Below are 42,352 nucleotides of genomic sequence, written 5' to 3'. Positions count from 1 at the left end.
GCAATCCCCGCAACTACCTGGCCTTTCTCGGACTCGCGGCCGCCCTCTGCTGCTACAAGCGACTCGTCCGCCTCACCACGTAGGACACGGTCTTAAGCTCCGCCCGTCCCAGCGCGCGATGGTGGCACTGGTGTGCCTGCGCGAACACGCCACTCTCGGGAAGATCGCCGCTGGATTCGGGATCAGCGAGTCCACCGCCCACGCCTACACCAGCGCGGTCGTCGACCTGCTCGCCGAACGTGCACCGGGCCTGTTGAAGACGCTGCGCGTGCACGAACCCGACTTCGTCCTGCTCGACGGCACCCTCGCCGAGCCGTGCCGGGGCAGTTGGTCGTGGCAGCCTGTTCCGTCCCGGAGAGGAGGGATGTGCTGTGCGTCATGACGCTCGTTTGACGCTCTGGTCTCCCGCAGGCGGGACAGCGAGCCGAGAAATGGCCTCTGACCTGGCCTTTTCCGAGACCCGCTCAAGCCGACATCTTTCCGATGACGCATCACGTGGAGTGCGTGGCGATTCTGGAGCCAGCCCGGAAGGCTGCCTGACCCGCAGGTTCTCTGTTCCGGGTCGGCTCTCGACCTGTCTTGCCGTGTCCAGCAGGTCGGACGGTAGCTCAGTCCCTCACCTGCGGTTCTCCGCTGCCAGGACTCGTGTTGGGGATGAAGGAGAGCCGACTTGCGGAAGATCTGGACGCTCATACGACGCTCGGACCGCCGGTGGACAGAGGGCCGGCGGCTCTGCGCGGTAGCTGTTGCCCACCAGGAACGGTGCTCCTGCGGGGTGCTGTCCCTGCCCTGCCGAAAGCCGCAACGGCCAGAGCCGGGGAGTGAGCCCGCGCACGAGGCAGCCGATGTCCCGCAGCCGCCCGCGCAGGTGGAGGCGATCCGTTCCCTCATGGCTGACCGAACTGTTCTGGGACCGATTCGCGGTCTGCTGACCAAGCGGCCGGTGTTCCACGCCGGTTGCTACGTCGTCGCGCCGTCCCTTGGTTCCGTCCCGCTTCTGGAGCTTCCCGTCCACAACCTCAAGACGATTGCGGCGAAAGACCGTTGTCGAAGACGACCCCGCGCTCGCCCACGCTCACCGGGACATTGACCCACCGGGCCTTGCCGTCGACGAACGAGGCGTACTGGCAGCGGTGACCGGTGTCCTGGCCGTATGCGACGAGTTCGAGGTCGGGCACCTTTCCGCAGCGTAGGTGCTTGCTGACCCGGTTGTACTCCCTCCAGAAGTTGCCGTAGACAGACTTCGCCCTCAGCACGGCCTGGCCCGCGTTGGTGATTTCGTACGGTTTCAAGTCACCGGTCGGCTCGTTGAAACGGATGGACCAGGGGACCTTCACGCCGTTGTAGGTGACGGTGCACCGTGTGGTCACGCCCGGCTCCTCGCTCACCTTGCCGCCCTGGCACGCGGCGCTGGTCCTGCCCGGTATCCCGGCCATGGCCACGGTGCGTTTACGCATCGTCCACAGCACCCGTTCGGTGAACGCGGCGTCGTCGGTGGGTTCCGGCGGCAGAGCGCCGAGCAGCGTCTTCACCGTCAGGAGTCCGGGCTCGGCCGAGGTGATCGCGACGGGGAGTTCCTTGCCGCTCTTCGGCGGTGCGGTGTCCGCAGGGCGGGAGGCATCGTCATCCGATCCCGACCCGCCGCAGCCCGCGGTGACGAGAGCGATCAGGGCTGTGCTCAGGAGAGTTCTACCGATGCCCATGCGGACTAACTCTAGCCAGACGCGCGGCGGGTCGAAACGGTCGCAGTGAGCAACCACGGCAAGCTCCGGCGCTGCACCGAACGCCGGGGAGCGGTCATCGAGTTTCTCCGCGCCCTGGCCGGCACCGTCATCACGGTCCGCTGTCAGATCCGACGCGTCTGGACCCTCTACCGCTGGAACACCCGTCCCCGGAGCCCACATCCGATGACCTACTGGCGGACGCCCTGAGTCTTGATCGGCGGGCAGGCGCGAGTGTACGCCGACTGCTCCGGGTCTGGTTGAGGGTGACGACGGCTGTGCCTTTGATCCCACCGGGCTGGGTACCATCCGGCGGATCAGGTGGGGGGTCTGACGAATCGCGAGTGGTCGTTTCCGGGGGCGCATCTGCCGGCTTCGGGCAGGCGGGGAGGCCGGTCCCACGGGACATGACCCTGCCGGGATTCGAGCGTTGTCGCCCGGGCTTCGGGGAACCGGCTACCGGCTGCCTCGCGCCCGGGTGATGATACAAGCGACAACTGATCAGGTCGGTGGCCGCGCGAATGCGGTGGCGTGGTCTGTCCGGATGGACTTGGGGGAACTCATGACGTTCGAGCAAGAATGGGCCGAACTGCGCGCGGCGGCGGGTGAGCGGACTGCCATGCAGATCAACAGCATTCCGGCCGACGGCGGCGGTGGTGGTGGGGGCGGGAACGACCTGGTGGTCAATCGGGACGACCTCGGCGCCATCGGCAATGACGCGTATGACCTGCTGGGCCGGCTGGCGAAGGAGGGCGACATCGCCCGTTCCTCCACGTTCGATGCGGCGACGGCGCTGACCAACGGGAACTTCGTGAGCGGTTCGGCCGTGCTGAAGGTGCACGACTTCTGGCAGACCCATCTGAAGACACTGCTGGACGCCTGCGCGCAGATTTCGAATCACCTCGATTACAGCAAGGCCCAGCACGCCAAGGACGAGGCGAAGATCGAGGGAGATCTGATGCGGATATCCGTGCTCACGGAATACATGAAATAGGGCTCGGGGGAGCGCGCCACATGCTGAAGTACGAGGACATAATCGACGCCCCGGTGGCGAAGCTGAAGGCCGCCGCCGACGACTGGTCGGAGATGGCGGGGAAGCTGGACAAGCTCGCCGCAGACGCCGCCGACGGGATGAAGGCAAAGGCGGAAAGAGCGGCCTGGGAGGGCGTCAACGCAGGGGTCACCAAGGCGTTCATCGGTAAGACGGCCAAGGAGTTCGCGGATGCCGCGGCCGAGGCCAAGGGTGTGAAGCTGGTCCTGGAAGAGGGTTACGCGGCCATCAAGAAGGCCAAGGACGACCTGGTCGACATCCGGGACCGCGAGGGGCCCGCGGCCGGTGTCCGCGTGGACGGCAACGGCAAGGTCACGGCGCGGAACCCGTTGTCCGAGAACCCCGCGGCGCGGCACGACCCCGACTACAGCGAGCTTCTGCAGGAGGAGCGGCGGAACATCGAGTCGTGGCAGAAGAGGATCGACCTCATCGTCGACAACTGCAACGACACCGACCTCGCCCTCAAGAACACCCTCGAGGCCAACGTCACCGACCGCAAGGACTTCAACGCTCCGACGTACACGAAGCTGGACCAGGAGGAAGCCGCCCGCGCCGCCGCTCTGGCGGCCAAGGGCCGGGACATCACACACGCCGAACTGCAGCAGCTCAACGAGCTGCTGAAGGACAACAGTTCGTCGGTGGAGTTCTCCAAGGGCTTCTACGAGAAGCTCGGCCCCGAGAAGTCGCTCGCGTTCTTCGGCCGGCTCTCCACGGACACGTACGAGTACGGCAAGGTCGACCCGGAGCGCCTCAAGGACGTCCAGGAGCTCCAGAAGAACCTCGGCCTCAACCTGGCCACCGCCTCCCACGACAAGGAATTCACCGACAAGTGGGGTCCGGAGCTGCGCAAGTTGGGTACGGAGCGCGTTCCGCTGGCCAAACACGACTACGGCGGGCCGTTCGGATACCAGCTGCTCGGCGGGATCATGCGGTACGGGAACTACGACGCGAAGTTCCTCGACCCGATCGCCGAACACGTGGCACAGCTGCACGCGAAGGACCCGTACATGTTCGCCGAGAACAAGGTGGTGAACAGTCCGTTCAAGAACCCGTTCAACCCCTCCGGCGTGAACGGGGCCGGCTACGACCCGGCCACCGCCATGCTGGAAGCGCTCGGCAACAGTCCGGAAGCGGCGAAGAAGTTCTTCGCCGACCCCCCGACCGCGTACAACGAGGACGGCACGGTCAACCACGGTGCCACGGCCGGCCTCGGAAAGAACAAGGACGGCGAGGCGATCGACAACTACCTCGACTTCTTCGGCAACGAGAAGTGGGAGTCCTTCCCCGACGTCAACTCGCTCGACGAGAAGGAGCTCAAGGCGTCGCTCGACCAGATGCCCGACGCCCTCGGCCACGCCCTGGAGGCAGCGACCCTCGGCTACCCGGCCGGGCACCCGGACGCCGGCGTGGTGCGGGACGCGGACAACGCCGCGGTCATGCAGAAGGTCATGGAGAAATATGGTGCGGACCCGGGTCTGCTCAAGGAGCACCACGAGGCGATGGCCGACAGCCTGGGCGTCATGGGTGCCGGCTACATCGACGACATCAACTGGGCGCTGGACAAGAACGATCCAGACAGCGTGTTCGCGCCGGGCAAGAATCCGGACGGGCACCTCGACTTCGCGGACACCGCGGACGGGAACGGGCGGAGCGTCGTCCGGAGCTTCCTCAGCACCCTGGGTCAGCACCCGGACGCCTACGCGACGGTCTCGACCGCGGAGCAGGTCTACACCCGCAGCGCGCTGGAAGAGACAGTGGGCCCGGACGGAAAGATCAACGAGGGCGCTGCCAGGGCGACCGTGCGCGTGGGCGCCGAGGTGCAGGGCATGCTCGACCAGTCCCGGGCCGACCAGGTGGAGGCGACGAACCTCAAGACCCACGAGGACTACGAGAAGGCGGTCGCCAAGCGGGCGGGCTGGGTCGAGTTCGGGGCCACGGCGGGCATCGCGGCGGGCGTCGCCTTCCTGCCCGCGACCGCGGCCGTGGGCACGGCTGCGGTGCTCATCCCGCTGGCGACCGATACCGCCAGTGGTGCTGCCGAACAGGTCATCAGCCAGATGGTCGGCGACATCTCCGACAACTCGGTGGATGAGCACAAGGAGAAGGTGGAGGAGCTCACCAGGGAGGAGAAGACCAAGATCTACTCCGCCGGTGAGAGCATGGCCGAGTCTCCGATGGAGGAGTTCCTGGACCATCACGGTGTGGACGAGAAGAGCGTGTTCAGGCAGGACCTGCACGAGTCGATGCTGATCGGCTACGGGGTCGGCAACGACCGGGAGGACCAGCAGGGCAACGACCCGGAGACCGGCTGAGGCCGGTGGGCGGCCGAGGGCACGTAAGAATGCGGACGATGATCAGTCGTAGGTCGGTACGCGGGGGACTCCTCTCCGCGGCCGTGGCCGGCCCGTCCTTGCAGACCCGCAGGTCAGGTGACTGGGTCTGACGGCCGAAGTTCGTAGAAGGTGCCTCGCGGAGCATGGCGAAGAGGACGTCGGCTCGGCGTCCGGCGAGGCAGAGCAGGGCCTGGGCATGCAGCATCCGCCCTGGGCGGGTGCGTCCCTCTGCGCCCATGCCGGCTCACCTTGGGCGACAACGGGCAATGAGCCGCCGGCCCTCGGCACCGAGTGACTGCGGCATGAGCCGACGCAGTGGAGTCGCAGGCTGACGGACCTGCTTGAGCATGGCTTGCCGGGGCAGGGTCGAGCCGGGGATTTGTCTGTGGGTCCGGAAAGCCGGTGTCGTCAACACCGACGCGACACCGGCCTCGGACACGCCCGTCCGTAGTCGTTTCACAAGGACGTCGCCCGGTCCGCGGCTGGTCGGGGCGGATGCACTCGAAACATGGGCCGCGCCGCCCTCACCTGGTCGGCCGGACGGGCCGGCTACCGCGCTTCGCGCAATCGCAGTTGCTCGGCGCGGCCGCCCCCGGGTGCCCAGGACGGGCGGGGGAGAGGGTGCGACGCTGGAGTGAGGGGCCCGCGAGTGGAGGTCCGAGTGCGTCTCATCCGGTCCGGGGCCCTCTCCTTCGGCCTGGCGACCATGTCCGGGTGCGGCTCGATGGATGCGACGCAGGATCGTGCGGTCAGTCTGTGAGCCCGCCGGCCGGGGCACCACTCACCGAGCGTCGCCAGGCGGCCTTACCGCGTGGATCCGGTCCGCCGGGACCAGGACTGCGCGGCCAACCCGGAAGGCAGGTGCGTCCCATGCGCACGTCGACCCGTATCGCCGGTGCCCTCACCGGCCTGACCCTCACCCTCGGCGGTGCGGTCCTCGCCGCTCCCGCGGCCCGGGCGGACATCCCCGCCTGCACAAAGATGGCCGAACTGGCCGGTGCCACCGTTTCCGACTCCGTCACAGCGGCCTGCAGCCGTGGCGTGGTCGGAGACCTGCAGAGTTGTGTGACCGGGCTGACCGGGGCCGGAGTGGCGGTCGGCGCCGCGACCGGTGCCTGCCGGGCGGCGGCCAGCGAACCGCGTTAGAGGACCGGGCGCGGCAGCCGCCCGCCGGCACCGGTCGGAGGCAGGTATGGCCTGTCTCCTCCTCAGCCCCCGGCCTGCCCGGACATGACGCGGCCCCGGTGAGCAGTCACGACGCCGAGGACATCGGCGTCGCCCCGCTCCTGGCGACGCGCACGCCGCGCATCGGTGCGGCCGGTCGAGGTCCGTGACGCCATGTCTCTTCGGGGCCGGGCAGTCACCGCCCGGGCGCGGCGCCGAGCCTCGCCTCGCGGGCCTCATGCGGAGCGCCCATGCTGAGTAAGAGGGCGCCGTCGTCTTGAGACTTGTCCTTCCCGAAGGCCGGACGAAGGCGCCTGAGAGGAGGAGGAAGTCATGCGCATGCGCAGAATCCTGGGCCTCGCCCTGGCCGCGGCAACCCTTGCCGGCGTGAGCGCCGTCGGCGCTGTCAGCGCCGGGGCCGCCTCGTCTCCGAACATCTCCCGAGACGACTGCACTGCCGCCGGCGGACAGATCATTTCACGCCCCTACGCCGGCTACGCCTGCGCGCTGCCCGACGGGACCACGCCGGCGATCACTTGACCGGCCGGCGCACGGCTGGGCAACCAGTCCGTCCGGTGCACCCGGCGCGGTGGGTATGGAGTGACGGCACCCGGTCCACCGTCGGACGGATCGTCCGTGCCCGTCGCGACACCGCGGCACTCGCTCTGGTGGACGCCAACCGTCTTGAATGCAAGGCCGTCAACACTCCGAGACGATCCGCGCCGTCCTGAACACCGCGCTCGCCGCCGTCCTGAACGGCCTCGGCCATGTCGTCATACAGTGACCGAGGATGTCGTTCGCATTTCCTGGTGCTGTGACCTGGAACCTTTGCGACGCAACATCGCCCGCCCGGTGAGGATCGGCCGGGAGTCCCTGCGCTGCCTCCTGCTCCGCCGCGGGATCTCCTTCCAGCGCACCGAGACCTGGAAGGAGTCCCGGGACGTGGACTTCGACGCCGTGATCCTCGACAACCTGTCCGCGCATGTGAACTGGCGGATCCGCCGCTTGGGCGGCAGACCTCTCCAGCTTGCGGCCTGAACCGGCAGATCTGCTGGTCGCAGCATTAGTCGTCGAACTCGAAGCCTGCCGTCTCGGCACGGGCAACAATCTCGCGAACTGCGCTGGGGCTCGAGATCACGGGCTCAAGGGCAGTCTTGAGACGCGCGAGGTCGCTCGAGCTCCCGAGCGCACAGAACATGCCGCCCTCGCTGTCGAAATCGAGGCGCTCAGCAAGATCCGGCCAGGCGAACTGCACAAGACCTTCCCAGAAGTAGCCGTTCGGCTCGTGTCCGGCGGCAACTACGGCAGCATCGGCAGCCAGGTCACCGGCAGCGAGTGTCAGCGAGTGCTCACCATCGAAGTCATGCAGGGTGATAGTCACGGCGCGATCTTCCCACGCCCAGTGTGCAGGCTGCCCGGCCCACCAGAGTGCTTGTCCGCTCCCAGCCCGGCGAACCCTCCCGGTCACAGCACCAGCCGTGTTGATTCGGATTTCCGAGCTGTTCTGATCACGAGCGTTGCCGGCACTCGGCAGGTCGTGAACTGGCGCAGTAGAACGAGCAGTCCCGCCGTCCTCGAGCCTGGATGTGCCGACGGTGAGGGAGTCTTCCTTCTGGCGCGGGCGATGATCGCGCCGCTGTCCGCATTGAGGTGGCCCTTTGCCGATGCCCTGGCTCATCCCCACCGTGGAAGAGGTCCAGCAGGTCATCCCGCTCCACCAACCCGTCTGAGCCAGCGCCGACCCCGGCATCGCTGACCGGCGCGCGGCCCACGGCCCTGCCCGGGGACCTGCGAGACGGCGCCGTAACAGCACCACCAAGGAGCCGACCGGCACGGTGCACCCGCCGGTCGGCTCCACCGTGCTCCTCGACGACCCCGGGGACGACTCCGTCGTTCGGCCCATCAAGGGCACTGGCTGCAAGGCCGAAAAGGACCAAGCGGAGTCGCCCCACCCTCGCGTTCCGGTACGCCTCCGTGCCCCAGGCCGCCCCGACGACGGCGGTTCCGTACCCCGGCCGCCAGGCCCGGAGGAGATCCCGCATGCGCGTCTTCCTGCCCCTGACCGCCGTCACCACCGCCGCGCTCCTGCTCGTCACGGTCACCGGCGCGACTCCCGCCGCAGCAGACCGGAACCCCGACGGCACACCACTGGTCAAGGTGTCCCACGGCGACCCGTACGCGAAGTGCACCATCGGAGCGAGGTCCCCCGACAGCATCGTCTACCCGGCCACCGAGGTCGAGCCGTACCTGTCCGTCGATCCGCGCGACCCCAAGCGCGTGGTCACCGTGTTCCAGCAGGACCGCTGGAACGACGGCGGCGCCCGCGGCCTGGTGGCCGGCTGGACCAGGGACGGCCGCACCTTCCATCGGAGCACGCTGCCGTTCAGTCTGTGCGCCCCCGGCGGCGCGGACTACGAACGGGCCTCCGACCCCTGGGTGAGCACCGGACCGGACGGCACGGTCTATGCCGGCGGGGAGGGCGTGGACTTCACGAAGAGCACGCGCAGCGCCCTCCTGGCAGCCACGTCCCGCGACGGCGGCCGCACTTGGCAGAACCTCACCACTACGCACGTCGACGAGCAGCCGTTTTTCAACGACAAGCCCTCACTCACCGCCGACCCGATCCGCAAGGGCACCGCCTACCAGGTCTGGAACCGCCTCGACAACGACCCACCCGGCCCCAGCTCCCTCGACGGTCCCGGCTACATCTCCCTCACCCGCGACGGCGGCCGCACCTGGAGCAAGGCCCGGCCGTTCGTCGACACCAGCACCGTGCCCAACACCCAGACCATCGGCCATCTGATCGTCGCCGACCGGCGCACCGGCACCCTGTACGACTTCTTCGACCGGATCACCTACTCCGACGACCTGAGCACCGTAGTCGAAGCCCGCTACGAGGTGGTCACCTCGACCGACGCCGGAGAGACCTGGAGCGCCCCGGTCCACGTGGCCCGGGACACCTCCGTACCGGAGGTCGACCCGAACGACCCCACCAAACTGCTGCGCGCCGCGGCCACCCTGCCGAGCCCGGCCGTCGACCCCACAACGGGCACGCTGTACATGGCCTACGAGGGCTCGGACTTCTCCGGTGGAAAGTTCGACGCCGTCCAGCTCGTGCGGTCCACCGACGGCGGACGCACCTGGGGGACCCCGGAGCTGATCAGCCCCAGGGGCGTTCCGGCCTTCTCACCGTCGATCGCGGTCGCAGAGCGGGGCACGGTCGCGCTCACTTACTACGACCTGCGCTTCCTCGAGCCCGGCAACACCACCACCCTGCCCACCGCCTACCAACTGGCCACGCTGCAGCACGGAAACCCGAAGCTCCGGACCGAACGACGGATCTCGCGGGTCTTCGACTGGCTGCAGGCGCCGTTCGCCGGGGGCTACTTCCTCGGCGACTACCAAGGCCTGGTGGCAGACGGCACGGGAGTACGGGCGGTGCTCACCGAGACCAACTCCGGCGCACCACAGAACCGTACGGACGTGTACACCGGCAGTCTCCGCATCCGCTGACCGACGCGGACGCCGTCGGCCGGCCCGACCGCCGACGGCTGCAGACAGGCCTCGGACCCACTCCGTGACCACGGCGGGCGGGAGGGTTCGGCCGCGTCCCGCCCGGCGGGGCGGGCCCGCTGCTCTGGGGTCGCGTGGTCTCCCGGTCCGTCGGGACCACGGACGCGCCAGGCCAGCCCCCGATTCTCCGGGCTGCGCCGGCGCGGAGCGCCCCGCGGCGCGTGGCTGCGGGGCGCCCTGTGGGGTTCAGTCGATCTGCTCCCCGTCGTGCGAACCGCCCTTGCAGTAGTTGCCCGCCTCATTGATCGCGGGCATTCCGCCGCCCTGCTTGCACTCAGAAGGGGTGACGTAGGATGGGGCACCCTGTGCGGCGGCGGTGGCGGCGCCTGTGAGGCCGGGTCCGGCGAGGGCTGCCGTGGCGATGACGGCGGCGAGGATTCGTCGAATGCGCATGTGGTTCCCCTTTCACGGATTGCCTCAGTTGCGGCACTAGTCAGCTTGATCTTCACCCTTCTGGGTGGCACATCATGTTGGGCCATTCGGGTGACAGTGCGGTCGGGCGTGGGGTCGGTGACGCGACCCGTCGGCCAGGCCCTGGAACGAAGAAACCGCCCCGGCCGGGTGGGTGGTCTCTTCGTTGTTCCGGAGGGGGCAGTGTCCGCCACCGGCCCCGCCTGCTAAGAGCCGTGTTGACCTGCGGAAGCGCGCCCTGGATGGCGGAGGGCGCCCTGGGTGGCGGAGGGCGCCCTGGGTGGCGGAGGGCGGCCTGGGTGGCGGAGGGCGGTCGGATGCCGGGGACGCCGGCGGACGCTACACATTCTGTTGGGTGTCCGCAGAGAAGCTGCAGGTCAGAGGGGATGAGCGATCCCCGGTGGACGCTGTGGACGCGGCTTTCCCTCAACTCTCAAGTTTCGCTGGGGACGGTTCAAGCATCTTCCAGTGGGCGGGGCGCAGGTCCTGGGCCTCGTCCACCACGATGTGGCGACAGCGGTGGCGCAGCCGGCCACCGGAGCCGTCCTGCAAGTCGATGTTGTCGGTGCCACCCGTTTCCTCCCGCTGCCGCGCGACGTTTCTGGATGCGCTGTGCGCGGCCCGTCTCCAGGCGTGCCGCGCGCTCCGCCGGCGTCTGAGCTGCTGGGATTCTGATTCCCCGGTCCGTGCGGGTGGCGCCGGCCTGTGCCCCGGGGTTCACGGCTGCGCGGGGACGACGGGTGGGCCCCGAATTTCCTCGGCGCGGACGACTGCCGGACGCCCTGACGTTCGGGTGACCCTCGTTCCGACGAGTCACCACTGATGACTCCCGTGACCCGATGCTGCCGAGGTCCGGCCGATGCCGCCGCCGCGAGCGGTGGATGCCCGGCCGGCGCGGTGGTCGCCCGGCGTGATCGATTTCGCGTGCGCGCAGTACGGCAGATCTTCACCGGTTGCACGTCGATCCCGCACGTCCCCTCGGGAACTGACGTTCGCCCAGTCACGTCTTTGTTCGCGTTGCTGAGTGAACTGTGGTCGCGTTGACGGGGGTTGCACGGGGATGGGTTACACGATCCCGGGCTGGCTGGACGAGGTCCTGGATTTCATCGGGATCAACTTCCCGAACGTGGACGAGGACGACTACCGCGATATGGCGGACGCCATGCGGGAGTTCGCCGACCAGTTCGAGGGGCATGGCGGTGAAGCGCACCTGGCGTTCTCCCGGCTGCTGTCTTCCTCCGAGGGCTGGGCCGTCGACGCGATGGAGAAGCACTGGAACCAGGTCAAGGCCAGTCATCTGGAAAAACTTCCGGAGCTGGCACGGTTGTTCGCCGACGCGTGTGACGCTCTGGCCGAGATCGTTTTCTGGATGAAGACCAAGGCTGAGGCCGAACTGGCCGTCATGGCCGGTTCGGTGGGCCTGTCGATCGGGCTGGCCTGGGTGACCGGGGGCCTGTCGGCGGTGCTGGGCGCGGCCGAGATCGCGGCGATGCGGCAGCTGGTCAAGCGGATCATCGACGAGGCGGTGGACCGGATCGTGGAAGAGGTGATCGCCAAGGTCACCGAGCCGGTCAACGCCAAACTGGAGGCGATGGTCGAGGACATGGTTCTCGACCTGGCCGAGGGCGCGTTCTCCATGCCCGACGGCGGCAGCGGCGGCGGCTCCGGCGGGGGTGGCTCCAGCGGTGGCGGCGGGGGCAGGCACGACGGCATGCACCTGGCTTCGGCGGGCGGCCCCGGCCCTTCCGCCGGCGGCAAAAAACTCCGCATCGACCATGTCGAGTTCGAGCACGGCGCAGGACGCGTCTCCCGGCACGGCGGTGACATGCACACCGCCGCGTCCTCCCCGCTGACCCGGGTCAAGGGGGCGTTCGGCCGCAGCAAGGGCCGCGACCCGTTCACGAAGGTCTTCGACAGTGTGCTGCACGGTGCGATCAAGGGCTCCGAGAAGGCCCTGAAGCGGATCACCGAACACATCACGGAGACCGTCCCGGACCGGGTCAAGGCCACCTCGCGGCTGCACAAACACAACGACCACGGCGTCCGCGACCGGGTCCACGGCATCGACGTCGGCAAGCACGGTGACGGCAGCGGCGGCCACGGGCTACCCGGCACCGGCGGCAAGCGCGGCCCGGGGGACAAGCTGAAGGAGTCCCGGGAGAAACTGTCCCAGCGGGCGCGCGCCCTGCTGAACAAGTTCACCTGCGGCGACCCGATCGACATGGCCACCGGGCAGATGATCCTCGCCCAGACCGACGTCGACCTGCCCGGCATCCTCCCGCTGACGCTGCACCGCACTCACCTGACCGAGTACGCGCACGGCATCGCCTTCGGCCCGTCCTGGGCCTCCACCCTGGACGAGCGTCTGGAGAAGGACCCGGAGGCGGACGGCGTGTGGTGGCGCCGCGAGGACGGCTCCAGCCTCTACTACCCCCGCACCCCGGACATCGTCGGCGACCGCGTCGAACCGGTCGCGGGCGAGCGGCTGCCTTTGACGTATGTGTCCCAGGGCACCTCGTACGCACTGGTGGTGCAGGACCCGTACACGGGTCTGACCCGGCACTTCGAACCCTCCGAGGCCCGGGCGGGCGTGTGGTGGCTGACTCGGGTCGAGGACCGCAACCACAACCACGTCACCGTGGACCGCGCCGAGGACGACGGACTGCTGGAAGTCGCCCACTCCGGCGGCTACCGCCTCACGCTCACCACTGACCCGGACAGCCGTCGCGTCACCGGCCTGTTCGCCGTCACCGAGGACGGACCGCACCGGCTGCGCGGTTACGCGTACGACGAGAGCGGCGACCTCACCGAGGTCGTCAACGCCGTCGAAGCGGCCACCCGCTTCACCTACGACGACGCGCACCGCATCACCGGCTGGCGCGACTCCAACGACACGGTGTTCCGTTACGTCTACGACGCGTCGGGCAGGGTCGTCGAGACACACGGCACCGACGGGATCCTCAACTCCCGCATCACCTACGGTGGTCCGTACGAGGACGGCACCACCACCGCCACCTACACCGACTCCCTCGGCCAGTCCAGTACCTACCGTGCGAACCGGCACGGCCAGATCGTCGCGATCACCGACCAGCTCGGGTACACCACGCACCAGCAGTGGGACGCGCGTGACCACCTGCTCAGCCGGACGGATCCCTCGGGGCACGTCACCCGCTGGGAGTGGAGTGACGAGGGCGACCTCACCGAGGTGGTCGACGCCGACGGCTCCGTCACCCGTTTCTCCTACGACGCCCTGCACCTGCCGGTGGAGGTGACGGGCGCGGACGGCACCGTCACCCGCCAGGACTTCGACCAGCGCGGCAATCGTGTCGCGGTCCACACCCCCGACGGCACGACCACCACCTTCACCCACCACGCCACCGGCGCCACCGCCGGCGTCACCGATCCCCGCGGCACGACGCTGACCGTCGACGCGGACGCGGCCGGCCTCCCGGTCTCGGTCACCGACGCCCGCGGCGGCACCACCACCTGCACCCGCGACGCCTTCGGCCGCCCGCTCACCGTCACGGATCCGCTAGGCGGCGTCACGACCCTGGCCTGGGACGCGGAGGGCCGCATGGTCGCCCTCACCGCGCCGGACGGCAGCCGCGAGTCGTGGACCTACGACGGCGAGGGCAACTGCACCCGGCACACCGACCCGCTCGGCGGCACGACCACTCTGACCTACGGCCCCTTCGACCTCCTCGCCGCCCGCACCGCCCCCGACGGCGCCACCTGCACCTTCACCCACGACACCGAGCGTCGCCTCACCCGCGTCACCGATCCCCAGGGTGCGACCTGGTCATACACCTTCGACGCGCGCGGGGAGGTGGTGGCCGAGACCGACTTCGACGGCCGCCGCACCACCTTCACGCACGACCCGACCGGCTTCCTCGTCTCCAGCACCACGGCGGCCGGCGACGTGTTCACCTTCGTCCGGGACGCGGTCGGCCGTCTCACGGCCAAGGAGGTCTCGGGCGAGCGCACCGACTACACGTACGACGCCGCGGGCCGGCTCACCGGTGTGACCTCACCCGACACGGTCCTCACCCGCTCCTACGACACGCTCGGCCGGCTGCTCACCGAGACCGTCGACGGGCATGTCACGCACTACCGCTACGACGACGCCGGACAGCGCATCGGCCGCACCACCCCGAGCGGCGCGCGGACCACCGCCGACTGGGACGTGCTCGGCAACCGCACCCGCTTGTCCCTGGACGCACGGCACACCTTCACCTTCGCCCACGACCTGCTCGGCCAGGAGACCGAACGCGTCATCGGGGAAGAAGTGTCACTCTCCTCTTTCCACGACGGCCTGGGCCGGCTCACCCGCCAGTCCCTCAGCGCCCAGCCGCGTCCCGGCGCCGACCGGCGCCTCCTGCGCGACCGCCGTTACACCTACCGCCCCGACGGCCACCTGAGCGAACTCGCGGAGCAGGTGACCGGCCGCACCCTCGCCTACACCCTCGATCCGGTCGGGCGCCCACTCGCCACCACCGCCAGTCGCGGCGGCTGGCACGAGGAGTACACCTACGACAGCGCCGGCAACCAGGCCAGCGCTCACTGGCCCGACCGCCCGGCCGACCCCGATGCACGCGGGCAGCGCACCTACTCCGGCACCCGTCTCCTGCGCGCGGGCAACACCACCTACCGCTACGACGAGGCCGGACGGCTGGTGTCCCGCACCAAGAAGCGCCTGTCCCGCAAGCCCGAGACGTGGCAGTACACGTGGAACGCCGAGAACCGGCTGACCTCCTGCACCACCCCCGACGGCCGGACCTGGCACTACCGCTACGACCCCCTCGGCCGCCGTACCGCCAAGTACCGGCTGGCGGACGACGGAGTCACACGGCTCGACGAGATCCGCTTCGCCTGGGACGGCACCCGCCTCGCCGAGGAGACCCACGCCGCGACCGGTGTCACCGTCACCTGGGAGTACGACGGCCACCGCCCCATCGCCCAGTACGAGCGCAAGCAGCTGTCGGACACCGAGGTCGACTCCCGTTTCTTCGCCATCGTCACCGACCTGATCGGTACCCCCACCGAACTCGTCACCGAGGACGGCGAGATCGCCTGGCACACCCGCACGACCACCTGGGGCACCACCGCCCCGAACGCCGACGCCTTCGCCGACACCCCGCTGCGCTTCCCCGGCCAGTACGTCGACGCCGAGACCGGCGGCCTGCACTACAACTACTTCCGCCACTACGACCCCGAGACCGCCCGCTACGTCTCCCCCGACCCCCTCGGCCTGGAGCCGGCCCCCAACCCCTGTGCCTACGTCCTCAACCCGACGACCTGGTTCGACCTGCTGGGTCTGCTCACCTGCAAGCAGAACGCGGCGCGGCTACGGGCCAACATGGAGGCGAACGGGGTCAGCTTCAACCCGGGGCAGGCCGCGGCGCACATCGTCCCGTCCGGCGGCGCGAAGGGGCACTGGGCGTCGGGCGCCCGCGCGCGCCAACTGCTCCAGCAGTACGGCGTTGACATCAACGACGCCAGCAACGGCATCCCGCTCGACCATCCGACGCCGCACAACTACACACACCGCAAGGCATTCCTCAACCGTATCGAGGATCACCTCCAGACCGAGGCACAGTTGCTGAGCGCTCGTGGCGCGAGCAGCACTACCATCGGCAATCATCTCAGGTCGGAGCTGGCACGCATCGGTTCCGAGATCAAGCGCGAGCTCCGCAACGGCGCTCCCGATTCGACGGCATATTGGACGGCACCATGACTGACCCGATGACCGCCCCCATCGAGGTGTACCGCCTCGTGCCGCGCTTTCACGACGACTTCCAGGGGGCGCTCCTGGAGAGCGACGAGATCATGCGCTGGGAACTGGACGAGGAAGCCACACCGCTGCCCGCGGAGCTCCCGGGTTCCTTGCACGGGGATCCGTCGGGGACGCTGTCCGAGTACCCCACCGCGAACCCGGCGGCCCCGATCCTGGGCGCCACTGTCTTGAAGGCCGTGCGCGACCGGTTCGCAGGTACCGGGCACTTCATTCCGGTGAACGTTCCCGGGCTGCCCGCCGGTACGTATACGGCCTATGTCCCCACGACCGTCGCCGACTGCCTGGACGAGGCCCGATCCTCCGCACCCGAGCTGACCGGGAAGATCCGGCAGGCGGTGTTCCACGGGGACCGGGTGCCGGTGGATGTCCCTGCGTTCCGGCTGCCCGAGAACAGGACGTACGTGTACTGGAACGCTTGGGCGGCGCGTCTGATCGAGGAGGCGGCCCCGCCGGGGACCGTGGAGCTGCGCCTGGTGTGGTCGAGCGACCCGTCGGCGACTCCCCACCGGGATCCCATGGGGTTCTAGGGTTCCGACCGCGCCATGCCCCCTGAGACCGGCCGGACAGCGGACGTCTTCCGCATCACGCCGTCCCTTCGGTGACCACTACAGAGGTCTCCTCGTGGACGCCCTCCCTCTGATTCGCTGGGAAAGAGAACCAGATCCACGCCGAGTGGCACGGAAGTCCCGGGGTAACCGTGTCGGACTACCCCAGCGGGCACGCCGTGGTCCCGGTGCTCAGCCGAAAGGTGGCCGAGGAGACCTTCGAGCGTTTCCACGCCTTCGGCCACTACATCCCCGTGACCGCACCTGGCGTGCAGCCCGGTGGTTACTACGCGTACGTTCCTACGGTGGTCACCGACTGCCTCGACAAGAATGCGTCCTCACCTCCGGACGAGGCGGGCGAAATCGAGCGCACGGTGTGCGTGCCGGAGGAACTGCCACTCGACGCACCGTGCTTCCGTCTGCCGGACAACAGGACGTACGTCTACTGGAACGGATGGGCGGCACAGTTGATCCGGTCCATCGCCGGGCCCGAGAACATCGAGCTGCGCCTCGTGTGGTCCAGCGACCCCCATGCCACCCCACACACGCGGCCGATGGGTTTCTGACAGTCCACGGCCGCCGGCGCGGCCCGGACCCAGCCCGCGGTCCCCGCGCCCACCGAGGAACGGTGACGCCCTCGACCCGGCCGTAGGCAACGGCGTCCGCTTGACGGCTTCGGCCGGCTGTCTCCTGCCCGCTCTGGAGCGGGCAGGAGGCGTGGGGCGCTGTCGTAGCCGCTCTGTCGAATTGAGGACGCTCGTTCGAGTGAAGGGTGTGCGTGCGACTCAGCTGTAGCGATGCCGGCCCCGATAACTGACGGTGAGACAGTCCCGGCACCCGTCCGTACGTCACACCCTCAGGAGCCGTCTTGAGCGAGCCGGTCGGCAACACCGTCCCCGACTTCGTCCGCAACGCGGCCGCGCCGGTGCGCGAGCACCTCGCAGCCTCCACCGATGTGGCCACCTTCCTGCAGGGAGCGGGCACGCTGACCCTGGCGGAACGACGGGTCATTGCCGCGCAGGCGCTGGTTCTGCTGGAGCAGAACTACGTGCACCTGCCGCTGAAGGCCGCCATGTACGCGGTCAATCCGGTCCAGCGCCTGCGACTGCTCATCCACCGCATGGAGCGGCAGACACCGCAGGACATGCCGCCGGAGTGGATGTTCCACAGCGAGATGTCCGAGATCTTCCACTCCGTGAGGGACCTGCACACCAACTATCTGCTGCCCGAGCCCTTCGCAGGCAAGATCGCCTTCCTGCCCTTCCTCGTCGAGCGCTACACCGACGGGCAGGGCACCCACTTCATGGTCACCCATGTGGCCGAGGGCCTTTCCGCCCCCGGCTTCGAGCCGGGCGTCGAGATCACCCACTGGAGCGGCACCCCCATCGCCCAGGCCGTCGATCTCGTCGCCGCCCGGTTCGCCGGCAGCAACCCCGAGGCGCGCCGCAGCCGGGGCGTCGAGTCGCTGACCGTACGCCCCCTGCGCCTCCACCTGCCGCCCTTCGAGGAATGGGTGACCATCAGCTACCTCGACAGGAGCGGCACCGCGCGGGAGTTCCGCGAGAACTGGCGCATCGTGGACAACCGGCCGCCTGCCGTGGACGCGGACGCGGTGAGCGCGGTCGCGGCGGCGCAGGGGCTGGACCTCGAAGGTGACGAGATCAGCCGCGCGAAGGTGCTGCTGTTCGCTCCGCGGGTCGTGGCCCAGGCGAACGCCGCCGCGGCCGGCGAACCCGCGCCCGATCTGCGCGCGGGCGAGATCGCCACCGACATGCCGGAGGTCTTCCGGGCCAAGGAGGTGCAGACCTCCGCGGGGACGTTCGGCCACCTGCGGATCTTCACCTTCAGCGTGGACGACCTCGAGGGCTACGTCCGGGAACTGCTGAGGCTCCTCAGCCTCCTGCCGGACCGGGGCCTGATCCTGGACGTGCGGGACAACGGCGGCGGCCTCGTCTTCGCCGCCGAGTTCGCCCTGCAGCTCTTCACGCCCGGCCGGATCACCCCCGAGCCGGTGCAGTTCATCAACACGCCGCTCAACCTGCGGGTCTGCCGCAAGCACCAGGGCGACCCACAGGTGGACCTCGGAGCATGGGTGCCGTCGATGGACCAGGCCGTCGAGATCGGAGCCGCGTTCTCCGGTGCCTTCCCGCTCAGCCCCGAGGACGGCGCCAACGCCATCGGCCAGCAGTACTTCGGCCCGGTCGTTCTCGTCACCAACGCCCGCTGCTACTCCGCCACCGACATCTTCGCCGCCGGGTTCCAGGACCACCGGATCGGTCCGGTCCTCGGCACCGATCAGAGCACCGGCGCGGGCGGAGCCAATGTGTGGACGCAGAACTTCCTGGCCGGCCTCATGGCCGGCGACCCGTCCTCGCCGTACGCGCGGCTGCCGAAGAAGGCCGGTATGCGCGTGGCGATCCGCCGCACTCTGCGGGTGGGCGCGAACTCGGGCACCCCGGTCGAAGACCTCGGCGTCACGCCCGACGAACTGCACCGGATGACGCGCGACGACCTGCTCAAGGACAATGCCGACCTGCTGGAGCGGGCAGGTCGGATCCTGGGAGGCCTGGCCCCGCACACCGTGTCCGTCACGGATGTCACCACCCAGAACGGATCCCTCAGGCTCAAGGTGAAGTCGACCAACATCGACCGGCTGGACGTCTATGTCGACCAGCGTCCGCGCGCGTCGGTCGACGTGGCGGACGGCCAGGTCGAGGTGACGGTGCCCGGTGGCGCCGCGGCACGGTCGGCCCGGGTCGAGGGATTCGCGAGCGGCCGTCTCGTGGCCAGCCGGACCGAGCAGTTCCAGTAGGTCACGGCACGACGTCGGCCCCTGGAGGGGGCCGTTCGGCCTCTGGAGGGGGAGGCGGAGACAACGCCCGCCCCGGTCACGGCGACCGGGGCGGGCGAGCCCTGTGTCAGACGTCCTTCTGTGTCGGACTGTGCCGGACGCGTTCTGTCAGGCGTGTTCCGGTGCCAGGCGTGCGCCCGCGCTACAGCTCCGCACGGACCGTGCGAGCCGCTGCGACCAGGTTCTCGAGGGACGCACGGGTCTCGGACCAGCCGCGGGTCTTCAGGCCGCAGTCGGGATTGACCCACAGACGTTCAGCGGGGATCGCCTGCAGACCGGTGCGCAGCAGGCCGGCCACCTCCTCCGGGCTGGGCACACGCGGCGAGTGGATGTCGTGGACACCGGGCCCCGCCTCGCGCGGGTAGCCGTGGCCGGCGAGTTCACGTGCGATCTGCATGTGGGAGCGGGCCGCCTCCAGGCTGATGACATCGGCGTCGAGATCGCCGATGGCCTGGACGATGTCGCCGAACTCGGCGTAGCACATGTGGGTGTGGATCTGGGTGTCCGGCCGGACGCCGCTCGTGGTCAGCCGGAACGCCTCGGTGGCCCACTCCAGATAGGCGGGGCGGTCGGCGGCGCGCAGCGGCAGGGTCTCGCGCAGGGCGGGCTCGTCGACCTGGATCACCGAAGTGCCCGCGGCCTCCAGGTCGCCGACCTCGTCGCGCAGGGCGAGGGCCACCTGGCGGGCGGTCTCGGCGAGCGGCTGGTCGTCACGGACGAAGGACCAGGCGAGCATGGTGACCGGCCCGGTGAGCATGCCCTTGACCGGCCGACCGGTGAGGGACTGGGCGTACGTCGTCCAGCGCACCGTCATCGGCTCCGGGCGGGAGATGTCCCCGGCGAGGATCGGCGGGCGGACGTAACGGGTGCCGTACGACTGGACCCAGCCGTGCTGGGTGGCCAGGTAGCCGGTGAGCTGTTCGGCGAAGTACTGGACCATGTCGTTGCGTTCGGGCTCGCCGTGCACCAGCACGTCCAGCCCGGCCTTCTCCTGGAAGCCGACCACCTCCCGGATCTCGGCCTTGATCCGCTCCTCGTAATCGGCCGGGGTGATCCGGCCCGCACGCAGTCCGGCCCGGGCCGTGCGCAGTTCACCGGTCTGCGGGAAGGAGCCGATGGTCGTGGTCGGCAGCAGCGGCAGTCCGAGGTGTGCGCGCTGGGCGGCCGCGCGTTCGGCGTACGGCTGGGCGCGGCGGGCGTCGGCCGCGGTGACGGCGGCGGTGCGGGCGCGGACGGCCGGGGTGTGGGTGATCGGCGAGCCCGCGCGGGAGGCCAGGTCGGCGCGGTTCGCGGCGAGTTCGGCGGTGATCGCGCCGGTGCCCCGGGCGAGCCCCTTGGCGAGGGTGACGATCTCCCGGGTCTTCTGCTTCGCGAAGGCCAGCCAGCGCAGGATCTGCGGGTCGATGTCATGTTCCGCGGCGGCGTCGAGCGGCACGTGCAGCAGCGAGCAGGAGGCGGCCACGTCCACCCGGTCCGCGAGTCCCAGCAGGGTGCCGAGTGTGGCGAGCGACTCCTCCAGGTCGTCGACCCAGATGTTGCGGCCGTTGACGACACCGGCGACCAGGCGCTTGCCGGGCAGGCCGCCCACGGCGGCGAGGTCGTCGAGCTGGGCTGCCGCCGCCCCGGTGAAGTCCAGGGCGAGCCCCTCGACCGGTGCCTTGGCCAGCACGGGCAGGGCGTCGCCGAGCCGGTCGAAGTAGGAGGCGACCAGCAGCTTGGGCCGGTCGGTGAGGGCGCCGAGCTCGCGGTAGGCGCGGGCGGCGGCGTTCAGTTCGGCCGGGGTGCGGTCCTGGACCAGGGCGGGCTCGTCGAGCTGCACCCACTCGGCGCCGGCCGCGCGCAGGTCGGCGAGGATCTCGGCGTAGACCGGCAGCAGCCGGTCGAGCAGGGTGAGCGGGATGAAGCCGGCGTCCGCGCCGGGGGCGGCCTTGGCGAGCAGCAGGTAGGTGACGGGGCCGACGAGGACCGGGCGTGCGGTCAGGCCCAGGGCGAGGGCCTCCTTCAGCTCCGAGACCTGCTTGTGCGAGTCGGCCGAGAACACCGTGTCCGGGCTCAGTTCCGGCACGAGGTAGTGGTAGTTGGTGTCGAACCACTTCGTCATCTCCAGCGGCGCCACGTCGTCGGTGCCGCGGGCCATGGCGAAGTACCCGTCCAGCGCGTCCGTCTCGACGGCGGCCCGGTGGCGTGCGGGGAGCGCGCCGACCATGACGGTGGTGTCGAGGACGTGGTCGTAGTACGAGAAGTCACCGGTGGGCACCTCGTGGATGCCTGCCTCGGCGAGCTGCCGCCAGGTGGCGCGGCGCAGTTCGGCCGCGGTGGCGCGCAGGGCGTCCGCGCTGACGCGGCCCGCCCAGTAACCCTCGACGGCCTTCTTCAGTTCCCGGTGCCGGCCCTGGCGGGGGTAGCCGTACACGGTCGCCCGTGCTGCCGCAGCTGCGGACTTGCTGGTCACGGAGATCTCCTTCGCGAGATGAATCCCTGAGATCCCGGGGACGGGGCGAGAGCGCGAAGGGGTGACGAACCGGGCGGACACGACCCCGCGCGCCGAGGCACGGTCGTCCGCCTGGTCTGTACTCCCCCCGGACATGGTCCGGAGGTGCCCCCAACCGCCCTCGAGGTCACCGGGATGTCCGCGCACGAGTGGCTCGCACGCGGGCAGTTGGCAGGTCTTCGGACTCGCGGGCGCGTCTCTGTCGTACGAGACTCCTACTGGCCGTCGCTTCCCAGGCCCTCCGTGGGCCCAGTGCGTATGACGGCGGTCGTTCCCGCTCACCGCTGCGGGGCAGTCCCGGATTTCCACCGGGTTCCCTCTTGCGACGCATCCCGCCTGGCGGACGGGGCGAACCAGCTGCACCGGCCAGCCTACGGGTCCCGCCCGAGTTGCGGTGGGTGATGTCCGCCATACGGTAGGTGAGTTGAGACATGCGGCCGGCAGGTGTCGAACAGGCCGGCGGCGGGAAGCGCCGCACGCTTCCCTCCCCTACGCCTGTGAGCGGCTGCCGGATTCCCCTGCCTCGAGCGTTCGTCGGAGCCGTGGGGGAGTGGCGTAGAGGGGGCCCCGAGCTGCATCACTCGCCAGGGGCCGAGGTGTTGGCGCCCGCACGAGGAGCCGAGCTGGTCAACCGGGGTGCCCGTCCGTCCCCCGGCGGGGCCGGGTGGAACCTGAGCCCGAGCTGGAGAACCGGCGTGCGCATCCGTCTCGAAGGGGCCGGGTGGAACCTGAACCCGAGCTGGTCAACCGGCGTGTGTGTCCTCCCCGGGGTGGGGAAGCAACCTGACCGCGCGGAGAGCGGCCACCAGTTCGGCGGTGTCGCCGGGGGCCTGGAGCGAATGGCCGGTCAGGTCCTCCAGGCGGCGGAGACGGTAGCGGACGGTGTTGGGGTGGCAGTGCAGGGCCTGGGCCGTCGCGGTGGCGTTGCCGGCAGCCTCGACCCAGCTCTGGAAGGTGTCGAGCAGTACGGCCCGGGTGTCCGGGCCGAGCGCCAGGACCGGGCCCATGACACTGCGGGCGATGTCGGCGGCGGCTTCCGGCGCGGCGGCCATGACGAGGGTGAGCGGGTCGTCCTGGAAGCGGACGACGTGGGGGGCCGTTCCCGAGGGCGGGCTGTTCAGGGCCAGCCGGGCGTGGCGCAGCGCCTGGCCGGTGCCGTCGAGGGACGCGAAGGCCGGGCTCACCCCCACCCGGGCGGTGGCCAGGCGTCGTAGTACCGCCATCGTCAGGTCGACGGCGTCCGGACGGAGCAGGCAGACGATCCCGATGCGCAGATCGGGCCGCAGCGCCCAGGCCGATGGGATGCCGTGCGCGGTCAGCTGGGCCTCGACGTCACCGAGGGGTTCCTGGCCGAGGGCGGTGGCCTCCGCGGCGACCGCGACGAACGGGCCCTTCCTCGGCAGGCCCAGACTCTGGGCCACCTCCCACTGCGTGCCGCGGTCGGTGATCCGGCCGGTGAGCAGCGCCTCCGTCAGGGCGGAGCGCTCACGCTCCTGGCTACGGACGAGTTCGGCGGCCGCCCTGCGGTAGGCGGAGGTCAGCGCGTCGCTGTACTCGTCGGCGAGCTGCCAGGCGTCGGCCGCAGCCGGCACCAGTACGGACGGATCGACGGCGAGCCGGCCGGCCTCGTCGGCCAGGACCGCCCACACTTCGGCGAACCCGAGCCGGTAGGCGCGCAGGACGTCGGGCAGCGGACCGCCCTGGATCGCGCGCAGCCGTCCGGTCCTGCTGGGCTCGGTGAGGTCGGGTGCGCTGCCCCGGGCGAACTGGGCGAGCATGCTGTCGATGTTGCGCCGCAGCGACGCCCGCAGCTCCTCCTCCGGCACGGTGCCCGAGGGGCCGTAGATGTCGATCTCCTCGCGGATGCGGCGGGCGGCCCGCTCGACCAGCTCGGACAGATGCGGGCGCAGGGACTGTGCAACGGCGGCGATTTCAGGGACGGGCGGTCGACGTGGCACGAGGCCAGCCTAGGTGAGCGCGGTTGTCGCCGACCACAAGTCAGGGCTGTGATGAACGGGGCATCGGCGACGGAGTTTGTCGGCGGGACCAACACATCCGGTGTCATCTTGTCCGCCGGTCCATTGGTCGCGGCTTCTACGACCGCCACTCTGTACCGGGCACTGGGCAATTGACGGGGTTGTCACCTGGAGGACACATGCCGAACATCGCGAAGAACCTGTCGGAGACGGCACTGCTTCACCCCCGTCGTCCCGCCCTCCGGTTCGGCGCCGGAGTGATGACGTACGCGGAGCTGGACGCGGCAGCCTCCCGCGTCGCCGGAATGCTCCGGGCGGAGGGGCTGGCGGCCGGTGACCGGGTGGGCGTCATGCTGCCGAACGTTCCGGCGTTCGTCGCGCTCTACTACGGCATCCTGCGCGCCGGCGGAGTCGTCGTCCCGATGAACCCGCTGCTCAAGGCCCGCGAGATCGAGCACTGTCTGGTCGACTCGGGTGCGAGCCGCCTGTTCGTGCACGAGGCCGGCGCGGAGGAGGCGGCGAAGGGCGCCGGTGTGACGGGAGCACTGGTGACTCCGGTCGACCCGGTGCTGACACAGGTGGACGAGCAGGCGCCGGCCGGTGCGACGGCGCCGCGCGGTGACGGCGATCTCGCCGTGATCCTCTACACCTCCGGTACGACCGGCAAACCGAAGGGCGCCGCGCTGACCCACGGCAACCTCGGCCGGAACACCGAGGTCGTGTCGGAGCGGGTGATCCAGGTCGGGCCCGAGGACGTGGTGATGGGCTGTCTGCCGCTCTTTCACGCCTTCGGCCAGACCTGCGGCATGAACGCGGCGGTCCGCAAGGGCGCCTGCCTGGTGCTGGTGCCCCGCTTCGAGCCGGCCGGAGTGCTGGCCCTGCTGGACGAGTTGGGCGTGACGGTCTTCGAGGGCGTGCCCACCATGTACAACGCGCTGCTGCACCAGGCTCCGGCCGGCACCGGCACCGGCACCGGCCCCGGCCCCGGCCCCGAAGCGGGCAGCCTGCGGGTCTGCGTCTCCGGTGGAGCCGCCCTGCCGACGGAGGTGCTGCACGCCTTCGAGAAGCGCTTCGGCTGCGCGGTGGCCGAGGGATACGGGCTGTCGGAGACCTCCCCGGTGGTCACCTTCAACCACCTCGACAGGCCCCGCAAGCCCGGCTCGATCGGCACCCCGGTCCACGGTGTGGAGGTACGCCTCGTCGACGGCGACGGAAAGGACGTCCCGGCCGGCGAGGTCGGGGAGATCGCCGTCCGCGGCCACAACGTCATGACCGGCTACTGGAACCGGCCCGACGCGACGGCCGAGGCGATCCGGGACGGCTGGTTCCACACCGGAGACCTGGCCCGCCAGGACGACGAGGGCTACCTCTTCGTCGTGGACCGCAAGAAGGACATGATCATCCGGGGTGGCTACAACGTCTACCCGCGGGAGATCGAGGAGGTCCTCTACGAGCACCCGGACGTCGTGGAGGCGGCCGTGATCGGCGTCCCGCACGACTCCCTCGGCGAGGAGGTCGCCGCGGCCGTCGTCCTCGTCCCGGAGGCCCGGACCTCGACCGAGGAACTGCGCTCCTACGTCAAGGAACGCGTCGCCCCCTACAAGTACCCGCGCACGGTCTGGCTCCTGGCCGCCCTGCCGAAGGGGCCCACCGGGAAGATCCTGAAGAGGGAGATCCAGGCTCCGCGCTGATGCCGCCGGCCGTGACCGGGGTGCGCCTACGGCGCCGCCACCGTCATCGGCAACAACGTCGTCGGCCGCTTCGCCGACGGGCACACCGTCCCGGTGCTCGCCATCGGTCTGGTGCTCAACACCGTCTTCCTGACCGGCTTCGCCCTCCTCGCCGGCCTGCCCGTCCCGGTGATCGTCTGCATGATGGGCGTCGGCCTGGTCGGCGTCACCATGAACCCGGCCATGGCGACCCGGGTGCAGTGCACCGGCAACGCCGGTCCGCTGGTCGACACCGTCCACTCCTCCTTCATCACCCTCGGCATCATCCTCGGCTCCTCCCTCGGCGCCCTCGTGATCGACGCCTGGGGCCTGCGCGCCCCCTCTGGCTGGGGGCCCTCATGGCCGTCGCCGGCCTGGTCATCGTCCTGCCCGACCTGGCCCGGCGAGGTGCTCGGTCCCGGGCTCTGTCCCGTCCAGCGTGAGCGTGCAGGAGAACACCTCATGGCCGTTCTGAGCGCCGGACACGGACAGCCGTGCACGGCCGGCCGTGTCGACGCCGGTGCGCCGGGCCTCGATCCAGGCGGGGGCGTCCAGTTCCGTGTAGCGGTGGAACCGGGTGTCCATCGCCGTCACGCACCCCGCGGGGCGGCCGCAGACGGCACGGGCCGCCTGCTGGGCGGCCTCCAGCAGCAGCATGCCGGGTACGTGGTCGACGGGGTGGTCGAAAAGCACGGAGTGTCCGGTGTCGACCCGCAGTTGCCAGCGGTGAGGCTCGTCGGTGGGCGCCAGGACGACGTCGTGCGGGTCACCGCGGCCCACCCGTGCCGCGGGCACCGCCTGCGGCACGGGCACCGGCCGGATCACGGCCTGGTCGGCGTGGTCACCGCGCAACCGCCGGTAGACCGCCGGGGCCTGGATCGTGAACCGGCTGCTCGCGGCAGCCAGGGGTTTGCCGTCCCGCGCCACCTCGTAGGTGAGCGAGAGGAGCGCCACCACACCCCGGCGGCGCACCACCTCCCGTGCCCGCACGCGTAGTTCGAGGTCGGCCTCCGAGCCGTCCGCGCGCAGCAGCGCGGGGTTCAGGCACCAGGCGTAGGTGTCCCAGACCAGATGGTGGCCGAAGGGAACCTCGTACGCCTCGTGCGACAGTAACGGGAAGGTCTGCCGCACGGTTTCGCTGAGCAGGAGGGGATCGTGCCGGAGGGCGCGCGCGGTGTAGAAGGCGTGGTCCCCCGGCCAGCGTGCGGTGACCAGGAAGCGGTCGTCCGCGGCTCGCCGCCAGCCGGTCGGAAGGACCTCGCCGGCGTCGTGTTTGTGGACGGACTGCTGCGCCACCCTGGACCGTGCCTGGACGGTGGGGTCGATGGTCGGCGGCTTGGACAACGTCACTCCCATGGAGCAGAAGGCGACCGAGCGAGGATCGCTGCGGCTGTCACTGGACTGCGGGGGTCAGCCGCAGGTAAACGTAAAGGACGTTCTTTTTGTTGTCGAGGATGGCTGAGACGAGGCGATGACCCCACCGACCCAGGAAAGAGCCCTGCGCACCCGTGAAGCGCTGCTGTGGGCAGGAGCGGAGGTGTTCGACGAGTCCGGCTATGCGGGCGCGGGTATCGCCCGCATCCTCGAACGCGCGCAGGTCACCGCCGGCGCCCTCTATTTCCACTTCAAGTCCAAGGAAGGGCTGGCACTTGCCGTGATGAGCGCCCAGCCCCAGGTGATAGAGCCGAGGTTGAAATCCCACGGACTGCAACGCCTCGTGGACATCACCTTCGTGTGGGCCTGGGAGCTGCAGGTCAATCCGCTGCTGCGCGCGGGTGTCCGGCTCTCGGTGGAGCAGGGGAGCTTCGGGATGCAGGATCCCTCTTCCTATCTCGGCTGGCGGGAGATAATGGCCGAATGCCTGCGTACGGCCGTCGGGGAAGGCGAGTTGCTGCCCGGTACCCGGCCGGAGGACATCGCGGAGTTCCTGGTGGGCGCGTGTACCGGCGTCCAGCTGTACGCACAGCTCGTGAGCAACCGCGCGGACCTGCCCCACCGCACCGTCCTCATGTGGCGGATGCTCCTGCCCGGCATCGCCCGGCCGGAGACCGTCGCCCGGATCGACCTCGACGTCGCGCGGGGCAAGGCCGCATGAGTCCGGAGACAGTCACCCAGGACGTGCTGCGGGCGACCGGCCGCCCCCCGGTCACGTTCGCGGCATGGGCCCGCAGGAACCCGGCCGCCTTTCGCTGAGCGCACCGGCCGATCACATTCCGACACATCCCCGGAGGGGACGACACCCACATGCTTCTGCACGGCAAGACCATCATGATCACCGGCTGTTCCAGCGGCATCGGGGCCGCGGCGGCCCGGCTGTTCGCCGCGGAGGGGGCCGATGTCGTACTGATGGCCCGGCGCGAGCAGCACCTGCGCGCACTGCAGGAGGAGATCTCCAAGAACGGCGGATCGGCGGTGGCCGTGCCGGGCGACGTGACCGACGAGCAGGACGTGGCCCGGGCCGTCGGCACGGCGGTCGAGCGGTTCGGCCGGCTGGACGGGGCGTTCAACAACGCCGGCTGGGCATCCGTCGGGAAGCTGCTGCACGAGACCGAACAGGCCGACTACGACCGTGTCATGGACGTGAACGTGCGCGGCGTGTGGAACTGTCTGCGCCGGCAGATCCCCGCGATGCTGGCCGACGGTCAGGGCGGCTCGATCGTGAACACGTCCAGCGTGGCGGGGGTGCTGGCTCCCGGCTCCGGCGCGCCATACGTGGCCGCGAAGCACGCGGTGCTGGGCCTGACGCGCGCGGCGGCGGCCGACTACGGCGAGCAGGGCATCCGGGTGAACGCCCTGGTCGTCGGCAGTGTCCGAACCGAGCTGATGGACGAAGTGCTCGAGGACAACCCCGGTTTGGCGGCACCCTGGGTGCAGCGCGCACCCCAGAAGCGCATGGCGGCACCCCGCGAGGTCGCCGAGGCGGCGGCCTGGCTCCTCGGCGACCGGGCGTCCTTCGTGACCGGCACCGCCATGGCGGTGGACGGCGGCTGGACCGCCGCCTGAACCACTGCGCGCCCCCGCGCGGTTCACCGGTTTCGGGTGCGGCCGGACCGTCAGGCGCTCAGCCGCACCGTGCGGCCCCGCGTGGCACACCGGTGCCCGGTGCGGCCGGACCGTCAGGCGCTCAGCCGCGCGGCCGTACCGGGGGACAGGCACCGGTAGGCGTAGGCGGCGGACACCATCGTCATGTGGTGGTGCCAGCCGGGGAAGGAGCGTCCCTCGAAGTCCGTGAGGCCGTAGCCCGCTGCCAGCGTGTGCAGGGTGTCCCGCACCAGTTGCTGACGGCGCATCAGCGAGCCCATGTGTCCCATGCCCCGTCGGTGCAGCGAGCTGAGCCAGAACTGCGGCTGGCCGGACTCGCCGGCGGAGTCGAGGGCGAAGAGCCGGTAACGGCGCGGGGGTTCGCCGGGCTCGCGCCGTCCGGGCAGCTGCACCAGCGCCGAGCGGACCTCCACCGGTCCCGACCCGTCGTCGTACCGGGACAGCGCCACCCGGGGGCGTGCTCCGCCCTCCGTGATCACGTGCTCGGCCGTCGACAGGGCCGCGGAGAGGGGCTGCGCCGCGCCGGGGGTGTGCTCCAGCACGGGGTGGTCGGGGCGGACGCGGACGAGGAACTCCCCGCGGCCGAAGGCCGGCGCCTCGGTGACGCGGGCGAGGTCTCCGGTCACCGTCAGGTCGGCGACGAGCGGCGCGCGCTGCACCCGGGGCGCCACGGGCGCGTCGGCCGCCATCTCCAGCGCGCACTCCCAGGCCGAACCGCCGTCTACGGTGTCCGGGATCCTGGCCCGCCGGCGCAGCGCCGCCTCCTCGCGCCATCCGCCGTCCAGGACCAGGTTCCAGTCCACGGGGATGGCCTCGGTCCGCGAGGCGAGGAAAAGACCCACGCCCACCTGGCAGTTGACCGTGGCGCCCAGGCCGGGCACGAAACGGCGGCCGACGCCGACCGAGCGGCTCCCGGGCCTTTCCGTCACGAACGTCCCGGCGACCCACGTGTGGTCCGGGAGGCACCGGGCCGCCAGCCGGGCCAGGGCGGCCCGGGGTTGGTGCCAGTCCCAGGGGCTGGACGTGATGAACTGGCGGAGCGCCTGCCCGGCGCTCGGTGACCCGCACATCTGTCCGGCCGGGCGCTTCATCGTCTTGCGGCCCGGTGTGCTCAGCAGGCCACGCACGTACATGTCGGCCCACCGCCGCTGATCGGCGTGGGGCAGGCTGCTGAAGACGGTGCGGACGAATTCGGTCAGCGGCCACCCGGTGCGCGCGAACGGTGAGCCTGCGATGCAGCTGGTGACCATGTAGTGCTCCCCCTCGGTGCGTCGGCTGCCAACCTCGACCCGCCGAAAACATAGCAGACGTTCTCTTTGTTTCGCGGTCCGGACCGGGCCCGCCAACTCTTGTGCGACGCAGCGGACTTGCCTGCGCCGATCCGTTGGCGGAGGAAGCGCCGCCAGACGAGGCAGGCTCGGGTTGAGCGAAGTCCAGGCGCTCCGCCAGGGAATCAGTGACGAGCGGATCGCCGAGCGCCCGCACCTGTCCCCGCACACGGTGGACCACCACCCGCGCGAGATATCCAGGCTCTGTCGGTCCGCTCCCGCACCGACCTGCTGTGCCTCGTGCGCCGCCGCCGTCGGCGGAACCGTTGCCTCCGGCGTCCCTGAACGACGCATCGGAGGTCGGACAGACTGCTGACCCCCCCTTGGTGTGGGCGTTCGTTCCGGACGCTCGATTTCAGCCGCCGCCGACGGCGCTTCGGTGCATCCTCCAGCCAGTTCCGCCGCACCGAAGGAGCCGCCGGCGCACTGGCCTGGCTGCGGCGCAAGCCGCCACTCTGCTCTGCACCGGGAACTCCCCGCCTGCCGGACCGCGATCCTGACCACCCTCGGCCGGCCGGGCAACCTGCGCCGCGCCCTCGAGGCACACGCCTCGGGGTTCCTGCTGAAGGACACCGAGCCCGCGCGGCTCGCGGCGGTGATCCGCGAGGTGGCCGCCGACGGGCGGGCGATCGATCCGGAGTCGGCGCTCAGCGCCCTGCAGGCCAGTTCGACGTTGCTGACGGGTCTGTGCCGCAGCGGGCCCGCCGAGACCAGCGGCCGGAACCATCGCATTGAAACCCCCACTCGAATGCGAATTCGATAGGGGTGCAGCAAGGGTCGAGATCCGGGATCCTGACCGGTCGGCGGCGAGCTGGTCCGACTGAGCCCCGTTCGTGCCGGTCGGGATATCAACGTCCCTGCGCCGAGGCCGACTTGGTGACAGCTCGTACCAGGCGATCGCCTTCCCGCGCCGGGTGCATCGGCCATCATGAGGCATGCGCCCGGATGACTGGTACCTCACCGAAGACGTCGACGACTTTCTCGCCCGAGCCGGGCAGTTCCTGCGTTCCCGCCCTGACCTGCACACCATGCTGCTGACGTCGACCGAGAAACTGCGCACGAACGGGGCGGCCGCGCACGGTGCCCGGTTCCCCGTGTTCGGCCGGCTGGAGCGAGGGGGCGAGGTGCACGCCGTCTTCTCCCAGCGCAGCCCGTCCGGTCCCCTGAGCCTCACCCCCCTCACCCCCGAGCAGGCCGACACGCTTGCCGCTCGCCTGGCCGACCTCGGCCACCCGGTCCCCGGCGTCAGCGGGGACCACGACACCGCCACCGTTGTCGCCGAGGCGTGGCAGCGGCACACGGGCGCGGCGCCGACGCTCGGCACCCGGATCCGTCTCTACCGTCTCGGCACCCTCACCCCACCGGACCCGCTCCCCGAGGGCCGGGGCCGCACCGCGGGCGAACAGGACCACGACCACGTCGTCCGCTGGTGCGGTGAGTTCGTCGACACCGTCGGGGAGGTCCCCGCCGTGGACGCACACTCCTGGGCCGGCTCGCGCTTCGCCGACAGACACTTCACGTTCTGGGAGACACCGGACGGCACACCGGTCTCCATGGCCGCCGCGACGTCGATGGTGGCCGGCATGGTCCGGGTCGACCCCGTGTACACCCCGGCTCACCTCCGTGGCCGCGGCTACGCGGGCGCCGTGACGGCCGAGGTGAGCAGAGCCGCACTGGCCGCCGGTGCGACGGACGTCGTGCTCTTCGCGGACCCGGCCAATCCCACCAGCAACGCCCTCTACCAGCGCATCGGATATGTCCCGGTCACCGAATGGGCCGTGTACGACTTCTCCGGCGACGCACCGGGAGCAGGTTAGGAACCCGGCATCCGGGAGCCGTGCCCCTCGGGGGTGCCACCGCGACGTGCCCGGTCCGTGCCGGTCAGGCCGTCAGCGTCCCGGTGGCCCGGGCCGGGAAGGCCGAGACCACGAACTCGCCCACCCCGGGCTCGGCGCGCCGGTCGAGGCCGAAGGCGCGGGCCGCCGTCTCCGTGTCGCCGAAGGCCGGCGCGCACGGGCCGAGCCCCCTGGCCGTGGCCACCAGGTAGAACGTCTGCTGGAGTGCTCCCACTTACTTGATCTCGGGCGCGCAGTGGGAGTTCCGCGGCGCGCGGCGGCCGTTGCCGGGTGCTCGGCACCGGGATGGCCGCCCGCGGTGGTCCGGCCCGCCGGCTTGCGCGAAGCGGTCCGGACCGGCGACTCACGGGCGAGGCGTACGCCCCTCGAACGCCGCCAGGATGCGCTCCGCGGCCAGCGTGGCCGTCAACCGCCCTTCCCTGACCTGCCGTTCGAGGTCCGGCGCGGCCTCGCGCACCGCCGGGTCGGCGTGCAGCCGGCCGAGCAGCTCGTCGCGGACCATCGCCCAGGTCCAGCCGACCTGCTGGTCCCGCCGCTTGGCGGCGAGCCGCCCGGTGGAGTCCAGCAGCGTACGGTGCTGCTCCAGCCGCTCCCACACGGTGTCCAGGCCGGTCGACTCGCGGGCGCTGCAGTGCAGCACCGGCGGCGTCCAGAACGCGTCCTTGCCGTGCATCAGCCGCAGCGCACCCGCCAGCTCCCGTGCCGCCGCCCGGGCGTCGCGCTCGTGCGGGCCGTCCGCCTTGTTCACGGCGATCACGTCGGCCAGCTCCAGGACGCCCTTCTTGATGCCCTGCAGCTGGTCGCCGGTGCGGGCCAGCGTCAGCAGCAGGAAGGAGTCGACCATGTCGGCGACCGCGGTCTCGGACTGTCCGACACCGACGGTCTCCACCAGGACCACGTCGTAGCCCGCCGCCTCCATCACCACCATGGACTCCCGGGTGGCCTTGGCGACCCCGCCCAGCGTGCCCGCGCTGGGGGAGGGCCGCACGAAGGCGTCCGGGTCGACCGCGAGCCGCTCCATCCGGGTCTTGTCGCCCAGGATGGAGCCGCCGGTACGGGTCGAGGACGGGTCCACGGCGAGGACCGCGACCCGGTGCCCCAGCGAGGTCAGCAGCGTGCCGAACGCGTCGATGAACGTCGACTTGCCCACGCCCGGCACCCCGCTGATGCCGATCCGCCGGGCCCGGCCGCTGTGCGGGAGCAGCTCGGTGAGCAACTCCTGCGCCAGCGCCCGGTGCTGCGGCCGGGTGGACTCGACGAGCGTGATGGCGCGGGCCACCAGGGCCCGCTTCCCGTCGAGCACACCTTTCACATACGTGTCGAGATCGATCGCTGCCATACGGGTCTACAGCTCGTGGCCGAGGTCGGCCGACAGCTGCTTGACCAGGTCGTGGGCCGCGTCCGGGATCACCGTCCCGGGCGGGAACACGGCCGTGGCGCCCATTTCCAGCAGGGTCGGCACGTCCTGCGGCGGGATCACCCCGCCGACCACGATCATGATGTCCTCGCGGCCCTCCTCGGCGAGCTTCTCGCGCAGCGCCGGGACGAGCGTGAGGTGACCGGCGGCCAGCGAGGACACACCGACCACGTGCACGTCCGCCTCGACCGCCTGCCGGGCGACCTCCTCCGGCGTCTGGAACAGCGGGCCGACGTCGACGTCGAAGCCGAGGTCGGCGAAGGCCGTCGCGATCACCTTCTGGCCGCGGTCGTGGCCGTCCTGGCCCATCTTGGCGACCAGGATGCGCGGGCGGCGGCCCTCCGCCTCCTCGAACGCGTCGACCAGGGCCCGGGTGCGGTCCACGGAGGGGGACTGGCCTGCTTCGTTGCGGTACACGCCGGAGATCGTACGGATCTGGCTCGCGTGCCGCCCGTACACCTTCTCCAGGGCGTCGGAGATCTCACCGACGGTCGCCTTGGCGCGGGCCGCGCGCACGGCCAGCTCCAGCAGGTTCTCGGTGCCGTCGGCGGCCCGGGTGAGCGCGTCCAGGGCGTCCTGGCAGGCCTGTTCGTCCCGCTCCGCGCGCAGCCGCCGCAGCTTCTCGATCTGCTGGGCGCGCACCGAGGAGTTGTCGACCTTGAGGACCTCGATCTGCTCGTCGCTGTCCACCCGGTACTTGTTCACGCCGATCACCGGCTGCCGTCCGGAGTCGATGCGGGCCTGCGTACGGGCCGCTGCCTCCTCCACGCGCAGCTTCGGGATGCCGGCGTCGATGGCCTGCGCCATGCCGCCGGCCTGCTCGACCTCCTGGATGTGCTGCCAGGCCCGGCGGGCGAGGTCGTACGTCAGCCGCTCCACGTAGGCGCTGCCGCCCCACGGGTCGATGACCCGGGTGGTGCCGGACTCCTGCTGGATGAGCAGCTGGGTGTTGCGGGCGATGCGCGCCGAGAAGTCGGTGGGCAGTGCGAGCGCCTCGTCGAGGGCGTTGGTGTGCAGCGACTGGGTGTGGCCCTGGGTGGCGGCCATCGCCTCCACGGCCGTACGCGTGACGTTGTTGAACACGTCCTGCGCGGTCAGCGACCAGCCCGAGGTCTGCGAATGGGTGCGCAGGGACAGGGACTTGCTGTTCTTCGGGTCGAACTGGGAGACCAGCTTGGCCCACAGCAGCCGCGCCGCCCGCATCTTCGCGATCTCCATGAAGAAGTTCATGCCGATCGCCCAGAAGAACGAGAGCCGGGGCGCGAACGCGTCGACGTCCAGGCCCGCTTCCCGCCCCGCCCGGATGTACTCGACACCGTCCGCGAGCGTGTACGCCAGCTCCAGATCGGCCGTGGCACCGGCCTCCTGGATGTGGTAGCCCGAGATGGAGATGGAGTTGTAGCGGGGCATCCGCTGCGAGGTGTACGCGAAGATGTCGGAGATGATCCGCATCGACGGCTTCGGCGGATAGATGTAGGTGTTGCGGACCATGAACTCCTTCAGAATGTCGTTCTGAATGGTTCCGGCCAGCTTCTCGGGCGGTACGCCCTGTTCCTCCGCCGCCACGATGTACAGCGCAAGCACCGGCAGCACGGCGCCGTTCATCGTCATCGACACGGTCATCTTGTCCAGCGGGATGCCGTCGAACAGCTGCCGCATGTCGTAGATCGAGTCGATGGCCACGCCCGCCATGCCGACGTCACCGGTCACCCGCGGGTGGTCGCTGTCGTAACCGCGGTGCGTGGGCAGGTCGAAGGCGACCGACAGGCCCTTCTGGCCGGCCGCCAGGTTGCGCCGGTAGAAGGCGTTGGACTCCTCGGCGGTGGAGAACCCCGCGTACTGGCGGATCGTCCAGGGCTGGTTGACGTACATCGTCGGGTACGGACCGCGCAGGTACGGCGCCATGCCCGGGTAGGTGTCCAGGAAGTCCAGGCCCTCCAGGTCACGCCCGGTGTACAGCGGCTTGACCCCGATTCCCTCCGGGGTCTCCCACAGCGGCTCTTCGCTCCCGGTCGCCCGTTCGACGGCCGCACGCCACTGATCGGCACTGCCGTCGGCGACCGGGGTCCCCAGCTCGATGCCGGAGAAGTCGGGGATTCCCATCAGGACACTCCCATGCGGTCGAGGGTCGCGGACAGCACGTCGATGGCGTCGCAGCCCGCGAAGACGTACGAGTCGATGCCGGGACGGTCGGCCGGCCGGCCCGCCAGGAACACGTGCCGGGCGCCGGACGCCCGCAGGGACTCGGCGGCCTGCCCTGCCTGTTCGGCGTAGAGCGCGTCGCTGGAGCACAGCACGGCCTCGGTCGCGCCGCTGTCCTCGAAGGCGCCCTCGGTGACCGGCTCGATGCCGCCCGCCTGGAAGAGGTTGGCCGCGAACGTGGCGCGCGCCGTGTACTCGGCGGGGGAGCCGAGCGTGGCCAGGAAGATCCGCGGGCGTGCCCCGGTGGCCGCGAGATGGGCGTCGGAGCGGGCGCGCAGCTCCTCGTACGCCTCGTCGCGGCGCACGCGCGGCAGCCCGCCGGACGGCGGCTCGGGCGCGGGCGCACGCTCCACCGGCTTCTCGGAGAGCAGCGGGAACTCACTGACCCCGGTGATGGGCTCGCGCCGCTTGGCGATTCTCTTGGAGCGCTCCGCCCAGGTCGTCGCCAGGTCGGTGCGGATCCGGCCGGAGCGCAGGCCGGCCGCCTGGCCGCCGTCGCGCTCGATGGAACGGAAGAACTGCCAAGCGGCCTCGGCGAGTTCGTCCGTCAGCCGCTCGACGTACCAGGAGCCGCCCGCCGGGTCGATGACCCGGGCCAGGTGGGACTCCTCGATGAGGATGGAGGAGGTGTTGCGGGCGATCCGGCGCGCGAACGCGTCCGGCAGGCCGAGCGCGTGGTCGAACGGCAGCACGGTCACCGAGTCGGCGCCGCCCACCCCGGCGGCGAGCGTCGCGACCGTGGTGCGGAGCATGTTCACCCACGGGTCGCGGCGGGTCATCATCACCGGCGAGGTCACCACGTGCTGCACCTGCGCACCCGCGCCCGGCGCCCCGCACACCTCGGCGACCCGCGCCCACAGCCGGCGCGCCGCGCGCAGCTTGGCGACGGTCAGGAACTGGTCGGCCGTGGCCGCGTACCGGAACTCCAGCTGTGCGACGGCCTGTTCGGCGCCCAGCCCGGCCTCGGTCAGCTCCCGCAGATAGGCCACACCGGTGGCCAGCGAGGCGCCCAGCTCCTGTGCGGCCGAGCCGCCCGCCTCGTGGTACGGCAGCGCGTCCACGGTCAGCGCGCGCAGGCCCGGGTACTGCTCGGCGCAGCGCGCGGCCAGGGCGGCGAACGGCGCGAAGTCCAGCGCGGTGCCGGTGCGGGCCTCGTAGCCCAGCGGGTCGGCGCCCAGGTTGCCCCGCGCGGCCCGGGGGTCGACGTCCTTCTGCGCGTACAGCCGCAGCAGTGCCTCTGCGGCGGCCTCGGTGTCACGGCCCGCGTCCAGCACGACGGGCGCCAGGTCGAGGTAGACGCCGTCGAGCGCACGGCCCAGCTCGGAGACCGGGAAACCGCCCTCGCCCAGCACCAGCCAGAGCGAGGTGCCGCCGTTCTCCAGGTCGGCGAGCACGGCCCCTTCCGTGAGCGCCGCGTGCCGCTGCCGTACGTCCCAGCCGCTCGTGCTGCCGCCCTCCGGACGGCCGCCCCGCACGTACGGGGCGAATCCCGGCAGACCGGGGTCGGGTGCGCCGTCGCGCGCGGTGTACAGGGGCCGGGTGCGCAGCCCGTCCTCCAGCGTCGTGGACAGGGCGTCCTCAGCTGCCGCGCCGGAGAATTCCTTGCCCGACTTGCGCAGTACGCCCTCGACCAGGCGTTGCCACTGCTCGTGTGTCGCGTCAGGGAACTCGGCGGCCAGTGAGAGCCCGTCGTCAGGCAGGACCGTCATGGCTCGGATGCTAGGGCAGGCCGCTGAAGCGGAGGTGGAGCGCGGGCTGTGAGGTTTATCCCCTTGCGGTTGTGACCAGCGCCGCTCCCGTCCGGAACGCGGTGTTACGGCGCCTCAGTCCGCATCGTCCTGCACGTCCGGCAGATCCGGTACGAGCGCGCACAGGGCCGCGCGCTGCTCGTCGCCCATGGCGTCGGCCAGGGCCTGCCGGACCGCTCCGGCGAGCAGGGCGGAGGTCTCCTGGAGCAGGTCGCGGGCCTTGTCGGTGAGGGCGACCTGGACGCCCCGTTTGTCGCCGCACACGGACCTGCGGGCGACGAGGCCGGCCCGCTGGAGGCAGGCGATCTGGTAGGTGAGGCGGGTCTTGGGGCGGCCGAGGAAGTCGGCGACCTGGGTCATCCGCAGCCCCTCGCGGGGCTGTTCGGCCAGCAGGCACAGGATCAGGAACTCGTCGTGCGAGACGTCGAGGGTCTCCTTCACGACCGTCCGCAGCCGTTGTTCGACGGCGCCGGTCGCGGCCAGCAGGACCATCCAGGCCCGCAGCTCGCCCGGGATCAGCCCGCCACCGTTCCCCGAGGGGCAGGCGGGCTGTTCGGCGGGACGCGGACCGGAGGCTGACATGCGACGAGTCTACCCGTTGTCCAATTTTGGATGAGTGGGTTGTTCAATTTTGGATGACGGGCTAGCGTGAGGCCCGCAGTCATCCAAATTTGAATTACCTGACTCGGGAGTACGACCATGACCGTCGCCGTGGAGACCGGCCTCTGGCAGCTCGACCCGGCCGCGTCCACCGTGGGCCTGCGGCACAAGACCATCTGGGGCCTGGTCACCGTGAAGGGCACCTTCGCCGGCGTCCGCGGCACCGGCGAGGTCCGGCCCGACGGGTCCGCCGCCGGCACCGTGACCCTGGACGCGGCCACCCTGGACACCGGGAGCGCCGGACGGGACGCCCACCTGCGGTCCGCCGACTTCTTCGACGCCGACCGGCACCCGGAGATCACCCTCGCCGTGCGCGGCGCCGACCGGCTCGGCGGCGACCAGGTGCGGATCACCGGGCAGCTGACCGTACGGGGCATCAGCCGGCCCCTGTCCCTCGGCGCGCGCCTGACCGCCGTGACTGCCGAGGCGCTCACCCTGAAGGCAGGGTTCACGGTCGACCGTGAGCAGTTCGGCATGGGCTGGAACCAGCTCGGCATGATGCGCGGCCTGACCACGGTGACGGCCGCGCTCCGCTTCACCCGGACGGCGGCCTGAGGCCCAGTCCGGTCGGCTGCACGTCCCGGGTGGACAGCGTCTGCGGGTCAGCCGTGAAGGCGCGCAGCCTGAGCCGGGTGCCTCGCTTCGACGGCACCCGGAAAGCGCCGGACGGCGCCCGGAGTTCCACGGTCGCCGTGGTGTGCGCGGCAATCGAGGCCGGACCGCGCACGAGCGACCAGTACCGGCTCATGCCCTGGCCGGTCGTCAGCATGTAGTGCGGGGTGAGCGCGACGCCGCCGGTGTTGGTGACCCGCAGGGTCAGCCGGGACAGGCTGTGCGCCGTGGTGTGCCGGGCCGCCGTGACGTCCATCCGCAGCGGCGGTGTCCCGGACGCTGCCAGGGCCGCGCTCACCAGCGCGGGCGCCACCAGCGCCGCGACGGCAGCGGCCCGGCGGCGCGGGCCGGCCGACGGACGGGACCACGGCTGCCAGGCGTGGGCGAACTCCGCCGGCGGCACGGTCACCGCCGCCGCCAGCCACAGCGGGGTCATCATCAGGTAGTAGCCGTCCTGCGACCGCGTCGCCACGTAGAAGGCGCACCAGGGCAGCACGGTCGCGGCCGGCCCCAGCCGCCGGACGAACAGCGCGTACAGCGCCAGCAGGGCCGCCCCGAGCAGCATGCTCGCACGGCCGTACCAGTCGAGCCGGTCGCTGCCGTGAGTGAAGTACAGCGAGACGTCCACCAGGCCCTGCCCGTGCAGCACCGCGCCCTGGGTCAGCGGCAGGGCGATGCCCCGCAGCCAGGGCCCGGGCTCGCTCACCATGAAGTACGCGTTGATCAGCAGCCAGGTGAGGAGCGCGACCCCCGCGATCCGCAGCACCACCCGCGCCGCCGCCCGCCCGCCCAGCTCGCCCCGGCGCACGGCCCAGAGGCCGGCCAGCAGGAACGGCGTGACGAACCACGGCAGTTGCTGGGCCGCACACGCGGCTCCCAGACATGCGGCACGCGCGACCCCGGCCGCGCCCAGCCGCCCTCGCGCGCCGAGCCGGGGCCAGTGCACCACCACCGGCACCAGCAGGGCCATGCCGATGACCGCCGGATAGCCCTGACGGGCGTACATCGGCAGGAAACCGAAGCCCAGGCAGACCATCGTCGCCGCCGAGCGCCACGGCACCGGCAGCAGCCGCCACAGCAGCACAGTGGCCCCGGCCAGCGCACAGGTGGCCGCCGCCGTCGCCGGGGCGCCCTGCCGGCCCACCCACAGCAACGGCACGGTGAGCAGCGGGGCCAGTGGGGGATAGCCGTACGTGAAGTCGTACCCGCCGTCCATCGTCGGCGTCAGCGCGACGCCCTTGGTGTGGAACAGCCAGGGCCAGGGCTGCTCGTACACCGGGTGACCGGCGGCCAGTTCGCGCGCCGCCTGTGTGGTGAGGACGGCCTCGTCGCCGCCCGCGTGGTTCAGCGCCCAGGCGCACAGCGCGAGCGTCACCGCGGTCACCAGCACCACCAGGTCCAGGCGGGCCAGCGAGCGCGTCCGGCGGACCGTCAGGGCCAGGACGCCGGTCACCAGGATCGACACGTAGCAGACCGAGACGACCCCCGCGAGGACCGGATGGTGCGTCGCCGCCTGGGTCCACACCGACCGCGTGCCGATGAACAGGCTCACGTCGGCGAGCAGCGTCAGCACCCGGTGCCACTGCGCGGGACCGTCCGGGGCCACCGTGCCCACACCCGGGCCGGCGGACACCGCCGACCGCGTCCGCCCGCCGGATGTCACCTGTTGTGTTTCTGCCAAGTGCACGGCATCGGACGCTAGCGGCGACCGGTGAGCGAGAGGCGGAGGCTGGTGAAGAGTCGGGTATGAGCCCCATAAAGAAGCGGACGAATGGGTACATCCGGCCCAGCTTTCGGCCGGGAGGACGGACCTCGGCGGTCGCGGACCGTGTCGTTGTTGGGCCGAACGGGTGACTTGGCGTAAGAATTGGCTGGTGCAACGATTGAGTGCGAGTCAGGTCGGGGGGAGCCGGTGAGCCGTTACGACGTCACCGATGAGCAGTGGGAAGGGCTCGCCCAGGTCGTGCCGCTGCGGGGCCGGGACGCCTGGCCGTCCGCGGTGAGCCACCGCTCACTGCCCGATGCCGAGACCGAGACCCGGCGCCGCTTCGTGGTCCTGCGCGTCAACGTCTTCGCCGACGCCCGGGATGTCGCCGAGACGCTGATGGCCGGAGTACCCGTCCTGCTCGACCTGTCCGGCGCGGAGGGCGATGTCGCCAAACGCGTCCTGGACTTCAGCACGGGTGTCGTCTTCGGCCTGGGCAGCGGGATGCACCGCGTCGACCGCAACGTCTTCCTGCTCACCCCGCCCGGCACGGAGGTCAGCGGCCTGATGGAGGACGCCGGCGTCTCGGGCGGCTGACCCGCACCGCCACCCGCCTTCCACGACCTCTCCGGTCCTCGCGGAGCGGTGAGGCCGGGAGGGCACGCGTCCCGCGGGCGCGGGAGGGGGCGGAGGTCGCGGGAGAGCCCGGAGGTCGCGGGAGGCGGGCGCGGTCCCCGGTCGCGGGTGAGGTCCGGTCCCTGCGGCGAGCTCGTACAGGCCGGGCCGGGGCGGTTGCGGGTCCCTCGATCGTAGGAAGGTGTCGTCGGCAAAACGGTTCGTCGTCGGGGCGGAGCCCTACGGTCCGCACATGGCCGTGCCCTCCGTGTCCGCCGGGCCGCCGGCGGCCGATGCGTCCGCCGGGGTCGTCCCGGCGCAGTCCCGCTCCCCCCTCGACGTCCGCGCCCGCATCACCGAGTTGCGGCTGTCGGCCTTCGCCGGGCATCGCCGGGCCGCGTTCCCGCTGAGGCCGGTCACCGTGTTCGCGGGGCCCAGCGGGTCGGGCAAGACGACCGCGCTCATGGCGTACGAGGCGCTGGCCCGGCTCGGCGGTGGAGCCCCGCTCGACGTGGCGTTCGCGGACCCCGTCGCCTGCGTGCCGCAGCGTGCGCGGCCCGATGCCGGGGGACGGCGGGGCTTCCGGATCGGGTGCACCGCGGACGGAGCCGAGGGCCCGGTCCGGCTCGACGTCGCCGTCCAGGCCGAACCGGAGCTGCGGATCGTGGGGGAGCGGCTGACCGCGCGCGGGGTCGTCCTGCTGGAGACCGCCCTGCGCGACCCCGGCCGCCGCACCGTCCAGGCCGCCTGGCACACCGCCGGCTCCGCCCCGGTGACCCGCGCCCCGCTCCCCGACGACCGTCTCGGCACCGCCCTGCTGCCGCTGCGCGTGGCCGGCAAGACCGACGGACAGCGCCAGGTGCTGGCCGCGGCCGAGCAGATGGTCGTCGCCCTGCGCTCGGTCTTCCCCTGCGACCCGCGCCCCGCGTACATGCGCGTGTCCGTGCCCATGGGCTCCGGCCGCCTGCTGCCCGGCTGCGACAACCTCGCCGACGTGCTCTGGCGCACACGCGCGGAGTGCGCCCGCCGGCACGGCCTGCTGGTCGAGGCGCTGCGCGCGGGGTGCGCCGGACCGGTGAGCGACCTGGTCGCCGAACCGCTGTCCGACGGCACGGTCCGGGCGGTGCTGGACCGCGGCGACGGCTTCCGCACCGAGCTGGCCCGGCTCGGCGACGGTGAACTGCGCTATCTCGCCCTGACGCTGGTGCTGCTGACCGGTCCGGGCGTCCTCGACCTGGACGCCCCGGGCGAGGTGCCCGACGCCCTGCGCACCCTCACCGTCCTCGCCGACGGCTTCGACCGCGCTCTGGATCCCTCCCAGCGCCGGGAACTGCTGGGGCTGGCCGCCCGGATGGGCCGGCGCGGGCACATCCGCTGCGTGGCCGCGGTGAGCGACGCCTCATGGGCCACGGGGATCCCGGAGGTCGCAGTGGTACACATGAACGCGTGACAGAACACCCTGACCTGGCCGGACTCCAGCGCAGGCTCGCCGATTTCGCCGCCGTGCGGAACTGGCAGCCGTACCACACGCCCAAGAACCTCGTCGCC

General features: G+C 71.0%; 31 protein-coding genes, 5 pseudogenes and 1 riboswitch (1 of these 37 running past the window's edge). Of the genes and pseudogenes, 22 read left to right on the top strand and 14 right to left on the bottom strand.

The annotated features are described in order from the left end of the window. Positions 1–94: 94 nt before the first annotated feature. A pseudogene (locus ACZ4SF_RS24640) lies at positions 95–313 on the top strand (helix-turn-helix domain-containing protein); the annotation flags it as partial. A 706-nt stretch (positions 314–1,019) separates the two neighbouring features. On the opposite strand, the gene ACZ4SF_RS24635 reads toward ACZ4SF_RS24640, so the two are convergent. Beyond that, positions 1,020–1,760, bottom strand: a complete 741-nt coding sequence (locus tag ACZ4SF_RS24635; protein WP_468388066.1) for a hypothetical protein — start codon at positions 1,758–1,760, stop codon at positions 1,020–1,022. Here ACZ4SF_RS24635 and ACZ4SF_RS24630 point away from each other — a divergent pair. The 6 genes and pseudogenes from ACZ4SF_RS24630 to ACZ4SF_RS24605 form a co-directional block, all read left to right on the top strand. Beyond that, positions 1,749–1,931: pseudogene (locus ACZ4SF_RS24630) on the top strand (hypothetical protein); the annotation flags it as partial. The gene ACZ4SF_RS24635 and the pseudogene ACZ4SF_RS24630 sit on opposite strands and share 12 nt — an antisense overlap. 352 nt (positions 1,932–2,283) lie before the next feature. Beyond that, the gene (locus ACZ4SF_RS24625; protein ID WP_468388064.1) at positions 2,284–2,715 is read left to right on the top strand and encodes a hypothetical protein; all 432 of its coding nucleotides are present in this window, start codon (positions 2,284–2,286) and stop codon (positions 2,713–2,715) included. A gap of 20 nt (positions 2,716–2,735) precedes the next feature. Continuing rightward, positions 2,736–5,084 (top strand): hypothetical protein, encoded by a 2,349-nt coding sequence (locus ACZ4SF_RS24620; RefSeq protein WP_468388063.1) that lies wholly within the window; start codon positions 2,736–2,738, stop codon positions 5,082–5,084. Positions 5,085–5,975: 891 nt separating this feature from the next. Then, a complete protein-coding gene (locus tag ACZ4SF_RS24615) occupies positions 5,976–6,251 on the top strand; it encodes a hypothetical protein (RefSeq protein ID WP_468388061.1) in 276 nt (91 codons plus the stop codon). Positions 6,252–6,602: 351 nt separating this feature from the next. Continuing rightward, a complete protein-coding gene (locus ACZ4SF_RS24610) occupies positions 6,603–6,809 on the top strand; it encodes a hypothetical protein (protein WP_468388059.1) in 207 nt (68 codons plus the stop codon). Between the two features lie 288 nt (positions 6,810–7,097). Then, a pseudogene (locus tag ACZ4SF_RS24605) lies at positions 7,098–7,226 on the top strand (IS630 family transposase); the annotation flags it as partial. A 106-nt stretch (positions 7,227–7,332) separates the two neighbouring features. On the opposite strand, the gene ACZ4SF_RS24600 reads toward ACZ4SF_RS24605, so the two are convergent. Continuing rightward, positions 7,333–7,650: an Imm51 family immunity protein gene (locus tag ACZ4SF_RS24600; protein ID WP_468388057.1), complete on the bottom strand. Its 318-nt coding sequence runs from the start codon at positions 7,648–7,650 to the stop codon at positions 7,333–7,335. Between the two features lie 659 nt (positions 7,651–8,309). On the opposite strand from ACZ4SF_RS24600, the gene ACZ4SF_RS24595 reads away from it, so the two are divergent. Then, positions 8,310–9,782 carry a sialidase family protein gene (locus ACZ4SF_RS24595; RefSeq protein WP_468388055.1) on the top strand — a complete coding sequence of 491 codons (1,473 nt, stop codon included), beginning with the start codon at positions 8,310–8,312 and terminating at the stop codon, positions 9,780–9,782. Positions 9,783–10,028: 246 nt separating this feature from the next. Here the strand turns inward: ACZ4SF_RS24595 and ACZ4SF_RS24590 are convergent, their stop codons facing one another. Both ACZ4SF_RS24590 and ACZ4SF_RS24585 read right to left on the bottom strand, forming a co-directional pair. After that, positions 10,029–10,235 carry a hypothetical protein gene (locus tag ACZ4SF_RS24590; RefSeq protein WP_468388053.1) on the bottom strand — a complete coding sequence of 69 codons (207 nt, stop codon included), beginning with the start codon at positions 10,233–10,235 and terminating at the stop codon, positions 10,029–10,031. A gap of 474 nt (positions 10,236–10,709) precedes the next feature. Continuing rightward, positions 10,710–10,902, bottom strand: a pseudogene (locus tag ACZ4SF_RS24585) (hypothetical protein); the annotation flags it as partial. Positions 10,903–11,313: 411 nt separating this feature from the next. Here ACZ4SF_RS24585 and ACZ4SF_RS24580 point away from each other — a divergent pair. From ACZ4SF_RS24580 to ACZ4SF_RS24565, 4 genes are all read left to right on the top strand, one after another. Next, the gene (locus ACZ4SF_RS24580) at positions 11,314–15,987 is read left to right on the top strand and encodes a DUF6531 domain-containing protein (RefSeq protein ID WP_468388051.1); all 4,674 of its coding nucleotides are present in this window, start codon (positions 11,314–11,316) and stop codon (positions 15,985–15,987) included. Then, positions 15,984–16,574, top strand: a complete 591-nt coding sequence (locus tag ACZ4SF_RS24575) for a hypothetical protein (protein ID WP_468388049.1) — start codon at positions 15,984–15,986, stop codon at positions 16,572–16,574. The genes ACZ4SF_RS24580 and ACZ4SF_RS24575 overlap by 4 nt, the downstream gene beginning before the upstream one ends. 170 nt (positions 16,575–16,744) lie before the next feature. After that, positions 16,745–17,158 (top strand): hypothetical protein, encoded by a 414-nt coding sequence (locus ACZ4SF_RS24570; RefSeq protein ID WP_468388047.1) that lies wholly within the window; start codon positions 16,745–16,747, stop codon positions 17,156–17,158. A 302-nt stretch (positions 17,159–17,460) separates the two neighbouring features. Next, positions 17,461–19,404 carry a S41 family peptidase gene (locus ACZ4SF_RS24565; RefSeq protein ID WP_468388045.1) on the top strand — a complete coding sequence of 648 codons (1,944 nt, stop codon included), beginning with the start codon at positions 17,461–17,463 and terminating at the stop codon, positions 19,402–19,404. 181 nt (positions 19,405–19,585) lie between these two features. Here ACZ4SF_RS24565 and metE read toward each other — a convergent pair whose 3' ends face one another. Continuing rightward, positions 19,586–21,895 (bottom strand): 5-methyltetrahydropteroyltriglutamate--homocysteine S-methyltransferase, encoded by a 2,310-nt coding sequence (gene metE, locus ACZ4SF_RS24560; RefSeq protein WP_468388043.1) that lies wholly within the window; start codon positions 21,893–21,895, stop codon positions 19,586–19,588. 192 nt (positions 21,896–22,087) lie between these two features. Continuing rightward, a riboswitch (cobalamin riboswitch) is annotated at positions 22,088–22,307 on the bottom strand. 370 nt (positions 22,308–22,677) lie between these two features. Next, positions 22,678–23,892 (bottom strand): PucR family transcriptional regulator, encoded by a 1,215-nt coding sequence (locus ACZ4SF_RS24555; protein WP_468388041.1) that lies wholly within the window; start codon positions 23,890–23,892, stop codon positions 22,678–22,680. 197 nt (positions 23,893–24,089) lie between these two features. Here ACZ4SF_RS24555 and ACZ4SF_RS24550 point away from each other — a divergent pair, with 197 nt between their 5' ends. Both ACZ4SF_RS24550 and ACZ4SF_RS24545 read left to right on the top strand, forming a co-directional pair. Continuing rightward, complete coding sequence (locus tag ACZ4SF_RS24550; protein WP_468388039.1) at positions 24,090–25,601, top strand: long-chain-fatty-acid--CoA ligase; 1,512 nt, start codon at positions 24,090–24,092, stop codon at positions 25,599–25,601. 24 nt (positions 25,602–25,625) lie between these two features. Next, a pseudogene (locus ACZ4SF_RS24545) lies at positions 25,626–26,062 on the top strand (MFS transporter); the annotation flags it as partial. On the opposite strand, the gene ACZ4SF_RS24540 reads toward ACZ4SF_RS24545, so the two are convergent. After that, positions 25,998–26,975 carry a ScbA/BarX family gamma-butyrolactone biosynthesis protein gene (locus ACZ4SF_RS24540; RefSeq protein ID WP_468388037.1) on the bottom strand — a complete coding sequence of 326 codons (978 nt, stop codon included), beginning with the start codon at positions 26,973–26,975 and terminating at the stop codon, positions 25,998–26,000. The pseudogene ACZ4SF_RS24545 and the gene ACZ4SF_RS24540 overlap by 65 nt on opposite strands. Before the next feature lie 115 nt (positions 26,976–27,090). On the opposite strand from ACZ4SF_RS24540, the gene ACZ4SF_RS24535 reads away from it, so the two are divergent. Further along, positions 27,091–27,714 carry a ScbR family autoregulator-binding transcription factor gene (locus ACZ4SF_RS24535; protein ID WP_468388035.1) on the top strand — a complete coding sequence of 208 codons (624 nt, stop codon included), beginning with the start codon at positions 27,091–27,093 and terminating at the stop codon, positions 27,712–27,714. Positions 27,715–27,863: 149 nt separating this feature from the next. Continuing rightward, positions 27,864–28,622, top strand: coding sequence for an SDR family NAD(P)-dependent oxidoreductase (locus ACZ4SF_RS24530; RefSeq protein ID WP_468388033.1), 759 nt, complete (start codon positions 27,864–27,866; stop codon positions 28,620–28,622). A gap of 113 nt (positions 28,623–28,735) precedes the next feature. Here the strand turns inward: ACZ4SF_RS24530 and ACZ4SF_RS24525 are convergent, their stop codons facing one another. After that, positions 28,736–29,911, bottom strand: coding sequence for an IS701 family transposase (locus ACZ4SF_RS24525; RefSeq protein ID WP_468388031.1), 1,176 nt, complete (start codon positions 29,909–29,911; stop codon positions 28,736–28,738). Between the two features lie 406 nt (positions 29,912–30,317). Here ACZ4SF_RS24525 and ACZ4SF_RS24520 point away from each other — a divergent pair, with 406 nt between their 5' ends. Both ACZ4SF_RS24520 and ACZ4SF_RS24515 read left to right on the top strand, forming a co-directional pair. Beyond that, on the top strand, positions 30,318–30,752 hold the full coding sequence (locus ACZ4SF_RS24520) for a response regulator (protein WP_468388029.1): 435 nt from the start codon (positions 30,318–30,320) through the stop codon (positions 30,750–30,752). Positions 30,753–30,924: 172 nt separating this feature from the next. After that, entirely contained in the window at positions 30,925–31,806 is an 882-nt protein-coding gene (locus ACZ4SF_RS24515) for a GNAT family N-acetyltransferase (protein ID WP_468388027.1), read from the top strand. Positions 31,807–31,870: 64 nt separating this feature from the next. Here ACZ4SF_RS24515 and ACZ4SF_RS24510 read toward each other — a convergent pair whose 3' ends face one another. The 5 genes from ACZ4SF_RS24510 to ACZ4SF_RS24490 form a co-directional block, all read right to left on the bottom strand. Continuing rightward, entirely contained in the window at positions 31,871–32,059 is a 189-nt protein-coding gene (locus ACZ4SF_RS24510) for a hypothetical protein (protein WP_468388025.1), read from the bottom strand. A 129-nt stretch (positions 32,060–32,188) separates the two neighbouring features. After that, the gene (gene meaB / locus ACZ4SF_RS24505) at positions 32,189–33,184 is read right to left on the bottom strand and encodes a methylmalonyl Co-A mutase-associated GTPase MeaB (protein ID WP_468388023.1); all 996 of its coding nucleotides are present in this window, start codon (positions 33,182–33,184) and stop codon (positions 32,189–32,191) included. 6 nt (positions 33,185–33,190) lie between these two features. Then, positions 33,191–35,365: a methylmalonyl-CoA mutase gene (gene scpA / locus ACZ4SF_RS24500; protein ID WP_468388022.1), complete on the bottom strand. Its 2,175-nt coding sequence runs from the start codon at positions 35,363–35,365 to the stop codon at positions 33,191–33,193. Beyond that, positions 35,365–37,173 carry a methylmalonyl-CoA mutase family protein gene (locus ACZ4SF_RS24495; RefSeq protein WP_468388020.1) on the bottom strand — a complete coding sequence of 603 codons (1,809 nt, stop codon included), beginning with the start codon at positions 37,171–37,173 and terminating at the stop codon, positions 35,365–35,367. The genes scpA and ACZ4SF_RS24495 overlap by 1 nt, the downstream gene beginning before the upstream one ends. A gap of 114 nt (positions 37,174–37,287) precedes the next feature. Then, positions 37,288–37,794 carry a MarR family winged helix-turn-helix transcriptional regulator gene (locus tag ACZ4SF_RS24490; RefSeq protein WP_468388018.1) on the bottom strand — a complete coding sequence of 169 codons (507 nt, stop codon included), beginning with the start codon at positions 37,792–37,794 and terminating at the stop codon, positions 37,288–37,290. Positions 37,795–37,911: 117 nt separating this feature from the next. Here ACZ4SF_RS24490 and ACZ4SF_RS24485 point away from each other — a divergent pair, with 117 nt between their 5' ends. Next, entirely contained in the window at positions 37,912–38,427 is a 516-nt protein-coding gene (locus ACZ4SF_RS24485; RefSeq protein ID WP_468388016.1) for a YceI family protein, read from the top strand. On the opposite strand, the gene ACZ4SF_RS24480 is transcribed toward ACZ4SF_RS24485, so the two are convergent. Then, positions 38,408–40,117: a hypothetical protein gene (locus ACZ4SF_RS24480; protein ID WP_468388014.1), complete on the bottom strand. Its 1,710-nt coding sequence runs from the start codon at positions 40,115–40,117 to the stop codon at positions 38,408–38,410. The two genes, ACZ4SF_RS24485 and ACZ4SF_RS24480, sit on opposite strands and share 20 nt — an antisense overlap. A 279-nt stretch (positions 40,118–40,396) precedes the next feature. Between ACZ4SF_RS24480 and ACZ4SF_RS24475 the strand changes: the two genes are divergently transcribed. The 3 genes from ACZ4SF_RS24475 to ACZ4SF_RS24465 all read left to right on the top strand — a co-directional run. After that, positions 40,397–40,786: a cell division protein SepF gene (locus ACZ4SF_RS24475; protein WP_468388012.1), complete on the top strand. Its 390-nt coding sequence runs from the start codon at positions 40,397–40,399 to the stop codon at positions 40,784–40,786. A 271-nt stretch (positions 40,787–41,057) separates the two neighbouring features. Continuing rightward, positions 41,058–42,254, top strand: coding sequence for an AAA family ATPase (locus ACZ4SF_RS24470; protein WP_468388010.1), 1,197 nt, complete (start codon positions 41,058–41,060; stop codon positions 42,252–42,254). After that, positions 42,251–42,352, top strand: the start of a protein-coding gene (locus ACZ4SF_RS24465) for a nucleotide pyrophosphohydrolase (RefSeq protein ID WP_201837275.1). It continues 240 nt past the right edge of the window; 102 of the gene's 342 nt are visible here — the first part of the coding sequence; the start codon lies at positions 42,251–42,253; its stop codon lies off the right edge, out of view. Before ACZ4SF_RS24470 ends, ACZ4SF_RS24465 begins: the two co-directional genes overlap by 4 nt.

It is taken from the genome of Streptomyces sp. NPDC027663 (assembly GCF_055566415.1).
This window is presented reverse-complemented; position numbering and strand designations above follow the sequence as displayed.

What these genes read in the sequence shown, in the direction of transcription:
- ACZ4SF_RS24625 (WP_468388064.1), top strand. Translation starts at nt 2,284, where the DNA reads ATGACGTTCGAGCAAGAATGGGCCGAACTGCGCGCGGCGGCGGGTGAG.
- ACZ4SF_RS24610 (WP_468388059.1), top strand. Translation starts at nt 6,603, where the DNA reads ATGCGCATGCGCAGAATCCTGGGCCTCGCCCTGGCCGCGGCAACCCTT.
- scpA (WP_468388022.1), bottom strand. Translation starts at nt 35,365, where the DNA reads ATGGGAATCCCCGACTTCTCCGGCATCGAGCTGGGGACCCCGGTCGCC.
- ACZ4SF_RS24580 (WP_468388051.1), top strand. Translation starts at nt 11,314, where the DNA reads ATGGGTTACACGATCCCGGGCTGGCTGGACGAGGTCCTGGATTTCATC.
- ACZ4SF_RS24495 (WP_468388020.1), bottom strand. Translation starts at nt 37,173, where the DNA reads ATGACGGTCCTGCCTGACGACGGGCTCTCACTGGCCGCCGAGTTCCCT.
- ACZ4SF_RS24595 (WP_468388055.1), top strand. Translation starts at nt 8,310, where the DNA reads ATGCGCGTCTTCCTGCCCCTGACCGCCGTCACCACCGCCGCGCTCCTG.
- ACZ4SF_RS24490 (WP_468388018.1), bottom strand. Translation starts at nt 37,794, where the DNA reads ATGTCAGCCTCCGGTCCGCGTCCCGCCGAACAGCCCGCCTGCCCCTCG.
- ACZ4SF_RS24470 (WP_468388010.1), top strand. Translation starts at nt 41,058, where the DNA reads ATGGCCGTGCCCTCCGTGTCCGCCGGGCCGCCGGCGGCCGATGCGTCC.
- ACZ4SF_RS24540 (WP_468388037.1), bottom strand. Translation starts at nt 26,975, where the DNA reads ATGGGAGTGACGTTGTCCAAGCCGCCGACCATCGACCCCACCGTCCAG.
- ACZ4SF_RS24590 (WP_468388053.1), bottom strand. Translation starts at nt 10,235, where the DNA reads ATGCGCATTCGACGAATCCTCGCCGCCGTCATCGCCACGGCAGCCCTC.
- ACZ4SF_RS24620 (WP_468388063.1), top strand. Translation starts at nt 2,736, where the DNA reads ATGCTGAAGTACGAGGACATAATCGACGCCCCGGTGGCGAAGCTGAAG.
- ACZ4SF_RS24485 (WP_468388016.1), top strand. Translation starts at nt 37,912, where the DNA reads ATGACCGTCGCCGTGGAGACCGGCCTCTGGCAGCTCGACCCGGCCGCG.
- ACZ4SF_RS24575 (WP_468388049.1), top strand. Translation starts at nt 15,984, where the DNA reads ATGACTGACCCGATGACCGCCCCCATCGAGGTGTACCGCCTCGTGCCG.
- ACZ4SF_RS24550 (WP_468388039.1), top strand. Translation starts at nt 24,090, where the DNA reads ATGCCGAACATCGCGAAGAACCTGTCGGAGACGGCACTGCTTCACCCC.
- ACZ4SF_RS24530 (WP_468388033.1), top strand. Translation starts at nt 27,864, where the DNA reads ATGCTTCTGCACGGCAAGACCATCATGATCACCGGCTGTTCCAGCGGC.
- ACZ4SF_RS24525 (WP_468388031.1), bottom strand. Translation starts at nt 29,911, where the DNA reads ATGGTCACCAGCTGCATCGCAGGCTCACCGTTCGCGCGCACCGGGTGG.
- meaB (WP_468388023.1), bottom strand. Translation starts at nt 33,184, where the DNA reads ATGGCAGCGATCGATCTCGACACGTATGTGAAAGGTGTGCTCGACGGG.
- ACZ4SF_RS24535 (WP_468388035.1), top strand. Translation starts at nt 27,091, where the DNA reads ATGACCCCACCGACCCAGGAAAGAGCCCTGCGCACCCGTGAAGCGCTG.
- ACZ4SF_RS24615 (WP_468388061.1), top strand. Translation starts at nt 5,976, where the DNA reads ATGCGCACGTCGACCCGTATCGCCGGTGCCCTCACCGGCCTGACCCTC.
- ACZ4SF_RS24515 (WP_468388027.1), top strand. Translation starts at nt 30,925, where the DNA reads ATGCGCCCGGATGACTGGTACCTCACCGAAGACGTCGACGACTTTCTC.